At 72.7% G+C, this 54984-nt stretch carries 59 protein-coding genes (1 of these 59 only partly in view); 31 read left to right on the forward strand and 28 right to left on the reverse strand.

What is annotated here, in order from left to right; all coding sequences use genetic code 11:
- Positions 1–206: the 3' portion of a DUF402 domain-containing protein gene (locus tag AB0B20_RS07520; protein ID WP_357390124.1), read on the forward strand. The gene continues 301 nt to the left of window position 1, outside the view; 206 of the gene's 507 nt are visible here — the last part of the coding sequence; the start codon falls outside the window, past its left edge; the stop codon is at positions 204–206.
- Between the two features lie 6 nt (positions 207–212).
- On the opposite strand, the gene sigJ is transcribed toward AB0B20_RS07520, so the two are convergent.
- Complete coding sequence (gene sigJ, locus AB0B20_RS07525; RefSeq protein WP_357469002.1) at positions 213–1166, reverse strand: RNA polymerase sigma factor SigJ; 954 nt, start codon at positions 1164–1166, stop codon at positions 213–215.
- A 210-nt stretch (positions 1167–1376) separates the two neighbouring features.
- Between sigJ and AB0B20_RS07530 the strand changes: the two genes are divergently transcribed.
- From AB0B20_RS07530 to AB0B20_RS07540, 3 genes are all read left to right on the forward strand, one after another.
- Positions 1377–2327, forward strand: a complete 951-nt coding sequence (locus AB0B20_RS07530; protein WP_357389276.1) for a PPK2 family polyphosphate kinase — start codon at positions 1377–1379, stop codon at positions 2325–2327.
- A 150-nt stretch (positions 2328–2477) separates the two neighbouring features.
- Positions 2478–3104, forward strand: coding sequence for a DUF47 family protein (locus tag AB0B20_RS07535; protein ID WP_030504473.1), 627 nt, complete (start codon positions 2478–2480; stop codon positions 3102–3104).
- Positions 3105–3108: 4 nt separating this feature from the next.
- Positions 3109–4113, forward strand: coding sequence for an inorganic phosphate transporter (locus AB0B20_RS07540; RefSeq protein ID WP_357389274.1), 1005 nt, complete (start codon positions 3109–3111; stop codon positions 4111–4113).
- A 43-nt stretch (positions 4114–4156) separates the two neighbouring features.
- Here the strand turns inward: AB0B20_RS07540 and AB0B20_RS07545 are convergent, their stop codons facing one another.
- The gene (locus tag AB0B20_RS07545; protein WP_357389272.1) at positions 4157–5125 is read right to left on the reverse strand and encodes a Gfo/Idh/MocA family oxidoreductase; all 969 of its coding nucleotides are present in this window, start codon (positions 5123–5125) and stop codon (positions 4157–4159) included.
- A gap of 542 nt (positions 5126–5667) precedes the next feature.
- Between AB0B20_RS07545 and AB0B20_RS07550 the strand changes: the two genes are divergently transcribed.
- Entirely contained in the window at positions 5668–6495 is an 828-nt protein-coding gene (locus tag AB0B20_RS07550; protein WP_357389270.1) for an NUDIX hydrolase, read from the forward strand.
- 10 nt (positions 6496–6505) lie between these two features.
- Here AB0B20_RS07550 and pstB read toward each other — a convergent pair whose 3' ends face one another.
- The 7 genes from pstB to AB0B20_RS07585 form a co-directional block, all read right to left on the reverse strand.
- The gene (pstB, locus tag AB0B20_RS07555) at positions 6506–7282 is read right to left on the reverse strand and encodes a phosphate ABC transporter ATP-binding protein PstB (RefSeq protein ID WP_357469006.1); all 777 of its coding nucleotides are present in this window, start codon (positions 7280–7282) and stop codon (positions 6506–6508) included.
- A gap of 20 nt (positions 7283–7302) precedes the next feature.
- Positions 7303–8391: a phosphate ABC transporter permease PstA gene (gene pstA / locus AB0B20_RS07560; protein ID WP_357389266.1), complete on the reverse strand. Its 1089-nt coding sequence runs from the start codon at positions 8389–8391 to the stop codon at positions 7303–7305.
- The gene (pstC, locus tag AB0B20_RS07565; RefSeq protein ID WP_357389264.1) at positions 8388–9473 is read right to left on the reverse strand and encodes a phosphate ABC transporter permease subunit PstC; all 1086 of its coding nucleotides are present in this window, start codon (positions 9471–9473) and stop codon (positions 8388–8390) included. Before pstC ends, pstA begins: the two co-directional genes overlap by 4 nt.
- Before the next feature lie 41 nt (positions 9474–9514).
- Positions 9515–10612, reverse strand: a complete 1098-nt coding sequence (gene pstS / locus AB0B20_RS07570) for a phosphate ABC transporter substrate-binding protein PstS (RefSeq protein WP_357469009.1) — start codon at positions 10610–10612, stop codon at positions 9515–9517.
- Between the two features lie 233 nt (positions 10613–10845).
- On the reverse strand, positions 10846–11850 hold the full coding sequence (gene mshD / locus AB0B20_RS07575; RefSeq protein ID WP_357469012.1) for a mycothiol synthase: 1005 nt from the start codon (positions 11848–11850) through the stop codon (positions 10846–10848).
- Between the two features lie 67 nt (positions 11851–11917).
- Positions 11918–12772: a polysaccharide deacetylase family protein gene (locus AB0B20_RS07580; protein WP_357389258.1), complete on the reverse strand. Its 855-nt coding sequence runs from the start codon at positions 12770–12772 to the stop codon at positions 11918–11920.
- A 150-nt stretch (positions 12773–12922) separates the two neighbouring features.
- Positions 12923–13642, reverse strand: coding sequence for a response regulator transcription factor (locus AB0B20_RS07585; RefSeq protein ID WP_176722767.1), 720 nt, complete (start codon positions 13640–13642; stop codon positions 12923–12925).
- A 246-nt stretch (positions 13643–13888) separates the two neighbouring features.
- On the opposite strand from AB0B20_RS07585, the gene AB0B20_RS07590 reads away from it, so the two are divergent.
- The 6 genes from AB0B20_RS07590 to AB0B20_RS07615 all read left to right on the forward strand — a co-directional run bounded on the left by AB0B20_RS07590 (position 13889) and on the right by AB0B20_RS07615 (position 18374).
- Complete coding sequence (locus AB0B20_RS07590) at positions 13889–14938, forward strand: hypothetical protein (RefSeq protein WP_357469015.1); 1050 nt, start codon at positions 13889–13891, stop codon at positions 14936–14938.
- A gap of 79 nt (positions 14939–15017) precedes the next feature.
- Positions 15018–15800 (forward strand): DUF2993 domain-containing protein, encoded by a 783-nt coding sequence (locus AB0B20_RS07595; RefSeq protein ID WP_357389254.1) that lies wholly within the window; start codon positions 15018–15020, stop codon positions 15798–15800.
- Between the two features lie 160 nt (positions 15801–15960).
- The gene (locus tag AB0B20_RS07600; protein ID WP_311202345.1) at positions 15961–16038 is read left to right on the forward strand and encodes an Ms5788A family Cys-rich leader peptide; all 78 of its coding nucleotides are present in this window, start codon (positions 15961–15963) and stop codon (positions 16036–16038) included.
- A 192-nt stretch (positions 16039–16230) separates the two neighbouring features.
- Positions 16231–17079, forward strand: coding sequence for a sulfurtransferase (locus AB0B20_RS07605; protein ID WP_357469019.1), 849 nt, complete (start codon positions 16231–16233; stop codon positions 17077–17079).
- The gene (locus tag AB0B20_RS07610) at positions 17079–17417 is read left to right on the forward strand and encodes a DUF1416 domain-containing protein (RefSeq protein ID WP_354868562.1); all 339 of its coding nucleotides are present in this window, start codon (positions 17079–17081) and stop codon (positions 17415–17417) included. Before AB0B20_RS07605 ends, AB0B20_RS07610 begins: the two co-directional genes overlap by 1 nt.
- 108 nt (positions 17418–17525) lie before the next feature.
- The gene (locus tag AB0B20_RS07615) at positions 17526–18374 is read left to right on the forward strand and encodes a hypothetical protein (protein WP_357389250.1); all 849 of its coding nucleotides are present in this window, start codon (positions 17526–17528) and stop codon (positions 18372–18374) included.
- A gap of 2 nt (positions 18375–18376) precedes the next feature.
- Here the strand turns inward: AB0B20_RS07615 and AB0B20_RS07620 are convergent, their stop codons facing one another.
- From AB0B20_RS07620 to AB0B20_RS07630, 3 genes are all read right to left on the reverse strand, one after another.
- Positions 18377–20452, reverse strand: coding sequence for a glycogen debranching N-terminal domain-containing protein (locus AB0B20_RS07620; protein ID WP_357389248.1), 2076 nt, complete (start codon positions 20450–20452; stop codon positions 18377–18379).
- Positions 20449–20832: an SCP2 sterol-binding domain-containing protein gene (locus AB0B20_RS07625; protein WP_357469023.1), complete on the reverse strand. Its 384-nt coding sequence runs from the start codon at positions 20830–20832 to the stop codon at positions 20449–20451. Before AB0B20_RS07625 ends, AB0B20_RS07620 begins: the two co-directional genes overlap by 4 nt.
- Positions 20833–20910: 78 nt before the next feature.
- Positions 20911–21273: a DsrE family protein gene (locus tag AB0B20_RS07630; protein WP_357389244.1), complete on the reverse strand. Its 363-nt coding sequence runs from the start codon at positions 21271–21273 to the stop codon at positions 20911–20913.
- Between the two features lie 23 nt (positions 21274–21296).
- On the opposite strand from AB0B20_RS07630, the gene mtfM reads away from it, so the two are divergent.
- The gene (mtfM, locus tag AB0B20_RS07635; RefSeq protein WP_013288813.1) at positions 21297–21401 is read left to right on the forward strand and encodes a small membrane protein MtfM; all 105 of its coding nucleotides are present in this window, start codon (positions 21297–21299) and stop codon (positions 21399–21401) included.
- A complete protein-coding gene (locus AB0B20_RS07640) occupies positions 21367–21993 on the forward strand; it encodes an FABP family protein (RefSeq protein ID WP_357469027.1) in 627 nt (208 codons plus the stop codon). Before mtfM ends, AB0B20_RS07640 begins: the two co-directional genes overlap by 35 nt.
- A gap of 77 nt (positions 21994–22070) precedes the next feature.
- Here the strand turns inward: AB0B20_RS07640 and AB0B20_RS07645 are convergent, their stop codons facing one another.
- A complete protein-coding gene (locus AB0B20_RS07645) occupies positions 22071–22922 on the reverse strand; it encodes an aminotransferase class IV (protein ID WP_357389240.1) in 852 nt (283 codons plus the stop codon).
- A 91-nt stretch (positions 22923–23013) separates the two neighbouring features.
- On the opposite strand from AB0B20_RS07645, the gene AB0B20_RS07650 reads away from it, so the two are divergent.
- The 4 genes from AB0B20_RS07650 to AB0B20_RS07665 all read left to right on the forward strand — a co-directional run bounded on the left by AB0B20_RS07650 (position 23014) and on the right by AB0B20_RS07665 (position 26536).
- Positions 23014–23421, forward strand: a complete 408-nt coding sequence (locus tag AB0B20_RS07650) for a Fur family transcriptional regulator (protein WP_357389280.1) — start codon at positions 23014–23016, stop codon at positions 23419–23421.
- Complete coding sequence (locus tag AB0B20_RS07655) at positions 23418–24527, forward strand: folate-binding protein (RefSeq protein WP_357469030.1); 1110 nt, start codon at positions 23418–23420, stop codon at positions 24525–24527. The genes AB0B20_RS07650 and AB0B20_RS07655 overlap by 4 nt, the downstream gene beginning before the upstream one ends.
- A gap of 112 nt (positions 24528–24639) precedes the next feature.
- Positions 24640–25482: a 3-keto-5-aminohexanoate cleavage protein gene (locus AB0B20_RS07660; protein ID WP_357389236.1), complete on the forward strand. Its 843-nt coding sequence runs from the start codon at positions 24640–24642 to the stop codon at positions 25480–25482.
- A gap of 94 nt (positions 25483–25576) precedes the next feature.
- Positions 25577–26536: an asparaginase gene (locus tag AB0B20_RS07665; RefSeq protein ID WP_357389234.1), complete on the forward strand. Its 960-nt coding sequence runs from the start codon at positions 25577–25579 to the stop codon at positions 26534–26536.
- Between the two features lie 101 nt (positions 26537–26637).
- Here AB0B20_RS07665 and AB0B20_RS07670 read toward each other — a convergent pair whose 3' ends face one another.
- Complete coding sequence (locus AB0B20_RS07670) at positions 26638–27435, reverse strand: alpha/beta hydrolase (RefSeq protein ID WP_357469033.1); 798 nt, start codon at positions 27433–27435, stop codon at positions 26638–26640.
- 113 nt (positions 27436–27548) lie between these two features.
- Here AB0B20_RS07670 and AB0B20_RS07675 point away from each other — a divergent pair, with 113 nt between their 5' ends.
- The 5 genes from AB0B20_RS07675 (at position 27549) to AB0B20_RS07695 (ending at position 30947) form a co-directional block, all read left to right on the forward strand.
- The gene (locus AB0B20_RS07675; protein WP_357389230.1) at positions 27549–28190 is read left to right on the forward strand and encodes a helix-turn-helix transcriptional regulator; all 642 of its coding nucleotides are present in this window, start codon (positions 27549–27551) and stop codon (positions 28188–28190) included.
- On the forward strand, positions 28187–28927 hold the full coding sequence (locus AB0B20_RS07680) for a hypothetical protein (protein ID WP_357389228.1): 741 nt from the start codon (positions 28187–28189) through the stop codon (positions 28925–28927). Before AB0B20_RS07675 ends, AB0B20_RS07680 begins: the two co-directional genes overlap by 4 nt.
- Before the next feature lie 72 nt (positions 28928–28999).
- On the forward strand, positions 29000–29314 hold the full coding sequence (locus tag AB0B20_RS07685) for a DUF2516 family protein (protein ID WP_357469036.1): 315 nt from the start codon (positions 29000–29002) through the stop codon (positions 29312–29314).
- Positions 29311–30198, forward strand: a complete 888-nt coding sequence (locus tag AB0B20_RS07690) for an alpha/beta hydrolase (protein ID WP_357389224.1) — start codon at positions 29311–29313, stop codon at positions 30196–30198. Before AB0B20_RS07685 ends, AB0B20_RS07690 begins: the two co-directional genes overlap by 4 nt.
- 11 nt (positions 30199–30209) lie before the next feature.
- Positions 30210–30947 (forward strand): alanyl-tRNA editing protein, encoded by a 738-nt coding sequence (locus AB0B20_RS07695; RefSeq protein ID WP_357389222.1) that lies wholly within the window; start codon positions 30210–30212, stop codon positions 30945–30947.
- A 4-nt stretch (positions 30948–30951) separates the two neighbouring features.
- Here the strand turns inward: AB0B20_RS07695 and AB0B20_RS07700 are convergent, their stop codons facing one another.
- A complete protein-coding gene (locus tag AB0B20_RS07700; protein WP_357389220.1) occupies positions 30952–31623 on the reverse strand; it encodes a nucleotidyltransferase domain-containing protein in 672 nt (223 codons plus the stop codon).
- Positions 31624–31711: 88 nt separating this feature from the next.
- Entirely contained in the window at positions 31712–32704 is a 993-nt protein-coding gene (locus AB0B20_RS07705) for a YafY family protein (RefSeq protein WP_357469039.1), read from the reverse strand.
- Between the two features lie 40 nt (positions 32705–32744).
- Here AB0B20_RS07705 and AB0B20_RS07710 point away from each other — a divergent pair, with 40 nt between their 5' ends.
- Together AB0B20_RS07710 and AB0B20_RS07715 are read left to right on the forward strand one after the other, a co-directional pair.
- Positions 32745–33536 (forward strand): EI24 domain-containing protein, encoded by a 792-nt coding sequence (locus AB0B20_RS07710; RefSeq protein WP_357469042.1) that lies wholly within the window; start codon positions 32745–32747, stop codon positions 33534–33536.
- Position 33537: 1 nt separating this feature from the next.
- Positions 33538–34056 carry an O-acetyl-ADP-ribose deacetylase gene (locus AB0B20_RS07715; RefSeq protein WP_357389215.1) on the forward strand — a complete coding sequence of 173 codons (519 nt, stop codon included), beginning with the start codon at positions 33538–33540 and terminating at the stop codon, positions 34054–34056.
- Here the strand turns inward: AB0B20_RS07715 and AB0B20_RS07720 are convergent.
- The 7 genes from AB0B20_RS07720 to AB0B20_RS07750 form a co-directional block, all read right to left on the reverse strand.
- Entirely contained in the window at positions 34049–34954 is a 906-nt protein-coding gene (locus tag AB0B20_RS07720; protein ID WP_357469045.1) for a GNAT family N-acetyltransferase, read from the reverse strand. The two genes, AB0B20_RS07715 and AB0B20_RS07720, sit on opposite strands and share 8 nt — an antisense overlap.
- 120 nt (positions 34955–35074) lie before the next feature.
- A complete protein-coding gene (locus AB0B20_RS07725) occupies positions 35075–36082 on the reverse strand; it encodes a LacI family DNA-binding transcriptional regulator (protein WP_357389211.1) in 1008 nt (335 codons plus the stop codon).
- A 19-nt stretch (positions 36083–36101) separates the two neighbouring features.
- Positions 36102–37469 carry a GH1 family beta-glucosidase gene (locus AB0B20_RS07730; protein ID WP_357469048.1) on the reverse strand — a complete coding sequence of 456 codons (1368 nt, stop codon included), beginning with the start codon at positions 37467–37469 and terminating at the stop codon, positions 36102–36104.
- The gene (locus tag AB0B20_RS07735; protein ID WP_357389207.1) at positions 37466–38299 is read right to left on the reverse strand and encodes a carbohydrate ABC transporter permease; all 834 of its coding nucleotides are present in this window, start codon (positions 38297–38299) and stop codon (positions 37466–37468) included. The genes AB0B20_RS07730 and AB0B20_RS07735 overlap by 4 nt, the downstream gene beginning before the upstream one ends.
- Positions 38296–39285 (reverse strand): sugar ABC transporter permease, encoded by a 990-nt coding sequence (locus AB0B20_RS07740; RefSeq protein WP_357389205.1) that lies wholly within the window; start codon positions 39283–39285, stop codon positions 38296–38298. The genes AB0B20_RS07735 and AB0B20_RS07740 overlap by 4 nt, the downstream gene beginning before the upstream one ends.
- A gap of 70 nt (positions 39286–39355) precedes the next feature.
- Entirely contained in the window at positions 39356–40666 is a 1311-nt protein-coding gene (locus tag AB0B20_RS07745; protein ID WP_357389203.1) for an extracellular solute-binding protein, read from the reverse strand.
- Between the two features lie 177 nt (positions 40667–40843).
- The gene (locus AB0B20_RS07750) at positions 40844–41599 is read right to left on the reverse strand and encodes a maleylpyruvate isomerase family mycothiol-dependent enzyme (RefSeq protein ID WP_357389201.1); all 756 of its coding nucleotides are present in this window, start codon (positions 41597–41599) and stop codon (positions 40844–40846) included.
- A 70-nt stretch (positions 41600–41669) separates the two neighbouring features.
- Here AB0B20_RS07750 and AB0B20_RS07755 point away from each other — a divergent pair, with 70 nt between their 5' ends.
- Positions 41670–42761 carry a UDP-N-acetylmuramate dehydrogenase gene (locus AB0B20_RS07755; protein ID WP_357389199.1) on the forward strand — a complete coding sequence of 364 codons (1092 nt, stop codon included), beginning with the start codon at positions 41670–41672 and terminating at the stop codon, positions 42759–42761.
- A gap of 59 nt (positions 42762–42820) precedes the next feature.
- On the opposite strand, the gene AB0B20_RS07760 is transcribed toward AB0B20_RS07755, so the two are convergent.
- Both AB0B20_RS07760 and AB0B20_RS07765 read right to left on the reverse strand, forming a co-directional pair.
- Positions 42821–43603: a class I SAM-dependent methyltransferase gene (locus tag AB0B20_RS07760; RefSeq protein ID WP_357469051.1), complete on the reverse strand. Its 783-nt coding sequence runs from the start codon at positions 43601–43603 to the stop codon at positions 42821–42823.
- Positions 43603–44367 (reverse strand): SDR family NAD(P)-dependent oxidoreductase, encoded by a 765-nt coding sequence (locus AB0B20_RS07765; RefSeq protein ID WP_357389195.1) that lies wholly within the window; start codon positions 44365–44367, stop codon positions 43603–43605. The genes AB0B20_RS07760 and AB0B20_RS07765 overlap by 1 nt, the downstream gene beginning before the upstream one ends.
- A gap of 171 nt (positions 44368–44538) precedes the next feature.
- Between AB0B20_RS07765 and mshA the strand changes: the two genes are divergently transcribed.
- The 3 genes from mshA (at position 44539) to AB0B20_RS07780 (ending at position 47573) form a co-directional block, all read left to right on the forward strand.
- The gene (gene mshA / locus AB0B20_RS07770) at positions 44539–45900 is read left to right on the forward strand and encodes a D-inositol-3-phosphate glycosyltransferase (protein WP_357389193.1); all 1362 of its coding nucleotides are present in this window, start codon (positions 44539–44541) and stop codon (positions 45898–45900) included.
- Positions 45901–45951: 51 nt separating this feature from the next.
- Positions 45952–46485, forward strand: a complete 534-nt coding sequence (locus AB0B20_RS07775; RefSeq protein WP_354868468.1) for a YbjN domain-containing protein — start codon at positions 45952–45954, stop codon at positions 46483–46485.
- 188 nt (positions 46486–46673) lie between these two features.
- Positions 46674–47573 carry a hypothetical protein gene (locus AB0B20_RS07780; RefSeq protein WP_357469079.1) on the forward strand — a complete coding sequence of 300 codons (900 nt, stop codon included), beginning with the start codon at positions 46674–46676 and terminating at the stop codon, positions 47571–47573.
- Positions 47574–47951: 378 nt separating this feature from the next.
- On the opposite strand, the gene AB0B20_RS07785 is transcribed toward AB0B20_RS07780, so the two are convergent.
- Together AB0B20_RS07785 and AB0B20_RS07790 are read right to left on the reverse strand one after the other, a co-directional pair.
- On the reverse strand, positions 47952–49202 hold the full coding sequence (locus tag AB0B20_RS07785) for an MFS transporter (protein WP_357469054.1): 1251 nt from the start codon (positions 49200–49202) through the stop codon (positions 47952–47954).
- Positions 49203–49281: 79 nt separating this feature from the next.
- Complete coding sequence (locus AB0B20_RS07790) at positions 49282–50607, reverse strand: MFS transporter (RefSeq protein WP_357389187.1); 1326 nt, start codon at positions 50605–50607, stop codon at positions 49282–49284.
- A 150-nt stretch (positions 50608–50757) separates the two neighbouring features.
- Between AB0B20_RS07790 and AB0B20_RS07795 the strand changes: the two genes are divergently transcribed.
- Entirely contained in the window at positions 50758–51525 is a 768-nt protein-coding gene (locus AB0B20_RS07795; protein ID WP_357389185.1) for a phosphoglyceromutase, read from the forward strand.
- A gap of 93 nt (positions 51526–51618) precedes the next feature.
- Here AB0B20_RS07795 and phoU read toward each other — a convergent pair whose 3' ends face one another.
- Positions 51619–52263 (reverse strand): phosphate signaling complex protein PhoU, encoded by a 645-nt coding sequence (gene phoU / locus AB0B20_RS07800; protein ID WP_357389184.1) that lies wholly within the window; start codon positions 52261–52263, stop codon positions 51619–51621.
- 320 nt (positions 52264–52583) lie between these two features.
- Here phoU and AB0B20_RS07805 point away from each other — a divergent pair, with 320 nt between their 5' ends.
- Positions 52584–53756, forward strand: a complete 1173-nt coding sequence (locus AB0B20_RS07805; protein ID WP_357469082.1) for an ATP-binding protein — start codon at positions 52584–52586, stop codon at positions 53754–53756.
- Positions 53757–53777: 21 nt separating this feature from the next.
- Positions 53778–54461 carry a response regulator transcription factor gene (locus tag AB0B20_RS07810; protein ID WP_030272198.1) on the forward strand — a complete coding sequence of 228 codons (684 nt, stop codon included), beginning with the start codon at positions 53778–53780 and terminating at the stop codon, positions 54459–54461.
- The last annotated feature ends 523 nt before the right edge of the window (positions 54462–54984 follow it).

The following is a 54984-nucleotide window of genomic DNA, read 5'->3' on the forward strand; positions in this document are numbered from 1 at the left end:
ACCTGGACGTGGTGCGCCGCCGCGAGACCGGCCTGGTCGAGCTGCGCGACGAGGACGAGTTCGCCGAGCACCGGGCCCGCTGGGGCTACCCGGACGACGTGGTCACCGAGGCCGAGGCGGCGTCCCGCTGGCTGCTCGGCGCGCTCGGCGACGGCACCGAGCCGTTCGCCACGTCGTACCGGAAGTGGCTTGCCGTGGTGGTCTGAGCCGGGTCACCAGCGCGGCGGCCAGACGGCGTCCGTCCCCAGCGGTGTCAGCTCACCGACCTTGTCCGGGTTGAGCTGGTTGAACACGCCGGTGATCCGCCCCTCGTGGACGGCGAACGAGGTGACCAGCCGCATGATCCGCCCGTCCCGGTAGGGGACCTCCCCCTGCCAGCCCAGCGTGCCGTCGACGAGCACCGGCCGTACCCGCATCGCGCCCCACTTGCGGGCCTGGCCGAACAGGCCGAGGAGCAGGCGTCCGGCCGCCTCCGCGCCGACCACCGGGCGGCGGGCCGCCGGGAAGTGGCCGCCGGAGTCGCCGATCGCCACCACGTCCGGGGCGAGCACCCGCACCAGCTGCTCCAGCTCACCCGACTCCACCGCCGCGACGAACGCGTTGAGCACCCGCCGCTGCTCGGCCAGGTCGGCGCTGTGCCGGGGCGCGTCCGGCCCCTGCACCGCCCGGCGGGCCCGGGAGGCGAGCTGACGCGCCGCCTCCGGGGTCACCGCGAGCACGTCCGCCACGTCGCCGAACGGCACCGTGAACACGTCGTGCAGCACGAACGCCACCCGCTGCTCCGGCGTCAGCCGTTCCAGCACCACCAGCAGGGCGGTGCCGAGCTGGTCGGCCCGCACCGCCCGCTCGGCGGGGTCGGGCGCGAACCCGTCCGGCGTGGGCGCCGCGGTCACCACCGGCTCGGGAAGCCACTGACCGGGGTACGCCTCCCGGCGTACCCGGGCGGAGCGCAGCACGTCCAGGCAGATCCGGGAGCAGGTGGTGACGAGCCAGGCCCGCAGATCGCGTACGCGGGCGCGTTGCTCCGGATCGCTCAGCGCCCCGGAGAAGCGCAGCCAGGTCTCCTGCACGGCGTCTTCGGCCTCGCCGCGGCTGCCGAGCATCCGTCGCGCGATTGCCAGGAGACGCCCCCGTTCCGCCTCGAACTCCCCCGCAAGCTCGTCCACCCGCCCATTCTCCCGCCCACCGCCCGCGCCGGCTGCCCCGCCGCCCGCCGCCCCGCCCCCGCCCCGGCCCCGCCCCCGCCCCGTCCCCACCCCGTCGATCTTGTACTTTCTGCCCCGACAAACGGCGCTTTCCGGGCGTGTCGGGGGCCGCAACCGCAAGATCGACGGGGTGGGCGGGCGGGAATGGTCCGAGGGGGTGAGGATCGGGGGATGAGTGAGGTGGTGGGGCCCGAGGGCGGGCGGATGCGGGAGTTGCTGCGGGTGGGGTCCGGGGCGGTGGATCTGGCGGCGATCGATCCCCGGTCCACGCCGGGTCTGCCGGCGGCGGCCGGGCGCGGGCCCGGGCGCAAGGAGTGGGCGCGGGCCCAGGTCGAACTGGTCGGCGGGGAACTGGGGCGGCAGCAGGAGATGTTGTACGCCTCGGCGCAGGGCGCCGCCGGTCCGGGCAGCGCCACCAGCGCGCCGGCTCAGGCGGACGCCGGACTGGACGGGAACCGGCCGCGCCGGGTGCTGCTGGTGCTCCAGGCGATGGACTGCGGCGGCAAGGACGGCACCGTCAAGCGGGTGGCGGGCGCGATGAACCCGCTCGGGCTGCACATCCGCTCGTTCGGGCCGCCGACCGAGGAGGAGTTGCGGCACGACTTCCTGTGGCGGGTACGCCGGGCACTGCCGCCACCCGGATATGTGGGCGTGTTCAACCGCTCGCACTACGAGGACGTGCTCATCGCCCGGGTCGAAGGGCTGGTCGACGAGGCGACCTGGCGGTCCCGGTACGAGGTCATCAACGACTTCGAGCGGGAGCTGACCGAGCAGGCGGTCACAGTGGTGAAGGTCATGCTGCACATCTCGTACGCCGAGCAGGGCGAGCGGCTGATGGAGCGGCTGACCGACCCGACGAAGTTCTGGAAGTTCAACCCGAGTGACCTGGACACCCGGGCCCGCTGGGACGACTACCAGGCGGCGTACGCCGAGGCCATGGAGCGGTGCGGCACGGACGCCGCGCCCTGGTTCGTGGTGCCGGCGGACCGCAAGTGGTATCGCGACTGGGCGGTCGCCCACCTGCTGCGTGAGACGTTCGACGGGTTGGATCTGGGGTATCCGCCTGCCGATTTCGACGTTGAACGGGAGCGTGACCGGTTACGGAACCAACTCGGCGGGTGATCAGGTGAACGGAAGATGAACGAGCGGTGAATCGGGCTTGACCACGGGTGGGCCGATCGAAAGCCGCCTGGACGCGGTCCCTAGCATGCGCAATGCAGACGCCCCGGAGGGCGACGGCCACCCTTCCACCGACACGACGAGGTCCGTGCTGTGAAGTTTTCCTTCCGTCCCACCGAGGGCGCTTTCTACGAGCTCTTCACCAGGGCCGCGCAGAACCTGGTGAAGGGGACCGACCTGCTCAACGAGCTGGGCCTGCCCGGCGCCGACGTGCAGTCGATCAGCGAGCGGCTGACCGACATCGAGCACGACAGCGACCAGATCACGCACGAGCTGTACAAGAAGATCAACTCCACGTTCATCACGCCGTTCGACCGCGAGGACATCTACCGGCTGGGCTCGCTGCTCGACGACGTGATGGACCACCTGGAGGCGGTCGGCAACCTGCTCTACCTGTACGGCCTGACCAAGCTCCCGTCGCTCCCACGCGAGCTGCACGAGCTGGTCAACGTGCTCGACCTGCAGGCCAAGCTCACCGCCGAGGCGATGCCCCGGCTGAAGTCGATGAAGGATCTCGAGGACTACTGGATCGAGTGCAACCGGCTCGAGAACGACGGCGACCAGGCGTACCGGATGCTGCTCGTACGTCTCTTCTCCGGCGAGTACGACGCGCTCACGGTGCTGAAGATGAAGGAGGTGGCCGACGAGCTGGAGGCCGCCTGCGACGCCTTCGAGCACGTGGCCAACACGGTCGAGACCATCGCGGTCAAGGAGTCCTGAGCCAGTGAGTCCCGAACTCATCGCCGTGCTGGCGGTGATCGCGGTCGCCATGGCGTTCGACTACACGAACGGCTTCCATGACGCGGCGAACGCGATCGCCACCAGCATCTCGACCCGGGCGCTGACCCCCCGGATCGCGCTCGCGCTGGCCGCCGTCGGCAACTTCGTCGGCGCGCACTTCGGCGCCGGGGTGGCAAAGACCGTCGGCGACGGGCTGGTGACGTTGCCGACCGGGGTGGAGAGCCTCGGCGTGGTCTTCGCCGGTGTGCTCGGTGCGATCATCTGGAACCTGATCACCTGGTACTTCGGCCTGCCGTCCTCGTCGTCGCACGCGCTCTTCGGCGGCCTGGTCGGCGCGACCCTGTTCGCCGCCGACGGCATCGTGCAGTGGGCCACCATCATCGAGAAGGTCCTCATCCCGATGGTGCTCTCGCCGGTGGTCGGCCTGGTGCTGGGCTTCCTGATGATGCTGGCGATCATGTGGCTGTTCCGGAAGGGGCAGCCGGGCAAGCTCAGCCGTGGCTTCCGGTGGGCGCAGACCGCCTCCGCCGCCGCCATGTCGGTCGGCCACGGCATGCAGGACGCCGCCAAGACCATGGGCATCATCGTGCTGGCGCTCTACACCGGTGGTTTCCAGGAGAGCAAGACCCACATCCCGGGCTGGGTCTTCTGGACCTCCGCCGCGATGCTGGCCGCCGGCACGTACGCGGGTGGCTGGCGGATCATCCGGACGCTCGGCCGGAAGATCATCGACCTCGGCCCGGCGGAGGGCTTCGCCGCCGAGACCGTGGCCAGCGCGGTGCTCTACTTCAACGCGCTGGTGCTCAAGGCGCCGATCTCCACCACCCACACGATCACCTCGGCGATCATGGGTGTGGGCGCGACGAAACGGCTATCCGCGGTGCGCTGGAACGTGGCCGGCAACATCGTCATCGCCTGGATCATCACGTTCCCGGCCGCCGCGGCGATCGCCTGCCTGGCGTACCTGCTGGTCCGGCCCTTGTTCTGAGTGACCTGACGCCGAGGGGTTCCCCGCCGTGGCGGGGGACCCCTCACGCGTAGGAGACGCCGATCCGGGCCTTGACGTCGTCGATCAGGCCCATCACCTCAAGCGTGGCGGAGTGGGGCACCAGCGGGCTCTCGGTCAGCCCGGCCGCCAGGCAGCGCTGCACCTCGATCGCCTCGTACTGGTAGCCGCCGCCGGTCAGGTCCGCCGGAACGGTCTCCGGTTCGGCGCCGGCCCGGTGCAGCACCGCGTGCGCGGGCCGGAAGAACAGCTCGGGCAGGTCGATCCGGCCGGTCGTACCGGTGATCGACGCGGTGATCGCTGTCGCGCCGACCATGCCGCAGCTGAGCGTCGCCACCGCGCCGGAGTCCCAGCCGAGGACCATTCCGGTGTTCTCGTCCACCGCCTCCGGGGTCAGCTTCGCCCAGGCCTGCACGTGCTGTGGCACGCCGAGCACCAGGTGGGCCAGGCTCAGCGGGTAGACGCCGAGGTCGAGCAGCGCGCCGCCGCCGAGCGTACGGGCCCGCATCCGGTGCTCCGGCGGGAACGGCCCGGCCACGCCGAAGTCCGCCCGTACGTGCGTGACCTCACCGATCGCGCCGTCCCGGATCAGCTCCAGCACGCGCAGGATCAGCGGGTTGGTCCGCATCCACATGGCCTCCATGAGGAACAGACCTCGGGCTCGGGCCGTCTCCACCAGCTCGACGGTGGTCGGCAGGTCCAGCGTGCACGGCTTCTCCACCAACACGGCCTTGCCGCCGGTCAGGCAGGCGAGCGCCGCCTCGTGGTGGGCGGCGTGGGGGGTGGCCACGTAGATCGCGTCCAGGTCCGGGTCCGCGGCCAGTTCCGCCCACGAGGCGTACGCCCGCGGCACGTCGTGCCGCTGCGCGAACAGCTCGGCGCTCTCCCGGGTACGCGAGCCGACCGCCAGCAGTTCGGCGTCCGGCACCAGCCGCAGATCCTCGGCGAAGCGGGCGGCGATGTTTCCGGTGGCCAGGATTCCCCAACGCGTCATGCCCGGCACGCTATCCCCTACGGCTCGGCGGCCGGCAGGGTGATCCACCCGTCGGGACGCTCAGCCGCGGGCGTCGGCGGCGGCCAGAGCGGCCCGTTCGATCATCGCCCGCCGCGTGGCCAGCGTGGGCTGTCGGTTCCACCCTGCCGATCACGACGGGCGTGGCGAGCTGATGCCGCTTCCCGGCGAACACATAGCGTGAAGACTGCCCGAAGTGACGGGTGCTGCCCAGTTCCTCGCCGAAGTCGGGCGCCTAAAGGCGGCTAACCGGACATAGGGCAGCGCTTTCGCGAGCCGGACTGAATACCTCCCGCCCCCTTTGCTTTGCAGCCCCATGCGCACTCTTCACGGAGGGTCGCTGATGCGGATCTGGCTGCAGAGCAAAGGCGGCGGAGGGGTGTCTGTTGCTCGGGGCCGAAAGCTACGCATCGTGACAAGGTGGCGCGTTCGGGGAGTGCGGGCGTGCGCCCCGCCCGGCCGCGCCGGCCGCCCCGCCCGGCCGCCCCCGGGCCGACCGGCCCGGCGGGAACTAGGCTCGGTGCATGACGATCGACGGCTTCGCCGCACCCCCCGCCCTGGTGGAGCACGCCCGCCGGTTCCAGGCCGAGGGCGCCGTGCCGGCCGTGCCCCGGGTCGCCGCCACGGTGCTGCTGCTCCGTCCGGAGGGCGACGGGTTCGAGGTCTACATGATCCGCCGGGTGGCGGCGATGACGTTCGGCGGCATGTACGCCTTCCCCGGCGGCGGGGTGGACCGCTCCGACTCGGAGGCGCACCTGGGCTGGGCCGGCCCGGATCCGGCGGCGTGGGGGGAGCGGCTCGGGCTCGACCCGTCCGCCGCGCAGGCGGTGGTGTGCGCCGCCGCGCGCGAGGTCTTCGAGGAGGCGGGCGTGCTGCTCGCCGGGCCGGACCCGGACACCGTGGTCGGCGACGTGAGCGGCGACGACTGGGAGACGGCCCGGCAGGATCTGGAGGGACGGCGGGTCGGCTTCGCCGACCTGCTGGCCGGGCGGGGCCTCACGCTCCGGTCCGACCTGCTGCTGCCGTGGAGCAGGTGGATCACCCCGGAGTTCGAGCCGCGCCGCTTCGACACGTACTTCTTCGTCGCCCTTCTGCCCGACGGGCAGCGGACCCGGGACGTCTCCGGCGAGGCCGACCACACGCTGTGGCTGCGCCCGGCGGACGCGCTGGCCCGCGCGCAGGCCGGCGAGCTGACCATGCTGCCGCCCACCATGGTCACGCTCGCCGAGGTCGCCGCCGCGGGCGACCTCGCTGGCGTGGCCCGCGCGGCGGCAGAGCGAGACCCGGGTACGCCGATCCTGCCCCACATCGACGGCCTGGACGGTGCCGAGCCCCGCTTCCGCCTGAGCTGACCCTCACCCCTCAGCCGAAGCGGCCGGTGATGTAGTCCTCGGTCTTCTTCTGGGCCGGGTTGCTGAAGATCTTCTGGGTGTTGTCGTACTCGATGAGGCGGCCCGGGTCGCCGGTCTTCTCGATCGAGAAGAAGGCGGTCCGGTCGGACACCCGGGCGGCCTGCTGCATGTTGTGCGTGACGATGATGATGGTGAACTTGTCCTTGAGCTGGAACATCAGGTCCTCGATGGCCAGCGTGGAGATCGGGTCCAGCGCCGAGCAGGGCTCGTCCATCAGCACCACCTGCGGCTCGACGGCGATGGTGCGGGCGATGCAGAGCCGCTGCTGCTGGCCGCCGGACAGTCCCGCGCCGGGCTTGGCGAGGCGGTCCTTGACCTCGTCCCACAGGTTCGCCGAGCGGAGCGCCTTCTCGGCCGCCTCCTCCAGGATCGACTTGCGCCGCACGCCGTTGAGGCGCAGCCCGGCCACCACGTTCTCGAAGATGCTCATGGTGGGGAACGGGTTCGGCCGCTGGAAGACCATGCCGATCATCCGGCGGACCGCCGTGACGTCCACGTCCCGGTCGTAGATGTCCTGGTCGTCGATGGTGAGGCTGCCCTCGACCCGGGCGCCGGGCAGCACCTCGTGCATCCGGTTGATCGACCGCAGGAAGGTTGACTTGCCGCAGCCGGACGGCCCGATCAGAGCGGTGACGGTCTTCGGCTCGACGGTCAGGTTGATGTTCTCGATCGCCTTGAACCCGCCGTAGTAGGCGGTCACGTTCGTGGCTTCGATGCGCTTGGCCATGGTGGCGGTACCTCCGGGGTTCATCGGCCGAGCCGGTTGCGGCGGGACAGCAGCTTCGCCGCCACGGTGAGGACGAGGACGAGGGCGACCAGGGTCAGCGCCGCGGTCCACGCCCGTGCCGGCGAGTACCTCGACGCCTCGCCGGCCTGCTGGTAGACGAAGAGGGCCAGCGACGACTGGTTGTTCTCGAACGGGTTGAAGTTGATCGCCGCGCCGCCACCGGCGACGAGCAGCACCGGCGCGGTCTCACCGGCGGCCCGCGCGATGGCGAGCATGATGCCGGTGACGATGCCGGGCAGCGCGGTCGGCAGCACGACGCGCAGGATCGTCTTCCACTTCGGTACGCCCAGCGCGTACGCGCCCTCGCGCAGCGGCGCGGGCACCAGGCGGAGCATCTCCTCGGTGGAGCGGACCACAGTGGGCAGCATCAGCACGCTGAGCGCCAGCGCGGCGGCGAAGCCGGAGAAGCCCGGCCGCCCGTCGTTGAACCACGGCGAGACGATCAACACCCAGAAGGCCAGCACGAACAGGCCGGTGACGATCGACGGGATGCCGGTCATCACGTCCACGAAGAAGCGGATGGTGAACGCGAACCGGCCCCGGCCGTACTCGACGATGTAGATCGCGCAGAGCACGCCGAGCGGCACCGTGATCAGTGTGGCGATGCCCACCTGCTGCAATGTGCCGACGATCGCGTGGTACGCGCCGCCGTTGGCGTCCCGCGACCCGATGTTGTTCATCGAGGTGCCGAAGAAGTCGGCGTCCAGCCGTTCGGAGCCCTTGCTGACGAGCGTCCAGACCACCGACGCCAGCGGCAGCACCGCCAGCACGAACGCGGAGTGGATCAACGCGCTCCAGGTCCGGTTGCGGGCCGACCGGCGGCCCTCCACCGCGTTGGCCGCGGCGAAGAGACCGGCCAGGTAGAGCAGCGCGCCGACCACCACGACCAGGACCGGGCCGCCGATGCCGGCGCCGTACACGATGCCCGCCGCGAGCAGCAGCGCCGCGACGGCGATGGCCGGAGCGGCGTACGCGGGAAGCCGTCTCGCCCGCAGCGTGGCCGGCTGGGCCGGCGGGCGCGGGCGGCGGGGGGTGAGGGTGGTTGTCATGCGGCCGACTCCGTGAACTCGCGCCGCCGGTAGATGATCGCCCGAGCGGTGATGTTGACGATCAGCGTGATCGCGAACAGCACCAGGCCGGAGGCGATGAGCGCGCCGCGGCCGGTGTCGTTCGCCTCGGCGAACCGGTTGGCGATGTTGGCGGCGATCGAGTTCCCGCCGCTCTGAAGGATGTTGAACGAGATGGCGTACGTGGAGCCGAGCGTGAGCGCCAGCGCGATGGTCTCGCCGAGAGCCCGGCCCAGGCCGAGCATCACCGCGGCGATGACGCCGGGCCGGCCGTACGGCAGGACGGCGGTGCGGATCATCTCCCAGCGGGTGGCGCCGAGCGCGAGCGCGGCCTCCTCGTTCGCGGTCGGGGTCTGCCGGAACACCTCGCGGGACAGCGAGGTGATGATCGGCAGCACCATGATGGCGAGCACCACGGAGCCGAGCAGGATCGAGTTGCCGTACGGGCCGTCGCCGAAGATGGGGATCCAGCCGAAGTACCTGTTCAGCCACGCGGACAGGTCGGCGACCGGCTGGGCGAAGTAGTCCCGTCCCCAGAGGCCGAAGACCACACTGGGCACAGCGGCCAGCAGGTCGATCAGGAAGCCCAGGGCGTTGCCGAGCCGCCGGGGCGCGTAGTGCGACAGGTACAGGGCGATGCCCAGCGCGACCGGCACCGCCATGAGCAGCGCCAGCAGCGAGCTCAGGACGGTGCCGAAGGCGAGCGCGCCGATGCCGAACTGCGGCGGGTTGTCGTTCGGGAACCAGCCCTCGAATGTCCAGAACGACTCGGTGTTGGCCCGCAGCGCCGGGACGGCCCGGGCGACGAGGAAGATCGCGATGGCCGCGATGACCACCAGGACCGTGGTGCCGGCGGCCAGGGTCAGGCCGCGGAACGCCCGTTCCGCGCCGAAGGCGCGGGCCCGGGGGAGGGCACCGCCGCCGCCGAGGCCGCCGTCGGGGCGGCCCGGGTTACCGGGGCGCTCGGCCAGACGCGCCGAGGCACCGGCGGGTCGCTCGTGGCTCGTGGCCACGGGGTTCCCGCCGGTGCCGGCGTCGGCCGAGCGGTGAGGGGTGTCACCCATCTGCTCGCTCGCTTCGTGTTGAGGAGGTGTCGGTCAGAGCGTCAGGAGAGGCTCGTGACCGCGGCCTCGACCTTGGTGCGGACGGTCTCGGGCAGCGGCGCGTAGCCCAGCTCGACGAGCTCCTTCTGCCCCTCGGCGCTGGCGGCGTGGCCGAGCAGGCCCTTGACCAGCGGCAGCTTGTCGGCGGCGAGCCCCTTGCTGCAGACGATCTCGTAGGTCGCCAGGACGATCGGGTACGCCCCGGCCTCCTTGGTGTTGTAGTCGATCGACATCTTGAGGTCGTTGCCCTGACCCTCGAACTTGGCGCCGGCGATGGTCTTGCCGGCCGAGTCGCCGGTCAGCTCGACGAACTCGCCGTTACCGTTCTTGATCTTGGCCATCTTCAGGTCGGAGTTCTCGGCGTACGACCACTCGACGTAGCTGATGGTGCCGTCGGTGCTCTTGACCTTGCTGGCCACACCGTCGGACTTGGCCGCGCCGACGCCGCCCGGGGCCTTCCACGCCTTGGAGTTGCCGAGCGTCCAGTCCGCCTCGGCGGTCTTGGAGAGGTACTTGGTGAAGTTGTCGGTGGTGCCCGACTCGTCGGAGCGGTGCACCGCCTGGATCGCGGTCGACGGCAGCTTGGCGTCCGGGTTGTCGGCCTTGATCGCCGGGTCGTCCCACTTGGTCGCCTTGCCGGCGAAGATCTTCGCCAGGGTGGCCGGGCTGAACTGGAGGTTGTCCGCGCCGCTGACGTTGTAGACGACGGCGACCGGGCCGATCACCATCGGCAGGTTGAGCGCCTGGCCGCCGGTGCACTTGGCGTCGGCCTGCGGCTGCTCCTCCGGCTTGAGGGGGGAGTCCGAGCCGGCGAAGTCGGCGGTGCCGGCGATGAAGGCCTGGATGCCGGCGCCCGAGCCGCTGGGCTCGTAGTTGATCGTGGTGCCCGAGCACTTCTGCTGGTACGCCTTGATCCACTCGGCCATGGCGTTCTTCTGGGCGGAGGAGCCCTGCGCGTTCAGCGTGCCCGTCGCGCAGTCCACCGCGGCGGTGGAACCGGAGGCGCTGGCCGGCTCGTTGTTGTCCGAGCCGCAGGCGCTGAGACCGAGAACCGCGGTAAGAGCGAGACAGGCGATGGCGCCGTGCCGCTGGAGCTTCACTTCAGGGGTTTCCCTTCACGTCTTTGGTCAGGTCGCCCGGAGTGCCGGGCGCCGGCGCTGACCGGCTGACACGAAAGGTAGGAGGGCCAGGTGGACGGTTCGCCGGACGCAAGTGAACGCACGGTGAACACGTTCGGCCGGCGAGGTGGCCGTACGCTGAGGAGGGGTTGTCCATTTCGTGAACTAGCGACCCGGCAGCGCCTTTATGGCGAATTTCCCGGGCGGGCGAAGGCTCAGCCCAGCTGGTAGTTGACGTGCGCGGACCAGCGCGCGAAGCCCAGCCGCTCGTAGAGCGCGACAGCTGCGGTGTTGCTCTCGTCCACGTAGAGCATCACGCGGTCGAGCCCGCGCTCGTCGCGCAGGTGCGTCAGGCCGGCGGCGGTCAGCACCCGGCCGAGCCCGCCCCGGTGCGCGGACGGGTCCACGCCGAGCACGTACACCTCGCCGATGCGGGCCGAGCCCTGCTGCTCGTGCACCTTGGTCCAGTGGAAGCCGAGCAGCCGCCCGGTGCCGGAGTCGACGGCGAGCAGGAAACCGGCACTGTCGAACCACGGCTCGGCGATCCGGACGCGCAGGTCGTCGAGCGTCCACTTGCCCTGCTCGGGGTGCTGGGCGAAGGCGGCGTTGTTCACCGCCAGCCAGGCCTCGTCGTCCTCGCCCGGGCGGAACGCGCGCAGCGTCACGCCGTCCGGCACGACCGGCGCCGGCAACTCGGCGGTGAGCGGGCGGCGCATCTGCCAGAGCACCCGCGCCCGGGAGAAGCCCAGGTCGACGGCGAGCGCGGCGGCCGAAGGGTGGTCGCCGTGCGCCCAGGCGCGCAGCGGCCCGGACGCGGCGTCCACCACGCCCCGGGCCAGCGCCCGCCCGGCGCCCCGCCGCCGGTACGCGGGGTGCACCACCATCTCCACGCCCACGCCGTCGGCCGGTGCGGTGGTGTCGAGGTGCGCGTACCCGGTGAGGGTGCCGTCGGAGGTCCGGGCGGTGAGGTGCACGGCCGGCGCCTCGGGATCGCGCATCCGCAGCAGCACGTGCTCGTCGAGGGGGTCGGCGCCGTCGGCGTCACCGGCGGCGCGGGCCAGCGCCAGCACCTCGGCGACCTCGTCCGGCGTCAGCCGGTCCGTCCGGGCGATCCCGTCCGGCGTCAGCCGGTCCCCCCAGGCGATCCCGTCCGGCGTCAGCCGGTCCCCCCAGGCGATCCGGTCGGCCGCGGGACCACTCGTCGGCTCGGTGCTGCTCATCTGAGTCACGGTAGCGGGCGGCGGGCCGTGGTTCGCGGTGGACGACGACGGCGGTCGGTGGCGCTCGTCACGGCCTGCCGGCGGGCAGCGGCTCCAACTCGAACCGGGCCAGCAGTTCGGGGAGGAGTTCCTGCAGCGCGCTGACGGTGCCGGACCGGTCCCCGCCCGCGTCGTGCATGAGCACTATCGCGCCGGGACCCATCTGCGCGCGGACACTCGCCTCGATGGTGGTGGCGCCCGGCGCCCTCCAGTCCGACGGGTCCACGCTCCAGTGCAGCGGGGTGAGACCCAGGTCGGCGCAGGCCGACATGACAGACGGTGTCCAGGCCCCGCCGGGCTGGCGGTAGTACGCGATCCGCGCGTCCGGCGCGGCGGCCACTATCGCGTCCCTGGTCCGCAGCAGGTCGGCCCGGATCGTCGCCGGGGATCGCTTGCCCAGGTTGACGTCGTGGCTCCAGGAGTGGTTGCACAGCGTGTGTCCGTCGGCCGCGATCGACCGGACCAGGTCCGGGTAGGCCTCGGCGTTCTCGCCCACGACGCAGAATGTCGCCTTCACGCCGTACCGGGCCAGCAGCGAGAGCACCTGCGGGGTCCAGCGGGGGTCGGGGCCGTCGTCGAAGGTCAGCGCGACGCGGGACGAGCCGGTGGCGATCAAGGCGCCGTACGGGCCGTCGCCGCCGGGCTCGACCGGGGCGGTGTCCGGCGCGGCGTCGGGGCTCGGCCGGGCGCTTGCCGTGCCGCTCGGGAGGTCGGTGCTGGGTGGTTGGTCGCCGTAACGCGGGCCGTTGAGCGTGGTGGCCACCCCGGCGTCGGACCGGCGCGGCTCCGGCACCAGGCTGCGACCCAGCACGAACGCCGAGCCGAGCAGGCCCGCCAGCACGACGGTCACGAGCCCGGCGGCGCGCAGCCTTGAGCCCCGCATCAACGGCACCGGCCGTTCGTCGCCCCCGTGTTCACCGCACGCACCGCCGCCCCCCTAGCCCGACAATTCCGGCAGCCAGGATATGGCTGACTTGTCGGGCAAAAAGGGCATACGAGAAAAGTGCCCTCTAGCGGGGTGGGGCGTGGGCGGTCAGACCGGCAGCGGGGCGGGCTCCGACTCCGGCAGCGAGCGCGACGGCGGGACGACGAACTTGTAGCCCACCTGGCGGACGGTGCCGATCATCGACTCGTACTCCGAGCCGAGCTTGGCGCGCAGCCGCCGCACGTGCACGTCCACAGTGCGGGTGCCGCCGAAGTAGTCGTAGCCCCAGACCTCGCGCAGCAACTGGTCCCGGGTGAACACCCGCCCGGGGTGCTGGGCCAGGAACTTCAACAGCTCGAACTCCTTGTAGGTGAGGTCGAGCGGCCGGCCCTTCAGCTTGGCGGCGTACGTGTCCGGGTCGATGTTCAGCTCGCCGGCCCGGATCGAGCCGCCGGCACCGGCGGTGGCGTTACTGAGGCGGCCGACCGCCAGCCGCAGCCGGGCCTCCACCTCGGCCGGCCCGGCGCCGGCCAGGATCACGTCGTCGACGCCCCAGTCCGCGTTCAGCGCGATCAGCCCCGCCTCGGTGACGACCGCGACCAGGGGTACGCCGAGCCCGGTGGCGTGCAACATCCGGCAGGTGGCCCGCGCCTCGCTCAGCTCGGAGCGGGCGTCCACCAGAACGGCGTCCGGCGTCGGGCCGGAGACCAGCGTGCGGACGTCGCGGGGTGCGGTGCGAACCGAGTGCGGTAGCAGGTCGAGTGCCGGCAACACCGCCGACGGCTCACCGGCCCGTGCGGTCACGAGCAGCAGGAGCTCCACGATCACCTCCGTCCCGGCGGCCTTTCGGCCGCGCGCGACCAGCGACACGCCCGGGTGGGGGCGGCACTGTGAACTTGCGTGGGTCCCGGCGTCGTCGACGGGCGGGGTAACGGCCTGAGCGTAACCGATGGGCCAGCCGTCACCTTCGCGCGATTTACCGTTTGCCCTTTCTGCCCTTGATCGCGCCGCAGGTTTTAACGTCGCCGAAACCGGGACCTCCGCCGAGCCGCCCGGGTCTGGCACGATCGGGGCGTGTTTCCCTCCACCTCGCGCGACACCGGTCGTGAACCGTGGGCCGGCGACCCGTCCGCCGGGCCGCCCGGCCCCGCCCGTGGCTACCCGCCCGCCCCGCGTACCGGCCCCGCCGACGAGGACGGTGACCGGCGGGAGCGCAAGGGCCCGCGCCGGCTGCGTAAGGGCGGCCCCGGCCGGCGTCCCGACGACGAGTCCGACGAGGAGCCCGAGGAGGAGGTGCCGCCGGTCCCCGTCCGCCGGCCCCTGGCGCTCACCGTGGCGGGCTTCGCCGCGCTGCTCGGCGTCGGCCTGGTGCTCGGCGCGCAGACCGCGGGCCCGGGGCACCGGCTGCCGTTCGCGGCGATCATCTTCGGCGTCCAGTTGCTGTTCGTGCTGGCCTGGACGATGGCCATGCGACCGCCCGCGCTGCTCGTCGTCGCGCTCGTCAGCGCCGGCACGGCCGTGATCGCCGACGTCGCCGCCGTGCGGTCGGACATCGCCGGCCTCGCCCCGCTCGGCTACGCCGCGGCCGCCGGCTTCCTGCTCGGCGTGCTGGGGCAGCTCGTGCGGCGGGTGGACCGGGTCCGGGTGACCGACTCGCTCGGCGGCACGCTGTTCATCGTGGTGGGCGTGGTCGCCTTCGCCACGCTCATCGTGCTCAGCCGGATCCCCAAGGGCACCCAGGCGATCACCGTCTGCCTCACCGCCGCCGGGGTGGCGCTGCTCGTCGCCCGGCTCACCGACGCGGTCGCGCCGTGGCCCCGGCTCGCCCCGCAGGTGCCGCGCGGCGCGGCCGGTGTGGTCGCCGGCGCCATGATCGGCACCCTCACCAGCGCCGTGCTCGGCAGCTACCTGGTCGGCTTCACCCCGACCAGCGCCGCCCTGGTCGGGGTGGTCAGCGCGGCCACCGCCGTCCTGGCCGACCTCGCCGTGGGGTACGCCGAGGCGGGCCGGCTGATGGCCGGCGAGCCGCCGACGATGTGGGTGGCCCGGCACATGCAGGGGCCGCTGGGCGGGTTCGCGCTGGCCGCGCCCGCCGCGTACGCCATGTGCGTGCTGTTCCTCTGACGCGGTTGGGGAGGATTCGCCTCGGGTAAGTACGGTTGCGCCGCGAGGCGCGGTGACGGCGGCGAGGACTGGAGGCGGCGTGGCAGAGGCGTACCCGGCGGAGGGCCGACCCCGGCGACGGGGCCGGAAGGTGCTGATCGGCTTCCTCGTCCTGCTGCTGGTGCTGGCCGGGCTGCTCGTCGTAGCCGACCGGGTCGCCGCCGGGGTGGCCGAGCGTGCCATCGCCGACCAGGTCCGGCAGGAGGTCGCCAAGCAGGACGCGCAGTCCTCCGCGCCGCAGGTCGAGGTGGCCGGTTTCCCGTTCCTCACCCAGGTGCTCGACGGCCGGTACGAACGCATCTCGATCCAGCTCACCGACGTGCGCGGGAACGTGCAGGGTGACGCGGTGGAGGTGCCGAAGCTGGACGTGGACGCGCGCAACGTGACCGCGTCGCTGGACACGCTGCGCTCCGGCCGGGGCGACGTGGTGGCCGAGAGCGTGGACGGGCGGGGCACCGTCACCTACGAGAGCCTGGCCAAGCTGCTGGACCGGCCCGGGCTGACGCTGGGCGAGCGCAACGGCAAGCTCGCCGTGACCGCCCCGGTCGACGTCCTGGGCATCAAGCTCACCGTCAACGGCACCGCCGACGTCACGGTGACCGGCAACAAGGTGGCGCTGCGGTTCAACGACCTCACCGCCGATGGCCTGCCGAACCTGCCGCTGGCCCGGGCCGCGCTGACCCGGTACGCGCAGGGCATCTCGATCGACGTGCCGCTGCCGGAGCTGCCGTTCCAGCTCAACCTGCGCAAGGTGGAGCCGAAGCCGGAGGGCCTGGTGGTTACGGCGGACGCGGCGAACGTGCCCATCAACTCCGCCGGCTGATAAGCCGGCCTGCCATCAACTCCGCCGGCTGACAAGCCGGCCTGCCATCAACTCCGCCGGCTGACGAGCCGCACGCGCCCGGTCCGGTGACCGGGCCTGCCGTCCCGGATGCTGGTCGGCCTGGTGGCGTCCGTGGCGTGGGCTGGTAATCTCCCTGCCCATGGGGACCCTCCTCACCAAACGGCGCGCGGTCGACCTGTGCCGCGTGGCCACCTGCCTGTGTCGCCCCGTCATCTGACGGCGGGGCTGTCTCCGGCCGCCTGAACGGCGGCCCCAAGGGTCCACGAACCTCCCCTCAACGCCCGGCAGCGGCGCCGTCGCACGTACCCGTGATCCGTTCCTAGCTCAGGGTCCGCGTGTGGTGCGACAATCACCGAGATCGATCCCCACGCGCAGGCTCACCAAACCATCCTCACCAGGGAGTGATCTGATGAGTCGCGACACCGCACTCGTCTCGGCCGAGTGGGCCGAGAAGAACCTCGGCGCCCCGGGCGTCGTCTTCGTCGAGGTCGACGAGGACACCTCGGCCTACGACACCGGGCACATCGCCGGCGCCGTCAAGCTCGACTGGCGTACCGACCTGCAGGACCAGGTCCGCCGGGACTTCGTCAACAAGACCCAGTTCGAGGCGCTGCTGTCCGACCGGGGCATCGCCAACGACGACACCGTGATCCTGTACGGCGGCAACAACAACTGGTTCGCCGCGTACGCGTACTGGTACTTCAAGCTCTACGGCCACCGCGACGTGAAGCTGCTCGACGGCGGTCGCAAGAAGTGGGAGCTGGACGCCCGTCCGCTCGTCACCGACGCGGTGGAGCGGCCGAAGACGCAGTACGTCGCGCAGGAGCCGGACACCTCGATCCGCGCGTTCCGCGACGAGGTGGTCGACGCGATCGGCACCAAGAACCTGGTCGACGTGCGCAGCCCCGACGAGTTCGCGGGCCGCCTGCTCGCCCCCGCCCACCTGCCGCAGGAGCAGGCGCAGCGGGCCGGCCACATCCCGACCGCGATCAGCGTCCCGTGGTCCAGGGCGGCGAACGAGGACGGCACGTTCAAGTCCGACGACGAGCTGCGCAAGATCTACGCCGACGCCGGGCTGGACGACGGCAAGGAGACGATCGCGTACTGCCGGATCGGCGAGCGCTCCTCGCACAGCTGGTTCGTGCTCCAGGAGCTGCTCGGGCACCGCAACGTGAAGAACTACGACGGCTCCTGGACCGAGTACGGCTCGCTCGTCGGCGTGCCGGTGGCGCTCGGCGACGAGCCGGGGGAGGCCTGATGACCGCCGCCTCCGCAGCCTCGACGGCTGCCGCCGGCTGCGCCGCGCCGGACCAGTCCGCTCCGCTCCCGGCCAGCCTGGACCTGGAGAAGGAGACCGTCATCACCGGCCGCGTGCTGGCCGAGTCCGGTGAGGTAGTGCCGGGCGCGTACGTGCGTCTGCTCGACTCGACGGGTGAGTTCACCGCCGAGGTGGTGACGTCGGCGGCCGGGCAGTTCCGGTTCTTCGCCGCGCCGGGTTCCTGGACCCTGCGCGCGCTGTCCCGCCACGGCAACGGCGACACCGCCGTGTCGGCGACCCGCGGGATCAACGAGGTGACCGTCTCGGTCGCCGCCTGACCCACGCTCTGATCGTGGCCCGCCACCCGACCGGGTGGCGGGCCACGAGCCGTTCCAGGGTGCCGAGGCGCGGCCGGGCAGCTCGCCGGTACGTGACACCATTGCCGGGTGACTGCCGTCGAGACGGGCTACGCCCCGCCCAACCCGCCCGGCCCCGGACCGGGTGCCCGCCGCCGGCCGCGCTGGCCGGTGGTCGCCACCGTGGCGTGGGCAGTGCTGCTGGCCGGCCTGACCTGGTGGTCGGTGCGCACCGACCCGCCGACGGTCAAGGAGCAGCGGTCGCTGGAGCAGGCCGGCCCGGTGGTGGACCGGGCGATCGGCGAGCTGACCGCCGCGGTGGGCGGTGCGGGCGTACCGGCGCTCCTGCCGGACCGGCTGGAACGCGGCTGCCGGATCACGCCGATGGACGACGGCGCGACGCTGGAGCGCGGCGTCGAGGTGGCGATCGGCGGCGACGACGTGCGCGCGGTGCTGCGCGGCATCGCCGACCGGCTGCCGGCGCCGTGGCGGGCCGGGGTGTCGACGCTCGACGGCGAGCCGCTGCTGCGCGCCGACGCGGGCGAGTTCGTCACCGTCGAGGGCCGGGCCGGTGGACCGGGCCGGCTACTGCTCACCGCCGACACGGGCTGCCGCCCGGTGGGTTCCGGTTACCGGGCCCCGTCCGCCGACGCCGCCGCCGAGTCGGCAGTGCTGGCCGCGGCGCTGGGCCGGTGGGGCGGCGCGACCGGCCCGGTCCAGGTGCTGGCCGCGCCCTGCCCGGGCGGCGGGACCGCCCGCACGGTCCGGTCCGAGGCGGCCGCACCGGCCGATCAGCCGCTGGCCGTCGCGTTCGGCGGCGGCGCCGCGCCGGTCGTGGACTCGGCCGACAGGTACGCGCGCCCGGGCGACCCGGCGGTGCTGGCGCAGCGGGCCGGCGAGCGGGTCCGGGTGGCGGTGACCACGTCCTGCCCGGCCTGACGTCACTGGTCGGGCAGCGTGAGCGGCGGCGGCGCGGGTTCCTCGTGTGGCTCCCGGCTGCGGCCGAGCGCGTCCACCCGGCCCCAGCGTCCCGGGATGTCGAGCAGTTCCACCCGGCCCATCCCCGCCGGTACGGCCGGGTCGATGATCAGGTGCTCGCCCTGCGGTTCCAGGCCCAGGATCACCCGTAGCAGCAGCAGGGGCGTGCCGGCGGACCACGCCTGCGGGCTGCACGCGGTGGGGTACTCCACCGGGTACTCGGTCAGGTCGCGCGCGTAGCCGGCGAACACCTCGGGCAGCCGCCCGTCGAAGTACTGCGACGCGCTGAGCAGGGCGTCGCAGATCCGTCCGGCCTCCTGCCGGAAGCCGTACCGCCACAGGCCCCAGGCGATGATCGAGTTGTCGAACGGCCACACCGTGCCGACGTGGTAGCCGACCGGGTTGTACCGGCCCTGCCCGTCGGCGAGCGTACGCACGCCCCACCCGGAGAACAGGCGCGGGCCGAGCAGGTGGGCGGCGACGGCCGGGGCCCGGGATTCGTCGACGATGCCGCTCCACAGCAGGTGGCCGATGTTGGAGGTGAGCGCGTCCACCCGACGGCCCCACGGGTCGAGCGCCAGCGCGTAGTACTCACGGTCCGGGATCCAGAAGTCGTTGTTGAACCGTTCCTTCAGCGCCGACGCCTCGCGTTCCAGCCGGTCGGCGTACGCCGGGTCGTTCCAGTGGGTGCGGGCCATGCGGGCACCGCGCAGCTTCGCGTCGTACGCGTACCCCTGAAGTTCGCACGTCGCCCGGGGGAATTCGGGCATCCGCCCGTCGGCGTAGGAGATGGCGTCCGGCGAGTCCTTCCAGCACTGGTTCGGCAGGCCGGTCTCCGGGTTGCGGGACATGTACCAGACGTAGCCGGTGCCGAGAAGGTCGCCGTACGTGTCCAGCCAGGTCAGCGCCGCCCGCGTCTCGTGTTCCAGCTGGCGCACCAGCGCGGCGTCACCGGTCCACCGCTCGTACTCGTCGAGCAGGATCACGAACAGCGCCGTGGTGTCGGCGGCGCCGTAGTACGGCGAGTGCGGCTGCTCCTCGAAGCCGGCGGTCTCGCCGTAGCGCAGCTCGTGCAGGATCTTGCCGGGCTCCTCGTCCCGGAAGTCGTCGATCCGGCTGCCCTGGAGGCCGGCGAGCATGACGATCGTGGGCTTGACCAGTTCCGGCAGGAACGGCAGCACCTGTAACGAGGTGAAGATGCTGTCCCGGCCGAACAGCGTCATGAACCAGGGCAGGCCGGCGGCGAGCAGCCGGACGCCGAGCGTGATCGACTCGTACCGGAGGGCGGCCAGGTCGTTGAGGCTGCGCCGGTACGCACCGGCCAGCGGCTCGCAGTCGCAGCCCAGCTTGGGCGCGCGGCTGATCAGGTCGCTCTGTTCCGCGTCGATGTCGTCGGCCGTGCGCCGGCGGCCGAGGGGAAGGGCGGCCCGGATGTCCTCGCCCCGGGCACCGTAGATGACCGTCTCGATGTGCAGCGTGGTGGTCCACTCGCTGTGCGGGCCGACCCGGATCCGGAACGTCATCCCGTCAGCGTCGACCTCGGCCGGCGCGCTGCTCGTCACCAGCGTCTCGCGGTGGAACGCCTGCCTGCGGTAGGTCAGCCGCAGCGCGTTGCGCTCCACGGTGGGTGTGGTGCGTCCCTTCTTGTCCCGCTTGTGCTTGATCTCGAAGAGGTCGGCGAAGTCGGAGCCGATCTCCAGCCGGAGCCGGAACTCCTTCTCCTGCTCGGAGTGGTTGAGCAGGGTCAGTTGCTCGTCGAGGCCGCCGCCGATCGCGCGAGCGCGGATCAGCGAGACGTCCGCGTCCAGATAGTGCGTCGGCTCGCCGGGGACCAGGAAGAACCGCGTCTTGTACGACAGCGAGTCGTCGATCGAGAGCGCGTGCAGGCGTTGCCCGTCGAGGGTGAGGAACCAGGTGGAGAGGAACCGGGTGTCGAAGGAGAAGAGCCCGGTGGGGAAGTCGTACGACGGCTCGATGTTGCCGCGATCGTCGCTGACCAGGAACGTGTTGCCGTCGAGGATGCTGACCCGGTCCTTCACACCGGCCGCCGGACGTGTTCGCGGGCGGTGTCCCGCGGATCCCGTGCGTCGGGCCGGGCCGGCAGGAAGCAGCGGAACGCGAGGAAGAGCACGACGTGCCCGCTGAACGTGGCCTCGTTGCGCAGCACCGCTGCCATGCCTGCTTCCCGGCCGGTGACCAGCTTCTCGAACAGCTCGGTGGAGAGGGTCAGCACGCCGTCGGCCGGCCGTTGCTCCTCCCGGCTGACCTTCGCTGATCCGGGACTCAGCGTCACGTACCAGTGCTCGGTGCGGTTGCCGTCAGCCAGATCGATCTGGAGCGTGCCGCCGATCGGGCTGTTGAGCACCACCGCGGCGCGCGCCGGCAGCGACGCGAAGAACCGTTTGATCGCCTCACTCACATGCGCATGGTAGGCGCAATCCGGACATGTCGGGCCAGGATCGGCCCACCGGGCAGAGTGGACAAGCTGGTTGGTGGCTCAGTAGACGAGCGCCTGCGCGCCCTCTGCCATCGCCTCCTCGACGAATACCGCTGCTCCGGCGATGCGTACGCCGGGGATGACGTCGCCCGGTCCGATGTCCCGCCGGGCCGCGCACTGGGTGCAGGCGGTCAGCCGGCCGGTGGCCAGGACGACGTGCAGCAGCTCGCCGAGCGGCGCGGAGTGCGGCAGCTCGAACGTCTCCGCCCGCCCGGGGAGCGCGAACCAGGTGGACTCACCGGTGAGCCAGAGCGACACGTCCACCCCGGCCGCGGCCGCGGTGGAGGCGACTGTGAACGCCTGGGCGCAGCGTTCCGGGGAGTCCGCGCCGGCGGTGGCCTTTACGACGAGAGTGCGCGCCATGCCGCCAGCATAGGATGGCCGGGATGGTTACCGAGATCGGGTTCGTCAGCCTGCTGGTCGCCGGCCTGGGCGCGCTCGCCGGTGGCCTGGTCTATGTCGCAGTGCGAATCGCTAGAGGTAAGTGGTGAATCTGTGAGTGAGAATCCGCTTCAGCCGCCCTGGTTGAACGCGCCGCCGGTCGACCCGTACCCGTACGAGGAGAGCCACGACCTGCGCGTCGGCCCGAAGCTGCACCCGAGCCTGGACGGGCTGCTGCCGTACGTCGGGGTGTGGCGGGGCCGGGGCCGGGGCGGGTTCCCGACGATCGAGGACTTCGACTACGCGCAGGAGATCCGGATCAGCCACGACGGCCGGCCGTTCCTGTTCTACGAGTCGCGGGCCTGGCTCCTGGACGAGCAGAGCCGCCCGGTCCGCCCCGCCGGCCGCGAGGTGGGCTGGTGGCGTCCGGTGCTCGACGGTGAGCGGGTCACCGACGAGCTGGAGGCGTTGATGACCGTGCCGACCGGCGTGATGGAGCTGCACATCGGCAAGCGCAAGGGCACCCAGATCGAGTTCTCCACTGATGCGGTCGTGCGTACCGCCACGGCGAAGGAGGTCACCGCCGGTGCCCGCCTGTTCGGCATCGTGGAGGGCGCCCTGCTGTACGCCCAGGAGATGGCCGCCGTGGGTCAGCCGCTGAGCCCGCACCTCTCCGCCCGTCTCACCCGGGTGGCCGGCTGACCCCGCCCCGCCGTCGATCCCGGCGATCATGAAGTTGGCGGCGACGAATCGGGCAGCCGACGCCGCCAACTTCATGGTCAACGGGGTGGGGTGAAGCGCAGGAGGGCCTGGACGCGGTGGGTCAGGTGGTGCCTGGGGCGGGGATCGCCGTCCAGGCTGGTCACCTCGACCGGGCCGCGTAGGGAGCTGGTCAGCCAGATCGCCTCGGCCTCGTGCAGGTCGGGCACCGTGGGCAGGTGCTCGCCGGCCGCCAGGCCCAGTTCGGCCGCGCGTTCCAGCAGGTGGTGGGCGGTCACGCCGGGCAGGATCCCGGTCTGCGCCGCCGGCACCGTGAGGAGACGGCCTCCGCTGCACCACACCACGTTGGCGGTGGGCCCCTCCAGCACGTAGCCGTCGGACGAGACCCAGAGCACGTCGTCCACGCCGGTCCGCCGCGCCCACCGCCGGGCGGCGGTGCTCAGCGCGTACGAGGTGGACTTCACGCCGCTGGGCAGCCACCCCAGCTCCGGGCGGGACCGGGCGGCCACCCCGAGCGGCAGCGTGGCCACCGTCACCCCGTCGCGCCGGGCGGCCCGGGCCGACGCGGGCACCTCGCCGAGCGTGGCGTACACCGTCGGCGGCCCGCCGCCCTCCGGCCCCCGGGTGCAGACCAGCCGCAGCGCGCCCTCGGTCCGCGCGGGCCAGCCGGCGCACACCGCGTCCAGCAGCTCGACAAGCGCGGCGTCCGGGGGCAGCGGCAGGTCGATCGCCGCGGCGCCGGCCCGCAGCCGGGCCAGGTGCGGCTCCAGCAGCCAGGGCCGCCCGTCGCGCAGGTGCAGCGTCTCGAACAGGCCGTCGCCGTGCAGCACGCCCCGGTCGTCGCCGCGCAGCACCGGCTCACCCGCCGGTACGAGCCCCCGGCCGAGCACCGCCACCCGCGTCGCCTCCACGGCCGCAGCGTAGTGGCGTACCCCGGCGGCGGATGGACCGGCGCGGCGGCCGAACTATGATCGAAGGGTGTCCGAATCCTCCCTGGCGGAAATGCTCCGCGCGCGCGGGCTGCGGCTGACGGCGCAGCGGCAGCTGGTGCTCCAGGCCGTCCTCGACCTCGGGCACGCCACCCCGGAGCAGGTGCACACGGCGGTCCGTGAGGTGGCGGCCGGCGTCAACATCACCACCATCTACCGCACCCTGGAGCTGCTGGAGCGGCTCGGTCTGGTCACGCACACGCACCTGTCGCACGGTTCGCCGACCTACCACGCGGCCGGCGAGCACCAGCACGTGCACCTGGTGTGCCGGGAGTGCGGGGCGATCGACGAGATCTCACCCGAGATGTTCCGCCCGCTCGCCGACCAGCTGGCCGACCAGCGCGGGTTCCAGGTCGACATCGGGCACGTCGCGCTCTTCGGGGTCTGCGGCCGCTGCGCACAGGACGGGGAACACACATGATCGACATCGCCGGCGCGGTGACCACCGACGCCATCGACGACAAGACCCGGGACCAGCCCGAGCCGGCCCACCGCGCCGCCGGGGTCGGCCCGGTGGCCGCGCACTACGGCGACCCGATGCGCGAGCAGCGGCTCCTGGCCACCGGCGTGGGGCTGGTCGACCGCTCGCACCGGGGCGTGGTCGCCGTGCCGGGCGAGGAGCGGATCGGCTGGCTGCACACGCTCACCAGCCAGCACCTGGCCGCGCTGGCGCCGTGGCAGGGCACCGAACTGCTGGTGCTCTCCCCGCACGGGCACGTCGAGCAGCACGCGATGGTCGCCGACGACGGCGAGACCACCTGGCTGGACACCGAGCCGGGGATGACCGAGGGCCTCCTGTCATTCCTGGAGAAGATGCGGTTCTTCAGCCGGGTCGACCCGCGCGACGCCACCGCCGAGCACGCGTTGCTGTCGCTGGTCGGGCCGGAGGCGTCCGGCGCGCTGGACACGCTCGGCGTCACCGGGCTGGCCGCACCCGACGTGGTCGCGGTGCCGGGTCCGAAGTTCCGTTCCGGTGAGCTGCCCGCGCGGCCCTCAGTGGTGTACGACGTGAAGCCGCTCCCCGTCGGCGGCTGGGCCCGGCGGGTGGCGCTCGGCGTCGACCTGCTGGTGCCCCGGCCCGCCATGGACGAGGTGGTCGCCGAGCTGCGCGGCGCCGGGGTGCCGGTGGCGGGGCTGTGGGCGTACGAGGCGATGCGGGTGGCCGCCAGGCGGGCCCGGGCCGGCGTGGACACCGACCACCGGACGATCCCGGCCGAGGTGGACCTGATCGCCCCGGCCGTGCACCTCGACAAGGGCTGCTACCGGGGTCAGGAGACGGTGGCCCGGGTGCACAACCTGGGCAAGCCGCCCCGCCGGCTCGTCCTGCTGCACCTGGACGGCGTGGCGACCGACCAGCCGCCGGTGGCCGGTACGCCGGTGACGCTCGACGGCCGGACCGTCGGCTTCGTGGGCACCGCCGTGCAGCACTTCGAGCTGGGCCAGGTGGCGCTCGCCGTGTTGAAGCGCAACACGCCCGACGACGCCCGCCTGCTGGTGGGTGAGAGCGCCGCCGCCATTGACGTGTAAGGAAGGGCCCCCTATTAACGCCTCCGGTAAAGGAAGGGTCCCTTCTTAACGCCGCTCGCACCGGAAATCCTCCGGTCGACCCGGCGTCGGGCACCGGTCTAGGATCCGGGGCATGACGACAGGGACGTTGATCACGGTTGCCCCCACCGGCGCGGAGTCGGCGAAGGCGGAGGTGCCGGCGCTGCCGGTGACGCTCGACGAGCTGCTGCTGACCGCCAAGGAGTGCGAGGCGCTCGGCGCCGCCGTGATCCACGTCCACATCCGCGACGACGACGCGCGGCCCACGCTCGACCAGGGGCGGCTGCGCGACACGGTGGCGGCGCTGCGGGAGAGCACCGACCTGATCGTGCAGCTCTCCTCCGGCGGTGCGGTGACCGACCCGGAGGCCGCCCGGCTGGCGGTGCTCGACGCCGGGCCGGACATGGCCTCCTGCACCATGGGCACCGTCAACTTCGGCGACGACGTGTTCCTCAACCGGTGGGAGTTCATCGTCGACCTGCACACCCGGATGCAGGAGCGGGGCGTCGTCCCCGAGTACGAGATCTTCGACCTGGGCCACCTCACCGCGTTGCAGCGGCTGCTCGGCAAGTACGGCCTGCCGCACGGCGGGCACGTGCACGTCGACTTCGTGATGGGCGTGCCGGGCGGCATGCCGGGCACCACAGCGACCCTGGTGGCAGCCCAGCAGATGCTGCGTGACCTGCCCGAGGGCACCACGTTCTCGGCCACCGGCATCGGGCGTAGCACCATCCCGGTGATGCTGGCCTCGCTGTCGACCGGTGGTCACCTGCGCGTCGGCATGGAAGACACGGTCACGTACGCCAAGGGGCGCCCGGTGGAGTCCAACATGCAGCTCGTCGCGCGGGCGGTGGGCTTCGCCCAGCTCGCCCAGCGCCCGCCGCTGACCACCGCCGAGGCCCGTACGCTGCTCGGCCTCCCGGCTACCGCCAGGTAAGCGGCGCACCCCGCTGCGGCCCCGTACCGCCTCGGTCGACGTCGCAGGTCACCCCGCCGCCGACCGGGCCCGTCCCCTCGGTACCGTCCATAACGTGGGAAAAACGTACGAGGGCGGCGTGCCGCTCGCCGAGGTGGTCCGGTCCGGGTTCGTGGAGGGCGTCCACCGGGGTTCAGTGGTGGTGCTCGACGCCGCCGGTGAGCCGGTCGCCGGGGCCGGTGACGTCACCTCGCCGATCTTCCCCCGCTCGTCGAACAAGCCGATGCAGGCGATCGGCATGCTCCGGGCGGGGTTGCCGCTGACCGACCCGGCCGACGTCGCGCTCGTCGCGGCCAGTCACGCCGGCGAGGAGTTCCACGTCGAGCGGGTGACAGCGCTGCTGCGCGACGCCGGCCTGAGCGGGGACGCGTTGCACAACCCGCCGGACCTGCCGTTCGGCGAGGCCGCCCGGGAGGCGGTGCTGCGGGCCGGCGGCGGCCCGGCCCGGGTGCTGATGAACTGCTCCGGCAAGCACGCGGGCATGCTGCGCACCTGCCTGGCCGCCGGGTGGCCGCTGGACGGCTACTGGCGGCCGGAGCATCCGCTCCAGCAGCACCTGACCGCCACCATCGAGGAGTTCACCGGCGAGCGGGCGGCTGCGGTCGGGGTGGACGGCTGCGGCGCACCGGTGCTCGCCGTCTCGCTGACCGGGCTGGCGCGGGCGTTCCTGCGGCTGGTCGGCGCCGAGCCGGGCACCGAGGAGCGGACGGTGGCGGACGCGATGCGGGCGTACCCGGAGCTGGTCGGCGGCACCCAGGCGGAGGACACGCGGCTGATGCGCGGCGTACCCGGTCTGCTCGCCAAGATCGGCGCGGAGGGTGTGATCGCGGCGGCGATCCCGGAGGTCGGCGCTGTCGCCCTGAAGATCGACGACGGCGCCGCGAGAGCCCGCACACCTGTCCTGGTGTCCGCCCTGGCCCGCCTGAACGTACGCGCCCCCATCCTCACCGAGTACGCCGAGCCCCCCCTGCTGGGCGGCGGCCTCCCGGTAGGGGCCATCCGCCCCCTCTGGTGACCCTCACCCCACCCCTCGCTGATCTTGCACTTGCTGCCCCGGCAAACCGGGTATTCCGGGCGCGCGGAGGGCCGTAAGTGCAAGATCGGCGAAAGAGTGGGTCAGGGGAGGAAGGGCAGGAGGGCGGCGTTCGTCTCGGTGGGGCGCTCGACGGGGAGCAGGTGGGCCGCGTCGGGGACGTCGGGGAGGCGTACGCCGTTCGGGGCCTCGTCGGCGATGCGGTCGGCCAGGCGGCGGATGTCGGCCAGGTCGTCGGCGCCGGCGGCGACGAGCACCGGTACGCGCAGCTCGCCCAGCCGGTCGATGGCCGGCGGGTCCAGCTCGCCCACCTCGATCGCGCTCAGCGCCTGCTCGGCGGCGAGCGCCCGGCGGTCCATCTCCTCGGCGAACCGGATCAGCTCCGGGTCGACGTCCTCCGGGCGGCGGGTCGGGCCGACCACCCAGAAGCGCACCTCCCCGGCGGCGGTGGCGGCGAAGTCCTCCGGGTCCACGTCGCCGACCAGTTCCTCCCAGAACTGCTCGGTCTCCTCCGACCACTCGTTGCCAGAGATAGCGGCGCCGAACAGCGCCAGCGCCGAGACCCGCTCCGGGTGGGCGAGCGCGGTGTCCACGGCGACCCGGCCGCCGAACGAGCAGCCGACGAGCGCGGCCCGCTCGATGCCGAGGGCGTCGAGCAGCCCGATCACGTCGTCGTGGTGGGCGAACGGCGCGGGCGGCAGCTCCGACTCGCCGTAGCCGCGCAGGTCCAGGGCGAGCACCCGGTGCCGCTGGGCGAGCGCCGGGACCTGCTCGCGCCACATCCGCCGGTCGGCGATGCCGGCGTGCAGCAGCACCACGGTGGTGCCGGCGCCGCTCTCGTCGTACGCGAGCTGGGCGCCGTTGATATCGATCTTGGTCACGGACGGGAACGGTACGGACCGGACATCGGCTCCGCAACCCACCTTCGGTGACCCTGCTAACTCTGGCTAGCGTTTTGCTTGCAGCAGTTAGCGGACCGGGCTAGCGTTGAGTCATGGCCACCAGCAAGGACCTTCCCGATGTCGGCGGGTTCATTCGCGACCTGCGGCGCAACGCGAAGATCTCACTGCGCCAGCTCGCCGAGCAGGCGGGTGTCAGCAATCCCTACCTGAGCCAGATCGAGCGCGGGCTGCGCAAGCCGAGTGCCGAGGTGCTCCAGCAGCTCGCCAGCGCGCTTCGTGTCTCCACCCCGGCGATGTACCTGCGCGCCGGGCTGCTCGACGACAAGGAGGGCCAGGGCGTGCTCGCGGCGATCGCCGTCGACCCCGAGCTGACCATGGCCCAGAAGCAGTCGCTCACCCAGATCTACGAGACGTTCCGGCGCGAGAACGCCCGCCTGGCCGAGGCGACCGAGGCGGCCACGGCGGCGGAGACGGCCGCCACGGCCGAGAAGGCCGCCACGACGGGGACAACGGCGACCGAGGCGGCCGGTGCGCCGGAGGCCCCGGCGACCGTCGCGGCGGCCGCCACCGGTCCGGTCACGCCGGAGGGCACCCCGACCGAGGCGGTCCTCGAATCGGTGGCCGTCACCGAAGCGGGTGCCGCGCCGGCCCCGACCACCGCCGCCCCTGAGCACACGACCGCCCGCCGGGCGGCCCGGAAGGCCGCCGGTGCGGCCGAAGAGGAGCAGTCATGACCACCCAGCCGAAGACCAACCGCATCCCCGCACCCCTCTACGCCGCCGCCGGCGCCGGTGAGCTGGCCCTGGAGCAGCTGCGCAAGCTGCCCACCGTGGTCAGCGGCCTCGGCACCCGGGTCGTCGCCGACCTCGGTGGCAAGGCCGTCGTCACCGGCTTCGAGCTGCGCCAGAAGGCCACCGAGACGCTGAAGACGGCAAACCAGACCGCCACCGGGCTGCGCGAGCGGGCCGTCGCCACCGACCTCGACCAGCTCCGCGAGGCGGCCAACCTGGAGAAGCTGCGCGAGGCCGCCAACATCGAGAAGCTCCGCGAGGCCGCCACCCGCAACGCCGCCGTCGTGGTGGCCGGTGCGCACGCCGCGCAGGAGCGCGCCCTGGCCGCGTACGCCGAGCTTGTCGCCCGGGGTGAGCGTGTCGTCGGCGCCGGGGTGCTGGAGGCCGCCGACACCGTGAACGCCGACATCGAGGCCACCGAGGCCACCGGCGTCGACGTGGCCCCGAAGGCCGAGGCCGCCCCGAAGCCGGCCGCCACCGCGCCGGCCGAGGTGCCCAGCCCGGCCGAGGTGGCCGAGGCGGTGGCCGCCAAGCCGGCCGCGGTGAAGCGGACCCGCGCCACCAAGGCGACCGCCACCAAGGCAGTCACCAAGACGACCGCCACGAAGGCGACCAAGCCGGCCACTCCGGCGGCGAAGCTGCCGAAGACCACGAAGCGGACCCGCCCGGCCGCCGAGTGATCCGATGCTCCACCGGGACCCCGGACAACGTCCTGTCGGACGTTTCCGGGGTCTCGGCTTAAGCTTGCACCCATGGCCACCGCCGCGCCGAGCTTCGCGTTCGCAGTCCAAAGCGTGATCCAGCTGATCCTGCTCGTCTTCGCCCTCGTCGTTCAGGGGGTGGCGCTGGTGCACGCGGTCACCCAGCGCGGCGACGGATTCGCCGCGATCGGCACGCTGCCCAAGGGCGGCTGGGTCGCCATCCTGGCGGTCTGCCTGGCGCTCACCCTGCTCGGCTTCGGCCCGATCAGCCTGTTCGGACTGATCGGCATCGCGGCCGGTCTCATCTACCTGCTCGACGTGCGGCCCGGCCTGCGGGACCTGCACGACGGCCGAGGGTCCTGGTGAGAGGTTTCCGCTGGCCTCCGCCGCCGGACGGCGGCCCCCGCACCTGGGGGCCCGGTCCCGGCGCGCCCCGGACCGGGCGGCCCGCGCTGCCCGAGCCGGAGACGGAACTGGTCGCCACGCCGCACGGGGTGAGCCTGGAACGGCTGGTCACCGGCACCGGTGACCCGGTAACCGTGTTCGCCCACGGGCTCGGCAGCGGCATCGCCACCACCCGCCCGTTCGGCAGCGGCGTCGCCGGGCGGCGCGTCTTCTTCCAGTTCCGCGGGCACGGCCGATCCGACTCCCCGCCCGGGCCGTGGAGCTATCTCGACCTCGCCCGTGACCTGCGCGCGATCGCCGACCTGAGCGGCGCGACCCGGGCGTTCGGCGCCAGCCTCGGTGCGGGCGCGCTCTGCCGGCTGCTCGCGGAGAGCCCGGAGCGCTTCGAGCGGCTCGTCTTCTTCCTCCCCGCCGCACTGGACACGCCACGCGGCGAGGTGGCCCGTGCCCGGCTCACCGGCCTGCTCGACGCGGTGGCCGAGGGCGACGCCTCGGCGCTGGCCGACGCGGTGTCGCTGGAGCTGCCGCCGTCGGTGCGCAACACCCCGGCCGGCTGGGCGTACCTGCGGCAGCGGCTCGACCAGTTGCTGCGCGACGGGCTCGCACCAGGGCTGGCCGACCTGCCCGCCCAGGCGCCGCTCGACGACGCCGGGTCGCTCGCCTCGGTCACCGCGCCGGCCCTCGTCATCGCCGCCGCCGAGGACGACCTGCACCCGGTCGCCGTCGCCGAACGGCTCGCCGCCGCGCTCCCGAACGCCACACTGCACGTGTACGACCGTCCCGGCGTGCTCTGGACCGAACGCGCCGACCTGCGGGGGCGCGTCTCGGAGTTCCTGAACGGGTAACGTCGCGGACCATGGGCGTCACACACCACGGCCGTACGCACCGGCTCGACCTCGCCGACCCGACCCTGCGCGAGTGGACCTGCCGGGTGCTGGCGGCCGATCCCGAGCAGGGCATCGTGCTGGACCGGTCCGCGTTCTACCCCGGTGGCGGCGGGCAGCCGCCGGACCACGGGGTGCTGCTCTGGCAGGGCGTACAGACCCGGATCGTCGGCACCCGCAAGGGCGACGACCTGTGGCTGATCCCGGCCGAGGGCGACCCGGTGCCGCCGGTGGGCGCCGAGGTGGTCGGCGCGGTGGAGGACGACCGCCGGACCATGCTGATGCGCACCCACTCCGGGCTGCACGTGCTCTGCGGCGTGGTGTTCCGCGACTTCGGCGCGCTGGTCACCGGCGGCAACATGGAACCGGGCGAGGCGCGGATGGACTTCAACCTGCCCGAGGTGCCGCCGGACTTCAAGGCTCGCATCGAGGAACTGGTGAACGCCGAGGTGGCCGCCGACCGGTCGGTGGCCGTGCGGGTGCTGCCGCGCGCCGAGGCGCTCGCCCTGCCGGACATCATCCGTACCCAGTCGAACCTGATCCCGCCGGAGGAGCAGGAGGTGCGGATCGTCGACATCGTCGGGCTGGACGTGCAGGCCGACGGTGGCACGCACGTCGCGTCCACCGCCCAGATCGGCAAGGTCCAGGTGGTCAAGGTGGAGAGCAAGGGCCGGGCCAACCGCCGGGTACGCGTACGCCTGGCGGACTGACGGCTCAGCGCGGCAGGTACGCCGCCCGGACGGCGAGCAGCCAGCGTTCCACCGTCTGCTCGTCCGGGCGCTCCGGCAGCGGCGACCGGATCCGGTCGAACTCCGCCTCGGCGGCCGCCACCAGGGCCTGCGCCTCGTCCAGCGCGCCACCGGCGACCCGCTCGCCGAACGCGCGGAACCAGCCCGGGTCGGCGAGGCGGATCTCCAGCACGCCCGTCGCGTACAGCACCCGGCCCTGGTGCAGCAGCCGGGCCAGGTGCCGGGCGTGCTTGGCCGAGCGCCGTCGCCCGCCGTCGTCCGCCGAGCGGGTGGCGAGCTTGCGGAACTGCTGCGAGGCGTACCCGAGGTAGGCGTCACGGACGCGCGGCGCGCTGAGGAACGCCGACCGGATGGCGATCAGCTCGTCGCCGAACCCGGTACGGGTCTCGTAGCAGTCGCCGGGCAGCCACATCAGCTCCGTGGCGGTCGGGTTGCCGCTCAGCGCCAGCAGCGCGTACTTGCGGGCCTCGTGCAGCGTGACGTCCGGGTCGGTGGTGACCACCGACTCGCGGGGCGGGCGCAGGCCGTGGAACGCGACTGTGGGCGCGGCGAACACGCCGATCCGGTCGGTGTCCGAGCCGGGACCGGCCAGCCCGTACGCGACCGAGCCGACGATCCCGGACAACAGCAGGTGCATACCGCTGATGATCGCCCATCCGGATCGTCCGGCAAACCGGACTTCCGCTGTCAGGTATCAAGGCCGGTAAGCCGGCCGACGCCACCGGCTACCGCTGACCGTCGGACGGCGGATCGGTGTAGAGCGCCGCCGCGCGGCGGGTCGCCTCGGCGAAGCGCGCCCGCAGCTGCGGCGGCGCCAGCACCTCCACCTCCGGGCCGAGCGCCAGCAACTGGCCGTACGCGACGTCCACCGACTCGACAGGCAGCCGCAGCACCAGCCGGCCCTGCTCGTCCGGCGGCCCGGCCGCCTCCACCGCCTCGGTGTGGACGAACGGCGCGTCCACCAGGTGCCGCAACGCCCGCAACCCGGCCGGGCCGAGCCGCACCGTCACCCGCTCCCGCAGCAGCTCGCGCAGGAACGCGCCCGCCTGCTCCCGCCAGTACGCCCCGAGGTCGAAGTCCTCGTCCCGCTCGAAGCCGTCGGCGCCCACCTCGACCGCCACCACCCGGTCCACCCGGTACGTCCGCCAGCCGTCCCCGACCCGGCCGACCAGATACCAGACCCCGTTCTTCAGCACCAGCCCGTACGGCGCCAGCGTGCGGGTCACCTCCCGGTCCCCGCGCCGGTAGCGCAGCTCCACCAACCGGTCCCGCCAGACCGCCCGGGCCAGCTCGGTCAGGGCCGGCGGCGGCGCGGTCTCCCGGAACCAGCCGGGCACGTCCAGGTGGAACCGCTGCCCGGTACGCGCGGGCGCGTCCCGCAGGCTCGGCGGCAGCGCGGCCAGCACCTTCAGCTCGGCGGCGGCGACCGAGTCGGCAAGTCCCATGTCCCCTGCGGGACCGGGCAGCCCGGCCAGGAACAGCGCCTCGGCCTCGTCCCGGCTCAACCCGGTCAGCCGGGTCCGGTAGCCGCCCAGCAGCCGGTAGCCGCCGGCCCGCCCCCGGTCCGCGTACACCGGCACACCGGCGGCGGAGAGCGCCAGCACGTCCCGGTAGACGGTGCGCTCGGACACCTCCAGCTCGCGGGCCAGCTCGGCGGCCGTCATCGTCTCCCGGGACTGGAGCAACAACACCAGCGAGATCAGCCGCGACGCACGCACAGGCCCATTGTGGTGCACCGGCGGATTAGGCTGTGCCGTCGTGAACGCCTCCCGTACCGTCGCGCCCGTCACCGGCGCGGCCACCCGCTTCCTCGGCGGCGCCGGGCTGCTGCTGCGCGGCTTCGGCATGTACGTCCGCAGCCCGAAGCTGATGCTGCTCGGCGTGATCCCGGCGCTGATCACCGGCGCGCTCTACGTGGCCCTGTTCGCCACGCTGCTCTACTTCGTGGACGACCTGGCGGGCTGGCTCACCCCGTTCGCCGACGACTGGTCGTCGCCCTGGCGCGGGCTGCTGCGGGTGGCCGCCGGGCTGGCGGTGGTCGGGGTCGCCGGGCTGGTCGGGGTGCTCACGTTCACCGCCGTCACGCTGGTCATCGGTGACCCGTTCTACGAGGCGATCTCCGAGCGGGTCGAGGACCGGCTCGGCGGCACCCCCGGTGCGGTGGACGTGCCGTTCTGGTCCTCGCTGCGACGCAGCCTCGCCGACTCGCTGCGCCTGGTGGCGCTGTCCGCGCTGATCGGCGTACCCCTTTTCGCGGCCGGTTTCATCCCGGTGGTGGGGCAGACGATGGTCCCGGTGGTCGGTGCCCTGGTGGGTGGCTGGTTCCTGGCGCTGGAGCTGGTCGGCGCGCCGTTCTACCGGCGGGGGATGCGGCTGCCGGACCGGCGGGTGCGGCTGCGGGCCGACCGGCCGACGGCGCTCGGCTTCGGGGTGGCGGTCTTCCTGTGCTTCCTGATCCCGCTCGGCGCGGTGCTGGTCATGCCGGCCGCCGTCGCCGGGGCCGCGCTGCTGGCCCGCCGGTCGCTGGGCCAGCCCATCGAGGAGAGCTGAGATGGACACCGTCCTGATCGAGGGCGACATCACCGCGCAGCAGGTCGACGCGATAGTCAACGCCGCCAACTCGTCGCTGCTCGGCGGCGGGGGAGTGGACGGCGCGATCCACCGGCGCGGCGGCCCGACCATCCTGGAGGAGTGCCGGGCGCTGCGCGCGTCCCGCTACGGGCGCGGGCTGCCCACCGGCCAGGCCGTCGCCACCACCGCCGGCAACCTGCCCGCCCGCTGGGTGGTGCACACGGTCGGCCCGGTCTTCTCGCCGCACGAGGACCGGTCGGCGTTGCTGCGCGACTGCTACGCCAACAGCCTGCGGGTCGCCGACGGGCTGGGCGCGACCCGGATCGCGTTCCCGCTGATCAGTGCGGGCGTCTACGGGTGGCCGGTCGACGACGCGGTGGCGCAGGCGCTCACCGTGCTGCACGCGGCCAACCCGGAGCACGTCACCGAGGCCCGGCTGGTGCTGTTCGGCGGCGACACGTACGCCACGGCGGTGCGGGTTGCCGCCAGGCTCAGCTGAGCGTGCGCCGGCACGACCACTGGCTGTCCACCGGCCGGTAGCCGAGCCGCTCGTTCACTGCCAGCATCGGCGCGTTCGCCCCGTCGTTCGAGGTGTACGCGGTGCGTACCCCGCGCGTCGCGGCGGTGTGCAGCGCGGCCTGCTTGGCCAGCCGGGCCAGCCCTCGCCCCCGGTACGCGGGCAGCGTGCCGGTGAAGTCCGACCACATCCGGTCGCCGTCCCGCTTGACCAGGCTCAGCGCGACGAGTTCGCCGTCCACCTCGGCAAGCGTGCTGGCCTCCCGGTCCAGACCCGGGTTGTCCCAGCACTCGTGGAGCCACAGGTCGAAGCCGAGCGAGTCCGTGGGCACGTCTCCCGGCTCGTCCCGGGCCGCCTCGGCGTCGACCCGGTGCACCTGGCGCGGGTCGAGCGCGGCGGCGGACACCAGCCGTACGCCCGGCGGCGGCTGCGGCATCGGCGGGGCGGTGGTGAGGTCCAGCGCCGAGTAGCGCAGCTCCCGGCTGGGCTCGAAGCCGTGCCGCCGCGCGAACGGCAGCGAGTCGGTACGCGCATGGGTGAGCACGCGTGTCGTCCCGAGCGTCAGCAGGTGGTCGAACGCGGTCTCGAACAGCGCGGTGCCGGTGCCCCGGCGGCGGTGCTGCGGGTGGACGTGCAGCAGGGCCATCTCGCCCACGCCGGGCGTCGAGGTCTGCGTGTTGCGGTACGCCGACACCCAGCCGATCACCTGCCCGCCCGCCTCGGCGACCCAGGCCGACCAGTCCTCGCCGGCCGGCGGGTCGGCGATCATGCGGCGGGTCGACTCGACGCCGCGCACCAGGTACGGGTAGACGAGCGCGCGCAACGCCACCACTGCGGGCGCGTCGTCGGGGCGGGCGGGACGGATCTCGGCTCCACTCATCCGGCGGACCCTAGCCCCGCGCCCGCCAGCCCCGCGACCGGTTAACGCGCGGCGGGCTGCCCCACAGGCTGTTAAGAGGGGTCCCCTCCTCTACCTGAGGCGTTAAGAGGGGGCCCTTCCTTAAGCCGACTCGCGCAGCACCAGCTCCGTGGGCAGCACCAGCGCCTGCTCGACCGTCTCGCCCGCGGCGATGCGCAGCAGTTGCCGGGTCATCGACCGGCCCAGCTCCACTATCGGCTGCCGCACTGTGGTCAGCGGCGGCTCGGTGTACGCGGCCGTCTCGATGTCGTCGAACCCGATCACCGCCACGTCCTCGGGCACCCGCCGTCCCGCCTCCCGCAGCGTCCGCAGGGCGGCGTGCGCCATCAGGTCGGAGGCGGCGAACACGGCGTCCAGCTCCGGGTCGGCGGCGAGCAGTTCGCGCATCGCGGCGGTGCCGGACTCCCGGGTGAAGTCGCCGTACGCGACCAGCTCCGGCAGCCCGGCCCCGGTGATCGCGTCGCGGTAGCCGATCAGCCGCTCGATCCCGGCGACCATGTCCTGCGGCCCGGCGATGGTGGCGATCCGCCGCCGCCCGCTGGTGATCAGGTGCTGGACCGCCGTGCTGACGCCGCCGGTGTGGTCGACGTCCACGTACGGCACGTCGGCGCCGTCGAGCGGCCGTCCGCTGCACACCACCGGGATGCCGAGGCGGGCCAGCCGGCCGGGCAGCGGGTCCTCGCCGTGCAGCGAGGCGAACAGCACCCCGTCGACGTGCCGGCCGGTGGTGTACCGCTCGACCCGTTCGTGCCCGGCCGGCGAACCGGCGAGCATCAGCACGAGCTGCTTGTCCGCCGCCTCCAGCTCCTGCGCGGCGCCCCGGATGATGCCCGGGAACACCTGGTCGTCGGAGAAGACCCGGGTGGCCGCCTCGGGCATCACCAGCGCGACCGAGTCGGTCCGCTGGGTGACCAGGCTGCGGGCGGCGAGGTTCGGGACGTACCCGAGTTCCTCGACCGCCCGGCGTACCGCCTGCCGGATCGGCTCCGCGACTGTGGTCGAGCCGTTCACCACCCGGGAGACGGTGGCCCGGGACACGCCGGCCAGCCGGGCCACCGCCTCCAGGGTCGGTCGCTGTGCCGTCGTCATCCCCGTTACCACCACCTCGTCACAGCCCGTTCCGGGCGATCACCTCCTGGTACCAGCGGGCACTGCGCTTGGGTGTGCGCCGCTGGGTCAGGTAGTCGACGTGGACGATCCCGAACCGCTTCCGGTAACCCTCGGCCCATTCGAAGTTGTCCAGCACCGACCATACGAGATAACCGCGCAGGTCCACGCCGCGGGCGATGGCTTCGTGCGCCGCGCGCAGGTGCCCGTCGAGGTAGGCGACCCGGTCGGCGTCGGCCACCGCGCCGTCGGTGTCGCTGTCGCTGTCCGGGAACGCCCCGCCGTTCTCGGTGATCATCAGCGGGAGCCCGGGGTGGTCGGCCGCCACCCGCTCCAGCAGCCGGGTCAGCCCGGCCGGCTCGATCGACCAGCCCATGTCGGTGAGCGGCTCCTCGGGCGGCAGGAACTCGACCAGCCCGGCGGTGCCCGGGTAGGCGTCGCTCCCGGCGCCACCCGGCCGCCCGGCCACGTAGGTGGGCGCGTAGTAGTTCAGGCCGAGCAGGTCCAGCGGCGCGGCGATCAGCTTCTCGTCCCCGTCCCGGACGAAGTCGGGCGCGACGATCCGGCTGACGTGGGCCAGCACGTCCTCCGGGTAGCCGCCGCCGGTGAGCGGGTCCAGGAAGATCCGGTTGTGCAGGCCGTCGACGAGCCGGACCGCTTCGGCGTCCGCGGCGCTACCGGCGTCCGCCGGCTGCACGTCGGCCAGGTTGAGCGTGACCCCGAGCGTCTGCGCGCCGGCCGCGCGCAGCGCCCGCGCCGCCAGGCCGTGGCCGAGCAGCAGATGGTGTACGGCCCGGAACGCGTCACCGGCGTCGCGGCGGCCCGGGGCGTGCACCCCGTTGCCGTACCCGAGGTAGGCCGAGCACCACGGTTCGTTGAGCGTGGTCCAGGTGCGGACCCGGTCGCCGAGGCGGCCGTGCACGGTGAGCGCGTACTCGGCGAAGTGCTCGGCGGTCTCCCGGACGGTCCAGCCGCCCCGGTCCTCCAGCGCCTGCGGCAGGTCCCAGTGGTAGAGCGTGACGATCGGGTCGATGCCGGCGTCCAGCAGCGCGTCGGTCAGCCGGTCGTAGAAGTCGAGTCCGCGCGGCTCGACCGGGCCGGTGCCGTCCGGCCGCACCCGGGGCCAGGACACCGAGAACCGGTACGCCCGCAGCCCCAGCTCGGCCATCAGCGCGACGTCCTCGGCGTACCGGTGGTAGTGGTCGCAGGCCACGTCGCCGGTGTGTCCGGAGAACACCGCGCCGGGCGTACGGCTGAAGGTGTCCCAGATCGACGGGCCGCGACCGTCGTCGCGGGCGGCGCCCTCGATCTGGTACGCGGCGGTGGCCCCGCCCCAGACGAACCCTTCGGGGAATCGCATCTCACTCACGCCTTGACCGCACCTTCCATGATCCCGCCGATGATCTGGCGGCCGAAAACGACGAATACCAGCAGCAGCGGCAGCGTGGCGATGGCCGTGCCGGTGAACACCTGCGACATGTCCTGGTAGTACCCGTCGGAGAGGGCCCGCAGCGACAGCTGCACAGTCGGGTTCTCCGGGTCGTTCAGGACCGCGTACGGCCACAGGAAGTCGTTCCAGGTGGTCATGAACGTGAGCAGGCCGAGGACGGCGGCGGCCGGGCGCAGCGCGGGCAGCACCACGTTCCAGTAGATCCGCGCGGTGTTGCAGCCGTCCATCCGGGCCGCCTCGATCAGTTCGGTGCTGACCGCCTGGCCGGCGTACTGGCGCATCATGAACACGCCGAATCCGGTGACCAGTGCCGGCACGATCACGGCGGGCAGCCGGTCGTTCCAGTTCAGCTTGGTCATCAGCAGGTAGAGCGGGATGACGCCGAGCTGGGTTGGGACCATCATGGTGGCGACGATGACCAGCAGCAGCGCGTTGCGGCCACGGAAGCGCAGCTTGGCGAAGGCGAACCCGGCCAGGGTGGAGAAGAACACCACCGAGACCGTCACGGTGACGGCCACGATCGCCGAGTTGATCAGGCCGGTCAGGAAGTACGCGTCGGTGTTGTCGAACAGCCGGGCGATGTTGGCGCCGAGGTTGCCGCCGGGGGTGAGCGGCGGCGGCACCTGGCCCATCGTGTCGCTGGTGCGGCTGGCGACGACGAACATCCAGTAGATCGGGAAGATCGACAGGACGGCCGAGAGCGTCAGCGCCAGGTAGGTGAGCCGGCTTGCCGACCAGAGGCGGGTCATCGGGAGACCTCCTTGCGGGAGCCGCCGCCGAGCCGGCGCAGGAGCAGGACGTTTATGGCGGCGACCACGGCGATCAACGCGAACAGCAGCCAGGCGACGGCCGAGCCGTAGCCGAAGTTGTAGTGCGGCGCGAAGGCGTTCTCGAACATGTACATGGTCACCGTCTGCGACTCCCGCAGCGGCCCGCCGCGGATCGCGTTGGTGCCGGAGTTGAACATCCGCGGCTCGGTGAAGAGCTGGAGGCCGCCGATGGTGGAGATGATGACCGCGAAGATGATCGTCGGCTTGAGTAGCGGCACGGTGATGGCCCAGAACTGGCGTGCCCGGCCGGCGCCGTCGATCGCCGCCGACTCGTACAGGTCGCGGGGGATGGCCTGCATGGCGGCCAGGAAGATCAGCGCGTTGTAGCCGGTCCAGCGCCAGTCGACCATGGTGGAGATGGCGACCCAGGCGGCGAACCGGTTCGCCTTCCAGTCGATCGCGTTGATCCCGATGTGGTCGAGCAACCAGTTGATCATGCCGAACTCGCGGCCGAACAGCACCGCGAACACGATCGCCACGGCGGCGGTCGAGGTGACGTTCGGGATCAGCACCGCCATCCGCCAGGTGGTACGGGCGCGCAACTGCCGGTTGAGCAGGTTGGCCAGCCAGAGCGCGGCGAGCAGCTGGGGCACCGTGGAGATCACGAAGATGCCCAGCGTGTTCACCACCGAGTGCCAGAAGTCCGTGTCGGCGAGCAACTGGGTGTAGTTGTCGAAGCCGATGAACGGGTGCTCGGCGCCGAGCAGGTCCCAGTCGTGCAGCGAGACCCAGAACGTGTACGCCAGCGGGTACGCCCCGAAGACGCCGAACAGCAGGAAGAACGGGGCGATGAACAGGTACGGCGAGTATTTGGTGTCGAGCCGGCTGAGCCGGTTGCCCAGGCCGGGACGGGTGGGACGGGGTGCCGGTGCGACCGGCGGGCGGGCGTCGAGCTGGACGGCCATGACCCGGGACTCCTTTCCGCCGTGCGGGCGGCCCCCGTGGCCGGGTGGCCGCCCGCACGCGCTGCTCGGGTTACTTGGCGGCGGCCTTCTCGGCGTTGGCGACCGCGTCGGTCCAGCCCTGCTCCGGGGAGCGCTTACCCAGCTCCACCGAGCGGACGGCGTTCTCCACCTCGGTGCGTACGGCCTGGTTCTTCGGTCCCATGTAGACCGGCTTCAGGCTCTTGGCGCCGGTGGCGAAGATCTTGCCGACGGGCGCCTCGGAGAAGTAGGCGTTCTTCGAGTCGAGGATCGCCGGGTCCTCCAGCGCCTGCGGCGAAGAGGGCAGGGGACCCTTCGCCTTGAACGCGCCGATCTGGCCCTTGGTGCTGGTCAGGAACTTGGCCAGCTCGATCGCCTCGGCCTGGTGCTTGCTCTGCTTCGGCACGGCGAGGAACGAGCCGCCCCAGTTGCCGCCGTTGCCGGGGATCTGGGCGATGTCCCACTTGCCCTTGGCGGCGGCGCCCGCGTTGCCCTCGATCACGCCGGTCATCCAGGCCGGGCAGGCGATGGTGGCGAACTTCGACTGCTTGAACGCCGACACCCACTCCTCGGACCAGGAGCCGTACTTGCCGGACAGCCCGGAGTCGATGATGTCCATCGTGGTGTCGTACGCCTGCTTCACCGCCGGGTTGCTGCCCACGACCAGGTTGTTGCCGGTGTCGTAGTAGCTGTAGCCGCTGCTGTTGCCGGCGGTCTGGAGCAGGATCGTGTTGAACGTGTTCGTCGCGGCGTCCAGGAACGACGCGCCGGTCTTCTTCGCGGTGAACTGCTCGCCGACCTTGATGTAGTCCTGCCAGGTGGGCCAGAGCTTGGACACCGCCTCCCGGTCGGTGGGCAGGCCGGCCTTGGCGAACAGGTCCGTGCGGTAGCACATCGCCATGCCGCCGACGTCGGTGCCGAGGCCGATGAGCTGCTTGCCGTCGGCGGTGAGCCCCTGGTTCCACTTCCAGTCGAGGAAGTTCCCCTTCAGGTCGGCCGCGCCGTGGTCGAGGAGGTTGACGAAGTTCTGCGGGTTGGCCTTGTACTCGACGAGCAGGCCCTCCTCGATGGCGACCACGTCACCGGCGCCCTTGCCCGCGGCGAGCCACTGGGTGAGCTTCGGCGAGTACTCGTCGAGGTTTCCGCCGGTGCCCCGCTCGACGATCTTCACGCCGGGGTGGCTGGCCATGTACTCCTGGTAGAGATCGGCGTAACCGAACTGGCCGAAGACGTCAACGGTGAGCGTTATCGGCCCGTCGGCCGCGGCGTCGTCGTCACCGCCGCCGCAGGCGGTGGTGCCGAGCAACGCGGTGGCGGCGACCAGGGCCACCGCCGCCAGGCGGCGGCGCGTGAAGGTGAGCATCTGTCCTGACCTCTCGGGTCGTCGAAACGGGTGGTGGAAGGCGGTTCCGGAACTAAGAGAGCGCTCTCACGACAGCGTGGTGGAGGGTCCCGGACCTTGTCAAGAGAGCGCTCTCAGAGCTGTCCGAAAAGAAACGGAGAGGGACGGCCGCCGTCCCTCTCCGTCCGGTGCCCGTCGTCAGCCGACCCGCAGGCCCCCCAGCAGGGCCGAGTCGCCCGCCACGTCCAGCGCGTCGAAGCTGATCCGGCCCATCAACGCCAGCAGCAGATCGCTCGCCGTGCCGGACACCTGCGCCCGCGCCCGGTGGTCGTCGTGGTCGAGGATCGTCGCGGTGTCCAGCAGCGCGACCCCCTCGCCCCGCAACCGCAGATACCACTCCTGCGCGGCGTCGGTCGCGTTCAGATGCACCACGCCGTGCCACTGCCCGGGCCGTACCCGCCGTCCCGCCGGCAGCCAGGTGTCCAGCACCTCGCTCACCCCGTCGGCCGCGAGCTTCGCCTCGATCGGGTCACCCGCACCGATCGCGAGCTGGGCGTCCCAGCGGTGGACGGCGGTCTCGTGCGCGACCCGGCGCGGCCAGAAGGCGGCCTTCTTCGGCTGGGGCGCGAAGTTCCAGGCCGGCGCCTCCGGATCCGTCGCCTCCAGCAGCGCGCTGATCCGCTCGTACTCCCGCGTGTACCACTGCGCCGCGGTCAGACCCGCGGGCGGCTCCGGGTCGTGCCGCTCCGGCCGGGCCGTCCCGCCGGCGGTCAGGACGGTGCCCACCCAGATGTACGCGCGGGTCAGGTGATGAGCGAGGTCGGTGACCGTCCAGCCGGGACAGGACAGCACGGGTGTCTCGGGCGGCGCCTCTGTCACCGCCACGGCGAAGGCGGGGCCCTCCGTGCGCAGCGCGCCGATCCAGAAGTCCTTCGTGTGGTGCAGTCTGCTCATCGCCATCCTCCCGGGGGTGACCGGGCCACCAGTGGGTGCTCCGGCTACCCCTCAGCCTAGGGTGAAAGGCGTGTCAGACGTCTACGCCGAACCGGCGACTGCCGGTGACCCGACCGATCCGGCCACCCTGGCGCGCTACACCACGCTCCGGCTCGGCGGCCCCGCCGGGCGGCTGGAGGTCGCCGGGGATGCCTCCCAGATCGTACTAAAGGTGCAGGAAGCGGAAGCCCGTGAGCAGGCAGTGCTGGTGCTGGCGGGCGGCAGCAACGTCGTGATCGGCGATCAGGGCTTCCCCGGCACCGTCGTGCTCGTCCGCTCCCGGGGGTTCCAGGTCGTCGCCGAGGACGGCGACACCGTCACGGTACGTGTGCAGGCAGGCGAGCCGTGGGACGACCTCGTCGCCGCCACCGTCGAGCGCGGCTGGTCCGGACTGGAGTGCCTCTCCGGCATCCCCGGGTCGGCCGGCGCGACCCCGATCCAGAACGTCGGCGCGTACGGCCAGGAGGTCGCCGAGACGATCGTCGCCGTCGAGGCGTACGACCGGACGGAACGCCGGGTGGTGCGGATCGCGGCGGCCGACTGCGGGTTCGCCTACCGGGGCAGCATCTTCAAGTACAGCGACCGCTGGGTGGTGCTAGCGGTCGACTTCCGGCTCACCAGGTCGCCGCTGTCCGGTCCGGTCCGCTACGCCGAACTGGCCCGGGCGCTCGGCGTCGAGGTGGGCGACCGGGTGCCGCTCGCCGACGCCCGGGCCACCGTGCGCGAGCTGCGCGCCGGCAAGGGCATGGTGCTCGACCCGGCCGACCCGGACACCTGGTCGGTGGGCTCGTTCTTCACCAACCCGGTGCTGCCGGTCGAGGCGTTCGCGCAGGTGCGGGAGCGCGCCGCCGACCTGGGGGAGCCGCCGCACTGGCCGGGCGCCGACGGCACGGTGAAGCTCAGCGCGGCGTGGCTGATCGACAAGGCCGGGTTCGGCAAGGGGTACGCGGGCCCGGAGGGCGTCGCCATCTCCAGCAAGCACACGCTCGCGCTCACCAACCGCTCCGGCACCGCCAGTACGGCCGCGCTGGTGGCGCTGGCCCGCGAGATCCGCGACGGCGTGCAGTCCCGCTTCGGCGTCCCCCTACACCCCGAGCCAGTCCTCATCAACTGCACCATCTGACCCCACCCCGCCCGCCTCACCCCCGCGATGTTGCACTTCCGGCCCTTGGTGCGGGCGGTTCAGCGGGGGGAGACGGCGGGCCAGGGGAGGGTCAGGTAGCCGTGGCGCCAGGTGCGGGGGGTGTCCTGGATCGGCCAGCCCGCCTCCTTCACCACCTCGACCGTACGCAGCCAGCGCTGGCGAGGGCCGAACGGGGCGTACCCGGCGGCCGAACGCCAGGCGTGTTCCAGCGCCTCGATGAGGTCGTGGACGCGTTCCCCCGGCACGTTGCGGTGGATCAGCGCCTTCGGCAGCCGCTCGGCGAGCGTGGCCGGGCTCTCCAGCGTGGTCAGCTTCGCCGACAGGGTGAGCGTGCGCGGGCCGGCGGCGTCCAGCAGCACCCAGGAGCCGAGCCGCCCCAGCTCGTCGCAGGTGCCCTCGACCAGCAGCCCGCCCGGCGCGAGCCGCCCGGTGACGGTACGCCAGGCGTCGGCCACCTCGCTCTCGTCGTACTGGCGTAGGACGTTTAACGCCCGGACCAGCGCGGGACGCAGCCCGGCCAGCTCGAAGCCGCCCCGGGCGAACGTCAGCCCGGGTGGGTCGGCGGCGGCCGAGGCGGCGGTGACGCGTACCGGATCGATCTCCAGGCCGACCACCCGCACGTCGGCGCGGACCCCGGCGGCGAGACGGGCCCGCAGTTCGACGGGGGTGACCGGGGTGGCGCCGTAGCCCAGGTCCACCACGAGCGGGTCGGCGGCGGCGCGCAGCGCGTCGCCGCAGGTCTCGACGATCCAGTTGTCCACCCGCCGGAGCCGGTTGGGGTTGGTGGTGCCCCGGGTGGCCACGCCGAGCGGACGCTCCATCAGGAGATCCGGTGCACCTTGTGCTGCGCGGCCTGGGCCAGCGGGCGGACCACGAGCCGGTCGATGTTGACGTGGTGCGGGCGGGTCGCGCACCAGGCGACGCAGTCGGCCACGTCGTCGGCCACGAGCGGTTCGGCGACTCCGGCGTAGACCGCCTCGGCCCGGTCGGCGTCGCCGCCGAAGCGGACCAGGCCGAACTCCTCGGTCTTCACCATGCCGGGGTCGATCTCGACCACCCGGACCGGGCGGCCGCACAGCTCCAGCCGGAGCGTTCCGGCGATCGCGGTCTGCGCGTGCTTGGCGGCCGTGTAGCCGCCGCCGCCCTCGTAGACCACGTGCCCGGCGGTGGAGCTGACGATCACGACAGTGCCGGCGCCGGAGCGCTCCAGCGCCGGGAGCAGCGCCTTGGTGACGCGGAGCGTGCCGAGCACGTTCACGTCGTACATCCATTGCCAGTCGCCCACGTCGGCGGACTCGACCGGGTCCAGGCCGCGCGCGCCGCCGGCGTTGTTCACCAGCAGCGTGACCGGCCCGGGGGCGGCCTCGGCGGCGGCGGCCAGGGCGGCCACCGACTCGTCCGAGGTCACGTCGCAGGCCACCGCCGTCGCCGCGCCGCCAGCCGCCTCGATCTCGGTGACCAGCGCGGCCAGCCGGTCGGTACGCCGGGCGGCGGCCAGCACGTGGAAGCCCTCGGCGGCGAGCCGGCGGGCGGTGGCCGCGCCGATGCCGCTGGACGCCCCGGTGACGATGGCGATGGAAGTCATCCGGTCATTGTCTCCCGTCGCCGCGCCGGGCGGCGGGATGAGGTCCGTCACGCCCGGGACCCGGCGGAAAGCATTTCCGTACCCCGATGGGGAAGATGACATCCGGCACACGGGTTGACCGAGAAGCGCCGGTCGTGCGGGACGGCATCAACCGTGACAGAGGGAGCGGACGTGGCGGATTTGCACACCGGTGTCGGTCGTCAGCGAGGTGCCCTTCCGTGGCCGCGGCCCCGCCGTATCGCCACCCTGTCGGTGCACACGTCGCCGCTGCACCAGCCCGGCACCGGTGACGCGGGCGGCATGAACGTCTACATCCTGGAGGTGGCCCGGCGGCTGGCCGAGGCCGACGTCGAGGTGGAGATCTTCACCCGGGCCACCGCCGGTGACCTGCCCCCGGTGGTCGAGGTGGCGCCCGGGGTGTCCGTCCGGCACGTCACCGCCGGCCCGCTGGAGGGGCTGACCAAGGAGGAGCTGCCGGGTCAGCTCTGCGCCTTCACCGCCGGGGTGCTGCGCGCCGAGGCCGCCCGCCCGCCGGGCCACTACGACCTGATCCACTCGCACTACTGGCTCTCCGGGCAGGTCGGCTGGCTGGCCAAGGAGCGCTGGGGCGTACCGCTTGTCCACACCGCGCACACCCTGGCCAAGGTCAAGAACGCCCGCCTCGCCGCCGGCGACCGTCCCGAGCCGAAGGCCCGGGTGATCGGCGAGGAGCAGGTGGTCACCGAGGCGGACCGGCTGGTCGCCAACACCCGGGTGGAGGCCCGCGACCTGCTCGACAGGTACGCGGCCGCCCCGGACCGGGTGGCGGTCGTGGAGCCCGGCGTCGACCTGGACCGGTTCCGCCCGGCGCCCGGCGACCGGGACGCCGCGACCCGGGCCGCGCGCCGTCGGCTCGGCCTGCCGGCCGACGGGTACGTGGTCGCGTTCGTCGGCCGGATCCAGCCGCTCAAGGCGCCGGACGTGCTGGTCCGCGCCGCCGCCGCGCTGCGCGAACGGGACCCGGCGCTGGCCGACGAGCTGACCGTGGTGATCTGCGGCGGGCCGAGCGGCAGCGGCCTGGACCGGCCCACCGCCCTGATCGAACTGGCGCACGCGCTCGGCGTCGCCGACCGGGTGCGTTTCCTCCCGCCGCAGACCGGCGGTGACCTGCCCGCCCTCTACCGCGCCGCCGACCTGGTCGCGGTGCCGTCGCACAACGAGTCGTTCGGGCTGGTCGCGCTGGAGGCCCAGGCGTGCGGCACGCCGGTGCTTGCCGCCGCCGTGGGCGGCCTGGTCACCGCGGTACGCGACGGCGTCAGCGGCGTGCTCATCGACGGGCACGACCCGGTCGACTGGGCCCGGGCGCTCGCCCGCCTGCTGCCCGACCGGGCACGCCGTGCCGCGCTGGGCCGGGGCGCCGAGCGGCACGCCCGGGACTTCTCCTGGCAGCGCACCGCCGCCGGCCTGCTCGCGGTCTACGGGGAGGCGATCACCGAGCACCGGGCCCGGCTGGCGCGGCGGTGCGGCGACCCGGCCCTGCTGTGCTCCTGGTGACCGTCACCGGCCACCGGGCGGCCCCGGTCCGCCGGTCGTAGAGTGGGTGCGATGAGCCGCAGGAGTGAGGTCGCCGCGCTGATCGAGTCCGTCTGCGCGGAGCGCGAGCTGGAGTGGGAGTCCACGGGCGAGGCGTCGTACGCGGTGACGCTGCCCGGCACGCACAAGCTCAAGACGATCTGCAACCTGATCGTGGGTGAGCACGCGCTGCGGGTCGAGGCGTTCGTGATGCGCCAGCCCGACGAGCGCCGCGAGGAGCTGTGGGCCTGGCTGCTCCAGCGCAACGCCCGCATGTACGGCGTCTCGTTCTCCATCGACTCGGTCGGCGACGTCTACCTGACCGGGCGGGTCAACCTGGCCGGGGTCGACGCCGACGAGCTGGACCGGCTGCTCGGTTCCGTGCTGACGTACGCCGACGAGTCGTTCGACAGCATGCTGGAGATCGGCTTCGGCACCGCCATCCGCCGGGAGTGGGAGTGGCGGGTCAAGCGCGGCGAGTCGACGGCGAACCTGGCCGCGTTCGCGCACCTCTTCGAGCCCTCCGCGACCGCCGGTTCGTCCGCCGGAGGTTCGGAGCCCTCCTGACGGGTATGCCGCCCCGCGCGGTGCGGAGCACTGGGACCCACCGCGGGCCGAGGACGGACTGTCGAGGAGCGTGTCCCATGGCTCAGCGCAACAGCTCAGGTCGCGGCACGACTGCGACCCGGACCAAGCGGCAAACCGGCAACCAGACGCCGAACACCCCGAGGGTGTCGGAGTCGGCGATCTCGCGGATGAAGGTCGACGACCTCCGCAGCCAGCTTCGGCGGCGCGGTGTCTCCGGGATCTCCGCGCTGCGGAAGCCGGAACTGGTGAAGACCCTGGCGCGCACCATGCGGGGGGAGGGCGGCGCGGCCCGGCGCAGCTCCGGCCCGGCCGGCCGGCCGTCGGCCACCCGCAAGAGCACCGCCGCGAAGAAGACCACAGCCCGCCGGGCGACGTCGCCGGCCAAGTCCGCGCCGGCCGCGCGGGCCACCGGCGCCAGGGCCAAGGCGGCGGGTACGCGCAAGGCGGCACCCGCCCGCGCGAAGGCGACCTCGTCGCGGGCAACGGCGACGTCGGCTCGGGCGAAGGCGGCCCCGTCGAGGGCGAAGGCGGCCCCGTCACGGGCGAAGGCGGCCCCGTCACGGGCGAAGGCGGCCCCGTCACGGGCGAAGGCGGCCCCGTCACGGGCGAAGGCGGCCCCGTCACGGGCGAAGGCCGCTCCGTCGCGGGCGAAGGCGGCGCCGGCTCGGAAGGCGTCGTCCGCTCGGGCGCAGAGCGCGCCGACCCGTGGCCCGGCATCCAGCCGGTCGATCGGATCGTCGCAGCTCATCACGTCGCTCGCGGACCGGCCGGAGCGTCCGGGCCGGAGCCTGGTCACCCGTAACCACGAGGTGATCCAGCGCTGGGCGCGGGCGCGGGGCGCGAAGCCCGCCACCATCGCCGGCACCGAGCGCGGCAACCGGCCCGGGGTGCTCACGTTCAACATCCCCGGCTACCGGGAGAGCAGCCGGATCCGGGAGATCACCTGGGACGACTGGTTCCGCACGTTCGATCTCCGGCGGCTGAACCTGATCTATCAGGAGCAGATGCGGGACGGCCGGCAGAGCAACTTCTTCCGGACCGAGAACCCGAATCGCGAGGACGGCTGAGGTTTACGGGAATGGCGGACGGGAACGCCGTGTTTGCCACTCCAGGGACGACAACAGGGACAGCCGGGTTTCCGACAGGGCGCTGTGACGGGCAAGACAGCGATCTGGGTTGAATCCGGAATCCGGGCGAACTAACTTTATTGCACCGCGTCACGCTTGTTTCCGTTCGGGGGAGCGGTGGATCGATCAGGTCCGCGCAGGCGAGACGCGAAGATCGGGTGGAGCACACCGTTGGGGGACGGTGCCACCCGTGGAACCGGCGGCGCGAGCGGGCGACGCTTACGGGGGTGAGTGTCGCCCGCCGCCGCCGGGCGTACGGTCAGAGCGCCCATCTCGACGGGGGTCGGGGTGGGCGCTCTGCCGTTGTCCCGAGCCCCTTCAGCCGGTGGCACCGACCGGCTCCGCAGCCGCCGCCCGCAGCGCGGCCACCCGCCGTTCCCGGCGCGGCCCGGCGAGCAGGTGCCCGGCGGCGGCCAGCAGACCGAGCGCGCCCACCACCAGCCAGTGCCGCTCGCCGAGGTGTTCCAGGCTGATCCCGCCGAGCGCGGGCGCCACGAACGACGCGGCCGGGAACGTCAGGTAGAAAACCGACTGGTAGCGGGCGCGCAGTTCCGGCGGCGCGAGGTCCGCGTTGATCTGTGCGTTCGGCGGCGCGGCGAGCATCTGCCCGACCGTCCAGACCACCGCCGCGCCGAGGTAGAGCGGCAGCCCGTCGGCCATCGTCAGCGCACCGAACCCGAGCGCCATCAGCCCGGTGGAGGCGGCCAGCACGCTCGACTTCCGGTACGGCTCGATGAGCCGCGGCACGAACAGTTGCCCGGCCACGATCAGCGCCCCGCCGAGTGCCACCACCAGCCCGTACGCCGACGGGCGCAGGCCGTCCGCGCGCATCGCCAGCGGCATGATCGTCGAGGTCTGCATGGTCAGCACGGCGAGCAGGAACGTCAGCCCGACGAACACCAGGAACGTGCGGTCGGTGAGCGCGGTGCGCAGCCCGGGACGGCGTCCGACCACCGCCCGTGGGGTGAGCGCCGGCCGCCGGGTGAGCGTCTCCGGCACCTTCAGCGCGATCACCACCGCCGCCGCCAGCGTGGCACCGGCGTCGACCAGGAACAGCGCCGTGAAGCTCGCCTCGGCGAGGATGCCGGCCAGCAGCGAGGCGACCGCCATGCCCAGGTTGAACGCCCAGAACTGGAGGTTGAACGCGCGGGAGCGGCGGGCCTCCGGCACCACGTCCACGATGGCGGCCACGAACGCCGGGCTGGGCATCGAGTGCGCCACCCCGACCAGCGTGGCGAGTGCGGCGATCGCCGCCAGGTGCGTGCTGAACGCCAGCGCCGCCATCAGCCCGGCGGCGGCCAGGTGGGCGGCGAGGAGCGTGGCCCGCCGTCCCCAGCGGTCGGCCAGGACGCCGCCGAGCAGCGTGCCGGCCGCGCCGCCGATGCCGTACGCGCCGACCACCAGCCCGGCCAGCGACGGCGGGGCGCCTCGCGCGGCGGTCAGGTAGAGCGACAGGAACAGCAGCGCGAACGCGCCCGCCCGGTTGATCAGCAGGCCGGACCAGAGGTACCAGAACGTGGCCGGCAGTCCGCCGGCCGTGTCGTCCCACCAGCGCCGCAGGCCGCGCACACGTCCTCCAGAAAGGTTTCCTTACGATTCCTTCCCGTACCGTATCGATCCGCCTCGGGCAGGGCGCGCGCGGGCGTACTCAGGAACCGGCCCGGACCGGTTCGGCGGGTGCGGTGGCAGCGGCCTCGCCCGCCTCGGGCGCCGGGGCGGCGGTGACGGTGACCGGCGCGACCGGCGTGCCTGCGGCGCGCAGGGCGACCGCGCGGCGCTCCCGGGCCGGGCCGGAGACCAGGTGGGCGACCGCCGCCACGACACCGATGCCCGCGCAGCCGAGCCAGAGCGCGCTGTTGCCGGCGTGCTCGCGCACCAGGCCGCCGAGGATCGGCGCGGCGGCGCCGGCGAGCTGCCAGGACAGCGAGAAGGCGCCCTGGTAGCGGCCGCGCAGCGCGGCCGGCGACAGCTCCGCGATCAGGGTGGCGTTCGACGGCGAGTTGAGCATCTCGCCGACGGTCCAGATCAGCACGGTGAGGCCGTAGAGCCAGACCGTGTCGGCGAACGCGGTGAGCCCGAACCCGGCGCCCATCACCAGCGCCGCGAGCGCCAGCACGTGCGAGCGGCTGCGGCCCTTGATGAGCCGGGGTACGAACAACTGGCCGAACACGATGAGCACGCCGTTCAGTGCGATCACCGAGCCGTAGGTGGCCGGGCTGAGCCCGGAGTCGCCCATGGCGATCGGCAGCATCGAGATGTGCTGGAGGAACACCAACGCGGCGAGCAGGTTGAGCGCGACGAAGCCGAGGAACACCCGGTCGGCAAGGATGGTGCGCAGCGCGCCGGCCGGCGCCGGCATCCCCTTGGCCGGGAGCGCGGTCACCGGGCCGCGTGTCTCGCCGACCCTGGCGAAGATGATCAGCGCGGTGACCAGCGTGGTGGTCGCGTTGACCAGGAACAACAGCAGGTAGCTGCTCTGCGCGGCGAAGCCGGCGAGCACCGCGGCGCAGGCGAAGCCGAGGTTGATCGCCCAGTAGTTGAGCGAGAAGGCACGCAGCCGGTCCTTGTCCGGCACCACGTCGATCATCATCGCGCCGAAGGCCGGGCGGGCCGCCTCGGCGAACGCGCCGAGGAGCAGCGCGCCCACGGCGACCGCCCACAGCGGACGGGCGAGGCCCAGCGCGACCATCATCCCGGCCGCGCCGACGTGCGCGACGAGCAGCGTGGGCCGCCGTCCCCAGCGGTCGGTCAGGGTGCCGCCGATAGTGGTGCCGACTGCGCCGCCGGCACCCCAGAGGCCGATCACCAGACCGGCCTGTGCGGCGGAGAAGCCGCGTTCCTGGGTGAGGTAGATGGCCAGGAAGATCAGCACGAAGGAGCCGAGGCGGTTGATCAGCGTGCCGGCCCAGAGGTACCAGAACGTCCGTGGCAGGCCACCCGCCGTGTCCTGGAACCAGCCCCGTACCGTCCGCATCCCGACGCCCCCGATTGGTAATGACCGACCCCTGTAAGACGCCTTACAACCTAGTGCCGGGCCGGAGCCGTGGTCATCAGGATTTCCACGTGGTGGTCGTCACCACAGGTCGCCGCGTGTCCGCCCGCGCCGTACGGCAGGATGATCGGCATGACTGCGAGCGAGGGGCCCACCGTCGGGACGCTGGTCCTGCTGCGGCACGGCGAGAGCGACTGGAACGCCAAGAACCTCTTCACCGGCTGGGTCGACGTCGACCTGACCACAAAGGGGGAGACCGAGGCGCGGCGCGGCGGCGAACTGCTGCGCGAGCACGACCTGCTGCCGGACGTGGTGCACACGAGCCTGATGCGCCGGGCCATCCGCACCGCCGAGCTGGCGCTGAACGCCGCCGACCGGCACTGGATCGCGGTGCGCCGGTCGTGGCGGCTCAACGAGCGCCACTACGGCGCCCTGCAGGGCAAGGACAAGAAGCAGACCCTCGACGAGTACGGCGAGGAGCAGTTCATGCTCTGGCGCCGCTCGTACGACACGCCGCCGCCGCCGATCGACGACGCCGACGAGTGGTCGCAGGTCGGCGACCCCCGGTACGCGCTGCTGCCGACCGAGCTGATGCCGCGCACCGAGTGCCTGAAGGACGTCGTCGACCGGATGCTGCCCTACTGGTACGACTCGATCGTGCCGGACATCCTGGCCGGCCGGACCGTGCTGGTGGCCGCGCACGGCAACTCGCTGCGCGCCCTGGTCAAGCACCTCGACCAGATCTCCGACGAGGCGATCGCCAAGCTGAACATCCCCACCGGCATTCCGCTGCGCTACGACCTGGACGCCGATCTGCGTCCGCAGGTGCTCGGCGGGACCTACCTGGACCCGGACGCGGCGAAGGACGCCGCCGCCGCGGTGGCCAACCAGGGCCGCTGAGGTGTAAGGAAGGGCCCCCTATTAACGCCTGAGGTAGAGGAAGGGCCCCTTGTTAACCCGACGCGTTAACAAGGGGCCCTTCCTTGCACGCGGTCAGGCGGAGGTGGAACCGGTGATCAGGTAGACCACGTGCTCGCCCGCGTTCACCGCGTGGTCGGCGAAGCGCTCGTAGAAGCGCCCCAGCAACGTCGCGTCGATCGCCGTCTCCACCCCGTACGGCCAGTCGTCGCCGAGCAGCACGCCGAACAGGCTCTTGTGCAGGTCGTCCATCGCGTCGTCGTCACGGTCCAGCTCGGCGGCCACGGCGGCGTCCGGCTTGGCCAGCACCGAGCCGATCTTCTCGGCCATCCGGTCGGCGATCCCGGCCATGTCGGTGAAGACCGGCCGCAGCTCCGCCGGCACCGCCGGGGACGGGTGCCGGCGCAGTGCCGTCTTCGCCACGTGGTCGGCCAGGTCGCCCATCCGTTCGAGGTCGGCGGCCACGTGCAACGCGGTGATCATCGCGCGCAGGTCGGAGGCGACCGGCGCCTGCCGGGCCAGCAGGTCACAGACCCGCTCCTCCACGTGCCGGTACAGCTCGTCGATCTCGGCGTCCCGCGCGATCACCGTCTCGGCGGCCGTCCGGTCGGCGGTGAGCAGCGCCTTCGTGGCCTGGCGCATGGCCGCGCGTACCGCCTCGGCCATGTCCACCAGCAACTGGCTGACAATCTGCAGGTCGGCCCGGAACTCGTCGCGCATCGTCACTTCCTGGGGTCGGTTGCCGCCACCTGGAGGGGTACGGCAGGAGCAGGTGCGCGACCCACGCTAGGCCGAACGGTCGGCACCAGGGTGAACGCGGGTGAACGACGCTGGGCCCGCAGGTGAACTTTGCCGAAAGCGAGAGTGATTCGTCCCCCTGTGACCGATCTCCGGGTTAACAATGACCCTACGATCGCCGGGTGGAATGGGCGGTGGCCGTCGTGGTGGCCGGAGCGCTGGTGACCGGGCTGGTCGCCGGGGCGCTGCTGTCCGGACCCGTTGACGAGTGGCGGCGCCGCAGGGCGTCGCAGGGCGGCGGGATCCTCCGTCGTGACGCAGGGAGGACGAACATTCCGGACGACCAGCAGGGGGGCCTGCCCGGGCTCGGCCGCAAGACGATCGACTCGCTGCGCGCCGGCGTGGTGGTGCTCGACCTGGACGACGTGCCGGTGCTGGTGAACCCGGCCGCCCGGGCGATGGGTCTGCTCCGTACCGGGGCGACGCCCGGGTCGATCGCGGCGCACCCGTTGATCCGTACCCTCGCCGGGCAGGTCCGCCGCACGGGCGTGCGGCGCGAGATCGAGCTGGACCTCCCCCGGGGCCGCGACGGCGGTGGGGACAACCCGCTCGGCGTGCACCTGCGGGCGATGGGACTGGGCTCCGGCTACATCTCCGTCGAGGCGGTGGACGTCACCGAGTCGCACCGTCTCGCCCGGGTACGCCGGGACTTCGTCGCGAACGTCAGCCACGAGCTGAAGACGCCGATCGGCGCGCTGCAACTGCTCGCCGAGGCGCTCGTCGACGCCACCGAGCCGGCCGCCGACGGCGCACCCGACCTGTCCGAGGACCTGGTCGCCGCGCGGCGGTTCGCCGAGCGGATCCAGCACGAGTCGACCCGGCTCGGCCGCCTCGTGCAGGAGCTGCTGGAACTGACCCGTCTCCAGGGCGCCGAGCCGCAACCCGCCCCCGAGCCGGTCTCGGTGGACTGGGTGCTCGCCGAGGTCGTCGACCGGACCCGCACCGCGGCCACCGCCCGCCGGGTGGAGATCGCCGTCGGCGGGCAGCGGGGCCTGACCGTGTACGGCAGCGACAGCCAACTGGCCACGGCGGTGGCGAACCTGGTGGAGAACGCGATCAACTACTCCGGCGAGGACACCACGGTCCGGGTGACCGTCACCGGCACCGAGGAGCACGTCGAGATCGCCGTGGCCGACCAGGGCATCGGCATCGCCCCGAACGAGGTCGACCGGATCTTCGAGCGCTTCTACCGGGCCGACCAGGCCCGCTCCCGGTCCACCGGCGGCACCGGCCTGGGCCTGGCCATCGTCAAGCACATCGCCAGCAACCATGGCGGCCGGGTGGACGTGTCGAGCACCCTTGGTGGGGGATCGACGTTCACTCTCCGGCTGCCCGCACGCCCCCCGGACGACCTGGAGACGACACTCGCCTCCGCTGGGATCGAGGCCGGCCCGGCCGATCTCCGGCAGGTCTGACCACAGGAAAGGAAACACCCGTTGAGCCGCGTACTGGTGGTCGAGGACGAGGAGTCGTTCTCCGACGCCCTGTCCTACATGCTCCGCAAGGAGGGGTTCGAGGTCTCCGTCGCCGCGACGGGCCCCGCCGCCCTCACCGAGTTCGACCGGACCGGCGCCGACATCGTGCTGCTCGACCTGATGCTGCCGGAGATGTCCGGCACCGAGGTCTGCCGGCAGCTCCGCCAGCGCTCGCACGTGCCGATCATCATGGTCACCGCGCGGGACAGCGAGATCGACAAGGTGGTCGGCCTGGAGATCGGCGCCGACGACTACGTGACGAAGCCGTACTCGCCGCGTGAACTGGTCGCCCGCATCCGGGCGGTGCTGCGCCGGCAGAGCGCCGAGTCGAACGAGACGGGTGCGCCGACGCTCGCCGCCGGGCCGGTGCGGATGGACATCGAACGGCACGTGGTGACGGTCGGCGGCGCCGGGGTGCAGCTCCCGCTCAAGGAGTTCGAGCTGTTGGAGCTGCTGCTGCGCAACGCCGGACGGGTGCTCACCCGGGGGCAGCTGATCGACCGGGTCTGGGGCGCCGACTACGTGGGCGACACCAAGACGCTGGACGTGCACGTGAAGCGGCTGCGCTCCAAGATCGAGCCGGAGCCGTCCGCCCCGCGCTACATCGTCACGGTCCGCGGCCTCGGCTACAAGTTCGAGCCCTGACCCCTCCGCCGCCGTGGCTCGCGCGCCGACCCACGCCGATCTTGGAGTTGTGGCTCCCCGAATTGCCCTTTTGGTGCAGGTTCGCGAGGTACCACAACTCCAAGATCGATGAACTCGCCCCAGACCGCAGCGGATCCTCGTACGCGCTGACCGCTACCACCCCCTGAACGCCGCGATCTTGCACTTCGGTACCCCGCATAGCGCGCGAATGGGGCATCCGATGGGCTCAAACTGCAAGATCGCCGGTTTGTCCCGCAGTGCCCGCCTCCCGCCCACGATCTGCCCCGCCCGAGGGCGTCGATCATGAAGTTGACGGCGCTCGGTGTCCGTTTTGTCGCCGCCAACCTCATGATCGCCGGGCACCGGGTGCCGGGTGACCCGGGAGTGCCTCTCGGGGGTGATCAAGGGGTTTGTGTCGTCGTTGGCGCAGAAGGCTGCCGCAAAGTCCTTGATCACGGGTGGCAGGGCGCGGTGCTGGGGGCGGGACTTGGGGGTTTGGGGTGGGTGTCTGGTTCGGGGGTGG

It is taken from the genome of Micromonospora sp. NPDC049151 (assembly GCF_040648395.1).
Lineage (GTDB): Bacteria > Actinomycetota > Actinomycetes > Mycobacteriales > Micromonosporaceae > Micromonospora.

Excerpts from the sequence above, each read along its gene's own strand:
- AB0B20_RS07750 (WP_357389201.1), bottom strand. The coding sequence starts at position 41,599 with ATGAGCAGACTGCACCACACGAAGGACTTCTGGATCGGCGCGCTGCGC.
- AB0B20_RS07680 (WP_357389228.1), top strand. The coding sequence starts at position 28,187 with ATGACCACCCAGCCGAAGACCAACCGCATCCCCGCACCCCTCTACGCC.
- pstB (WP_357469006.1), bottom strand. The coding sequence starts at position 7,282 with ATGGCCAAGCGCATCGAAGCCACGAACGTGACCGCCTACTACGGCGGG.
- AB0B20_RS07715 (WP_357389215.1), top strand. The coding sequence starts at position 33,538 with ATGGACACCGTCCTGATCGAGGGCGACATCACCGCGCAGCAGGTCGAC.
- AB0B20_RS07790 (WP_357389187.1), bottom strand. The coding sequence starts at position 50,607 with ATGCGGACGGTACGGGGCTGGTTCCAGGACACGGCGGGTGGCCTGCCA.
- pstA (WP_357389266.1), bottom strand. The coding sequence starts at position 8,391 with ATGACAACCACCCTCACCCCCCGCCGCCCGCGCCCGCCGGCCCAGCCG.
- AB0B20_RS07775 (WP_354868468.1), top strand. The coding sequence starts at position 45,952 with ATGAGCCGCAGGAGTGAGGTCGCCGCGCTGATCGAGTCCGTCTGCGCG.
- AB0B20_RS07795 (WP_357389185.1), top strand. The coding sequence starts at position 50,758 with ATGACTGCGAGCGAGGGGCCCACCGTCGGGACGCTGGTCCTGCTGCGG.
- AB0B20_RS07675 (WP_357389230.1), top strand. The coding sequence starts at position 27,549 with ATGGCCACCAGCAAGGACCTTCCCGATGTCGGCGGGTTCATTCGCGAC.
- mtfM (WP_013288813.1), top strand. The coding sequence starts at position 21,297 with ATGGTTACCGAGATCGGGTTCGTCAGCCTGCTGGTCGCCGGCCTGGGC.
- AB0B20_RS07685 (WP_357469036.1), top strand. The coding sequence starts at position 29,000 with ATGGCCACCGCCGCGCCGAGCTTCGCGTTCGCAGTCCAAAGCGTGATC.
- AB0B20_RS07780 (WP_357469079.1), top strand. The coding sequence starts at position 46,674 with ATGAAGGTCGACGACCTCCGCAGCCAGCTTCGGCGGCGCGGTGTCTCC.
- AB0B20_RS07640 (WP_357469027.1), top strand. The coding sequence starts at position 21,367 with ATGTCGCAGTGCGAATCGCTAGAGGTAAGTGGTGAATCTGTGAGTGAG.
- AB0B20_RS07580 (WP_357389258.1), bottom strand. The coding sequence starts at position 12,772 with ATGCGGGGCTCAAGGCTGCGCGCCGCCGGGCTCGTGACCGTCGTGCTG.
- AB0B20_RS07605 (WP_357469019.1), top strand. The coding sequence starts at position 16,231 with ATGAGTCGCGACACCGCACTCGTCTCGGCCGAGTGGGCCGAGAAGAAC.
- AB0B20_RS07760 (WP_357469051.1), bottom strand. The coding sequence starts at position 43,603 with ATGGAGCGTCCGCTCGGCGTGGCCACCCGGGGCACCACCAACCCCAAC.
- AB0B20_RS07660 (WP_357389236.1), top strand. The coding sequence starts at position 24,640 with ATGACGACAGGGACGTTGATCACGGTTGCCCCCACCGGCGCGGAGTCG.
- AB0B20_RS07735 (WP_357389207.1), bottom strand. The coding sequence starts at position 38,299 with ATGACCCGCCTCTGGTCGGCAAGCCGGCTCACCTACCTGGCGCTGACG.
- AB0B20_RS07720 (WP_357469045.1), bottom strand. The coding sequence starts at position 34,954 with ATGAGTGGAGCCGAGATCCGTCCCGCCCGCCCCGACGACGCGCCCGCA.
- pstC (WP_357389264.1), bottom strand. The coding sequence starts at position 9,473 with ATGGGTGACACCCCTCACCGCTCGGCCGACGCCGGCACCGGCGGGAAC.
- AB0B20_RS07650 (WP_357389280.1), top strand. The coding sequence starts at position 23,014 with ATGCTCCGCGCGCGCGGGCTGCGGCTGACGGCGCAGCGGCAGCTGGTG.
- AB0B20_RS07550 (WP_357389270.1), top strand. The coding sequence starts at position 5,668 with ATGACGATCGACGGCTTCGCCGCACCCCCCGCCCTGGTGGAGCACGCC.
- AB0B20_RS07700 (WP_357389220.1), bottom strand. The coding sequence starts at position 31,623 with ATGCACCTGCTGTTGTCCGGGATCGTCGGCTCGGTCGCGTACGGGCTG.
- AB0B20_RS07740 (WP_357389205.1), bottom strand. The coding sequence starts at position 39,285 with ATGGCCGTCCAGCTCGACGCCCGCCCGCCGGTCGCACCGGCACCCCGT.
- AB0B20_RS07600 (WP_311202345.1), top strand. The coding sequence starts at position 15,961 with ATGGGGACCCTCCTCACCAAACGGCGCGCGGTCGACCTGTGCCGCGTG.
- AB0B20_RS07545 (WP_357389272.1), bottom strand. The coding sequence starts at position 5,125 with ATGACGCGTTGGGGAATCCTGGCCACCGGAAACATCGCCGCCCGCTTC.
- AB0B20_RS07765 (WP_357389195.1), bottom strand. The coding sequence starts at position 44,367 with ATGACTTCCATCGCCATCGTCACCGGGGCGTCCAGCGGCATCGGCGCG.
- AB0B20_RS07630 (WP_357389244.1), bottom strand. The coding sequence starts at position 21,273 with ATGGCGCGCACTCTCGTCGTAAAGGCCACCGCCGGCGCGGACTCCCCG.
- AB0B20_RS07655 (WP_357469030.1), top strand. The coding sequence starts at position 23,418 with ATGATCGACATCGCCGGCGCGGTGACCACCGACGCCATCGACGACAAG.
- AB0B20_RS07530 (WP_357389276.1), top strand. The coding sequence starts at position 1,377 with ATGAGTGAGGTGGTGGGGCCCGAGGGCGGGCGGATGCGGGAGTTGCTG.
- AB0B20_RS07610 (WP_354868562.1), top strand. The coding sequence starts at position 17,079 with ATGACCGCCGCCTCCGCAGCCTCGACGGCTGCCGCCGGCTGCGCCGCG.
- AB0B20_RS07745 (WP_357389203.1), bottom strand. The coding sequence starts at position 40,666 with ATGCTCACCTTCACGCGCCGCCGCCTGGCGGCGGTGGCCCTGGTCGCC.
- mshD (WP_357469012.1), bottom strand. The coding sequence starts at position 11,850 with ATGAGCAGCACCGAGCCGACGAGTGGTCCCGCGGCCGACCGGATCGCC.
- AB0B20_RS07695 (WP_357389222.1), top strand. The coding sequence starts at position 30,210 with ATGGGCGTCACACACCACGGCCGTACGCACCGGCTCGACCTCGCCGAC.
- phoU (WP_357389184.1), bottom strand. The coding sequence starts at position 52,263 with ATGCGCGACGAGTTCCGGGCCGACCTGCAGATTGTCAGCCAGTTGCTG.
- AB0B20_RS07725 (WP_357389211.1), bottom strand. The coding sequence starts at position 36,082 with ATGACGACGGCACAGCGACCGACCCTGGAGGCGGTGGCCCGGCTGGCC.